Below are 55,751 nucleotides of genomic sequence, written 5' to 3'. Positions count from 1 at the left end.
GCTGTGGCCCCGGCGGGGCCGCGGCGGCCGCGCGGCTGGCCGATCACGGTGTCGAGACGCTCGTTCTGGAGCGAGGGACCGAAGCGGGCTCGAAGAACGTCTCCGGTGGACTGATCTACGCCGAGGACTCCGCACCGTACACGCTCGAGGACCTCTTCGACGGCTTCCGTGAGTCGGCCGCCGAACGGCCCGTTACGGACTACTACATCCACAACGTCGCCGGGAACACGGTCAAAACCTACGATCTAGCCGACCTCCACGAGCACGACACCGACTGGTGTGACGCCGTGCTCCGGCGGGAGATGGACGCCTGGCTCGAGAAGCGGGTCCACGAGAAGACGAGCGAGACGGGCGGCGGGGTGCTAACGAACGTGCGAGTGAACGGCCTACTCAGAGAAGACGGAGAGATCATCGGCGTCACCTGTGACGAGCTCGATCCGATCGAAGCCGACCTCGTCGTCGCGGCCGACGGCGTCAACTCCGAACTCGCCCGCGATGCCGGGTTGATGGACTGGGAGGAGCCCAATGAGTGGTTCCAAGGTGTCAAGGCCGTCGTAGATATGGATCCCGACGCGATCAACGACAGGTTCGACATCGGCTCGGACGAAGGCGCAGCCCACCTGTTTTCGGGCGACCTCTTCGAGGACGTCCGCGGTGGCGGCTTCCTCTACACGAACGAGGATTCGCTCTCGATCGGGACCGTCTTCCACCTCGACAGTCTCGTCAAGCAGGAGGCCGAACCCCACGAACTGCTCGATGCCTTGCTGACCCATCCGCTGTTGGCGGGCTGGTTCAAAAACGAGTACCACGAGCGGGAGTACTCGGCGAAGCTCGTCCCCGACTCGAAGAAGGTCGCCCACCGAGAGCCCTACCGCGACCGGCTCGTCCTCGTCGGCGACGCCGCCGGCCAGATGCAGGCCCAGGGACCAATCATCAAGGGGATGAACCACGCCGTCACTGCCGGGGCACTCGCGGCCGACGCCTTCGCCGTCACCCGGGGAAACAGCGATTCCGAGGCCGCCGGCCGGCGCTATACGAAGCTGCTCGAGGACTCCGGCACGATGGACAAACTCCGACCCCGGCGGTACGAACTCTCTCGGACCGTCGGCGAGCACGACGCCGTGACGAACGTTGTCGAACGGGTCCTCGACTCGCCGATCGGCTCGCTGGCGGTCGGGAACCCCGTTGCCGACCGCCTGCTGCAGCGGGCGTACAACTCGCCGTTCCTCGTGTCGATGCTGCCGGATACGAAGACAGGCTACGTCTCTCTGCCGACGCTGATCGCCGAGGAACACGGTAAGACGATCCACTGGGAGAGCGATATCGAGCCGCCGAGCCTCGAGGAGCGCATCGGCGACCTCACCTACGACACCGACGTGGGCAACCCACATATCGAACTCAGGGACGAATCCTACGCCGCCAGCGGTGCGGCGGTCACCGCCTGTCCGGTCAGCGCGGAGGACTTCGGCGGTGGCTGCTACCGCTCTGAGGCGGTCAAGACCAACGGCACCGAGGAGACGCTGGTCAGCCTCGATACCCAACCCTGCGTCGAGTGTGGGACCTGTGCGATCGTCGCCGACACCGAGTGGGAACACCCCCGCGGCGGCAAGGGCGTCGAGTATCGCGAGGGATAGGATGAGTCGGTACGGCCCTCGAATCGCCGCACTCGCTCGCCGCGCCGAGCGCGAGCGGGCGGCGTTCGATGACGGCTCCCGTCCGGCGGATTCGGCGGGCGCGGTGACGGGCTCCGACGACGCCGACGTCTATCTCCGAGAGGGTGCAGGGCCGGCCATCTGGCTCTACGTCGAGGCCCGAACCGGCGGTCGCATGGTCCCGTTTACCCGTCCCGAACTCGCTGCCCTCGAGGACGCGATGAACCGCTGGTTCGAGTGTTACGCGCGCTGTCATGGCGTCGCCCTCGAGGCCGAGTTTACGGTCCGCGAGGCGGCCGAACTATTGCTCGAGACGCGAAACGTCGTCGATACGGCCCAATTGCTGACGTGCGTTCCCGAGCGAAACCGGGAGCAAGGTCGCGATTGACGGCGTGGTTCTGCCGACCAGAGACGGCGACGATATTCGGGATCGGAAATTGGCGATACGCGGCCTCAAACCGCCCCGTACTTGACACCCACGCAGTAGACGGGTATTCGACTATTCCCGTTGAGCGCAAAGTCAACCTGATGGCACGAGACGATCGGTTATCCCGACGGCGAATGCTTCAGTTGACCGGTGTCGCGACTTCGACGGCGTTTATCGCCGGCTGCGGTGGTGGCGGAGGCAACGGCAATGGTAACGGCGGCGGCAACGGTGGCGGTAACGGCGGCGGTGGTGACGGTGTCGAGATTGAGCCCGGCACGACGGTCGAATTCAGCGGCCAGACTAGTTACTGGGAGGGTCTCGCACCGTCCGAGATCGAAGGGATGGAGAATCCGACACTCATCCTGCAGGAGGGTGAAGACTACACGATCGGTTGGACGGAAGGCGACGGATCGGGCCACAACATCGAGATTCGTAACGATAGCGACGAAGTAGTCGATGACCTCTCGACAGAAGTGGTTTCCGAGCCGGACGACAGCCAGATGCTGGACATCACGGCGAGCAGCGAGATGGCTCAGTATGTCTGTCAGCCCCACGAGGCCCAGATGGTCGGCGATCTCCAGATCGGTGGCGGCGGTGGCGGCAGTGATGGCAACGAAACTGGCGGCAACGAGACCGGTGGCAACGAAACTGCTGGCAACGAAACCGGCGGCAACGAGAGCGCTAACGAAACGAGCGGGTGACGCGGTCCGACGTCCGGTGGGGCGCTCCCCGCGGACTCTTGTCAGTAGATGAGTTCGTCGTCGTTCTCGACCATATACAGGGTCCGCGCGGCGATGTTGACGGTGTGATCGCCGACCCGCTCGAGGTCGCGAATCGTCAGTAGGAGCCGCGAGACATCCTGCAGGATCCGTTCGACTTTGTCAGTCGACTCGAGTTCGCGCTCGATGAGGTCCCGGACGACGATCTCGCTCGCCCGTTCGGCGAACTGGTCGAGTTCGTCGTCACGGGCTGCCAGTTCCCGGCACGTGTCGGTGTCCTCGGTATCATAGGCGAGCATCGCGTCCTCGAGCATATCGAGGGTCAGTTCGCCCATCTCTTGGACATCAACGTCAGGGAACAGGTCCCGTTGGGCGTCCATCGTGTACTCGCCGAGGTTGGTCGCGAGGTCGGCGATCCGTTCGAGGTCGGTGATGATCTTGAACGACGCGGCGATGAATCGCAGGTCGCTCGCGACCGGCTGCTGGAGCGCGAGCAGGTCGATGCAGTCCTGTTCGAGGTCGAGATACATCCGGTTGATCTCGCCGTCGCCCTCGATCACTTCGCGGGCGAGGTCCTCGTCTTTCTGCTCGAGCGCGTCTAGGCCCATTCGAAGCCGTTCCATGACGACCTCGCTCATGTAGAGGACGTCCTCACGAACTTCCGTGAGCTTTTCCTGGTAGGATTTTCTGGCCATACTGTGAAAGATCGCTCGTTACTGATAAAGACTGTGTGCGAACCCCTCTCTCCGCCGGCTACGGAGTCAGGAGCACCTCCGTGCCACCCTCCTCGCGCTCGCCGAACCGCTGGGCCGTCTCGAAGAGACATCGGGCTCGAAGACGAGCCCGGTGAGAGGCGTGGATCGGTACCGACGATCCGCGACGTGAGGGTTGGAGAAAGCCGCGACGCGAAGACAAACGGTCCGATAGAGACGGTCTCGGCCGGTCGAGCGGGATCGTACTATCGGAACCACTCGAGTACCGGGTTTGGAGTGGATGCGGGCACCCGATAGCTGAAGTCGTATTTCATGGCGAGTAACCCACCGAGGATCACGGTTATTGCGACAGCCGCCGTGAGGGTATTGAGAAAGAGCCAATCGAACGACGCCCCGTACAGCGTATCGTCGATCGGAGCGAACAGGCGGACGCCACCGCTCAGGAGATCCATTGCAAGATGGGAACCGAACCCGACGGCAGCGGCCCTCCAGGGGCCGAAATAAGCGAGTAGGCCGACCACGACGACCCCGGCCAGAAGCGAGTGTGTCAGTGCCCGATGACTCCACAGAATTCCCTCTCCATACCCGAGATCTGCCAGCAGCGGAAAGATGACGATATCGATGTCGGGGAAGGCGGCGGCGAGCGCCGACACGAGATACGGTTCGGGCCGTTCGGCTCGAAAGAGCAGCAAGACCAGTGTCAGGCTCAGCAGGATATGGACCCCATCGGCGACCATCGTCCATCGAACCATGGTATGTCGTATAATAAGCGACATGGTAAGCAAAAGACACTTAGTTGCCCGCGAGACTATCCAATTCGACTTATGAAAATATCAGACCTGAACGAGAAGGGCGACGAAACGACGCTTCCGATGGAAAACTGAACCGAACGCGACGACCGATCTATCCGAACTTGCCGGTGATGTAGTCCTCGACGCGGTCGTGTTTGGGGTTCTCGAAGATCTTGTCGGTGTCGTCGAACTCGACGAGTTCCCCGCCGGTCAGGAAGACCGCTGTCTTATCGGAGATCCGAGCGGCCTGTTGCATGTTGTGCGTAACGATGACGACCGTATACTCCTCGGCGAGATCCTCGATCAGATCCTCGATCTTCGAGGTCGCGATCGGGTCCAGCGCCGAGGCCGGCTCGTCCATCAGGATCACGTCCGGATCGGGTGCGATCGCCCGTGCGATACAGAGCCGCTGTTGCTGGCCACCGGAGAGGTCTAGTCCGCTCGAGTCGAGTTGATCTTCGACTTCCTCGAGTAACGCAGCCCGCTCGAGGGCGGTTCGAACCTTCTCGTCGACGTTATCGTCCTTGCCCTGAACCTTCAGCCCGTAGGCGACGTTGTCGCGGATGCTCTTGGGGAACGGATTGGGCGACTGAAAGACCATGCCGATCTTCCGGCGCAAGGCGACCGGATCGACGTCATCGTCATAGACGTTCTTCCCGTCGAAGCGCAGTTCTCCCTCGACGTGGGCGCTGTCAACGAGGTCGTTCATCCGATTGATACACCGGAGGAATGTCGATTTCCCACAGCCCGAGGGGCCGATGACCGCCGTGACCTTCTTTTCGGGGATCTCGATGTCCACGTCGGCGAGTGCTTGTTCCTCACCGTAGTAGACGCTCAGATCTCGTGCCTCGAGGAGCGTCCGGTCCATCATCGTCTCCCCGCCAGTGTCGGCGGGATCGGCGAGGCCGTCGGTTCCCGGCGTCGGGGCAGGCTGGTCGTCGGTCGATTCCGTTTCCGAGGAAGTCATCTGTTCGTTAGTCATTGTCAGGTGCGCTGTTGATATCGGTTCCGGATGACGATCGCGATCGAGTTCATCGTCAGCAAGACGACGAGCAGCGTGACGACGCCGGCGGCGACGACGCCGTACTGGAACTCCGTCTGGGGGTAGGACGCCCAGTTGTAGATCTGCAGGGGCATCGCGCTGACCTTGCTAAAGAGGCTGGTCGGGGCTCCGAACACGGTCGTCGGTGCCGCGATCATGATCAGGGGCGCCGTCTCGCCGATCGCACGGCCCAGTGCGAGGATCGTCCCGGTCATGATACCGGGCATCGCCCGCGGCAGAACGACGTTGCGGATCGTCTGCCACTTCGTCGCGCCCATCCCGTAGGAGGCCTGCCGCTGGGAGTCGGGTACCGCCCGGATGGCCTCCTGTGCCGAAATGATGACGATAGGGAGGATCAGCAGGGAGACGGTAAACGCGGCGACCAGTATCGTCCCGTAGCCGATGTTCAGGAGACCGATGAACAGTCCCAGTCCCAGCAGGCCGTAAACGACCGACGGGACGCCGGCGAGATTGGCGATGTTGAGCTGGATGAATCGTGTAAGGTACCCGTCGCTGGCGTACTCCTCGAGGTAGACTGCCGCGCCGACCCCCAGCGGGAACGTGATCAGCGCGATCAGGAGCATGATCGCGATGGAGCCGATCAGTGCCGGCAGGAATCCTGCTTCGTACGGGTTCGGATGGGGTGGATTCGTGAGGAACTGCCAGTCGAGCCAGCCAACGGCGTCAACGGTGACGTTCGCCAGCAACAGTGCGAGCGAGACGATGCCGACGAGAGTCGCCGCAAGCGCGATCAGGCGGAAGGCAACGTCTTTCGTTCGGCTGATCCGACCGAAGCCCGCGTCGGCGGATGCGTCCTGTGTGTCGGCCGCCATTAGCGATACACCTCCCGATAGCGTGACGCAACTATTTCGCTGATGAGGTTCATAACGAAGGTGATGATGAACAGCGCCAGTCCGACCGCAAAGAGGCTCTTGTACGCGACGCCTTGACCGACGATGTCGCCGGTCCCGATCTGGACCATCGCGGCGGTCATCGTCTGGATCGAATCCAGGAACATCCCCGCCGGATCGGCCACGTCAGCCATTCGCGGGGTCTGTCCTGCGGCGATGGCGACGATCATCGTCTCGCCGATCGCTCGCGAAAGCGCGAGGATGAACGAGGAGAAGATGCCCGACAGCGCCGCCGGAACGACGACAGACGTGGAGACGGTGAACTTCGTCGCACCGAGGCCGTAACTGGCCTCGCGAAGCGAGTCCGGCACCGCGCTCATCGAGTCCTCGCTGATCGAGGAGACCATCGGAATGATCATGATCCCGACCATGATCGACGCCGAGAGCGCGTTGAACGTCGACAGGGGCAAGAACGTGTCCAGTGCCGGCGTGACATAGACGAGCGCGAAGTAGCCGTAGACGACCGTCGGGACGCCCGCCAGAACCTCGAGTGCGGGCTTGAGGTACGCTCGCTGGCGCTCGGAGGCGTACTCGCTGAGATAGATCGCGGTCAGCAGGCCGATCGGGAGCGCGATCATCGCTGAGCCGACGGTGATGATCAGCGTCCCCGAGATCAGCGGCAGGACGCCGAACGCGATCGGTTCGTTCGTTGGACTCCATCGCGTGCCCGTGAGGAACTCGACGGGCGAGACGGTCTGGAAGAACGCGATCGCGTCGACGACCAGCGTCAGAATGATTGCGGCGGTCGTCAGAATCGACAGGAGCGCACACAGCATGAAGAGGTATCGGAACACCGTGCCGCGTGCGGTGCGAATGCCGTCGTGAGAGAAGTCCGGTTGGCTCATTCGGTCACCTCCTCGATCGCGGTCTCGAGTTTCTCGAGGTTCTCGTCGCGCTGGGTTTCGGTGATCGGGACGTAGCCGACATCGGAGACCAGATCCGTCGTGGCTCGTTCCATGTAGAAGCGAGCGAAGTCCCGGACTGCCGGTTGCGCGAGCGATTCCTTGGCGACGTAGATGAACAGGGGTCGCGAGAGGGGCCTGTACTCGCCGGATTTAGCCGTCTCGATCGACGGCTCGACGCAGCCGTTTCCATTATCGATCGAGATTGCTTTGATTCGATCCGGATTTTCGCTGTAGTACGCAAAGCCGAAGTATCCGATCGCGTTCTGGAAGCCGCGAACGCCCTGAACGATCGATCGATCGCGCTCGGTCGCGTAGTAGTCGCCCGTGTGGTTTGCCTCTTCACCGAGGATCGCCTCGTTGAAGTAGTCGAACGTGCCCGAGGTCGTCGCAGCGCCGTAGAGTTCGAACTCCTGATCGGGCCACTCCTCGTTGATATCGCTCCAGCGCTCGGCGCCGTCGGTGCGCCAGATCTCGCGGAGTTGTTCGACGGTGAGACAGTCGACCCAGTCCGCGTCCGGGTTGGCGACGACCGTCAGCGCGTCCGTCGCGATCGGGAACTCGAGCGGCGTGACATCGCTGTCGCCACACTGTTCGATCTCGGCATCCGCGATCGATCGGCTCGCGTTGTTGATATCGGTTCGTCCCGCACAGAAGAAGTTCCCGAACCCACCACCCGTCCCGGTCTTACTGAGCGAGAGGTTGATCGTAGGATTCTCTTCGGAGAAGGCGGACGCGATCGCCTCGGTCACGGGAAACACCGTGCTGCTTCCCGCGATGTTTACTTGGTTGCCCTCCGCGGCGAAGACGCCGGTACAGCCGGCCAAGCCGCCGGAGAGGGCAACGCTTGCCGCGGCGAGAAAATCACGTCGACCGAAGCCGGTCGACAAAGACGCCGTGGTATCTCTCGACATCACCGAATTGAAGCCACAGAGCAGGTAAGTATACTACTATGAGTGCTATATAGAGATATGTAATCCCGGGAAGAAATGACGGTATCACAGCGAGTGCCGATAGCAGTACACGAAACGCATATATGTGCCAATGGTTGCCGTTCTGTATATTCGGATCCGAACGATGTCCCATGTTTTGACTACATTCTTGGCGTAACAATAGCGACATATATAGATACTCGTCACGATACTGCAGGATTCCAATCGCATGACAGCGTCGGGTTCGGGTTTCGCCGTACCGATCCCATTCGAGCGACTGACGAGGAGACCGGTCCAGCCGTCGACGCCTCGAGTGCCGGCGTCATGACGATACGGACCGTCCAGAACTAGAGGAGCCACTGGCAGTCACTGCACACCAGATCGCATGATAGCTGTGCGATCAGCGTGTAAACCGTTTCAGTGGCGACTATACTCGCCGCTGCTCGACAGGATCGGGTGTCCCGCCCCGTCACTCGGCGATAAACAACGTCGACCGATACAACATCGAATCTAGATCGTAGAAGCAACTCGGGTCGCGTTACTCGCCAGCGATCTCCGCGAGCCTATCCAGATTTGCGGCGGACTGCTCGTCGCTCGAGGGCACGTAGTTGACATTGTCCGCGATCCACTCGGCCGTCGCCTTCTCGAGGTAGAACCGGACGAATTCGGAAACCTCCTCGCGCTGGAGGGCTTCTGCGGAGGGATACATGAACAGCGGGCGGGCCATCGGGTACGTCCCGTCGCTGGCCGCCTGCAGACTCGGTTCTCCGCAGGCGTCGCCCTTGTTCGCTTTGATATCGAGTGCCGTGACTCGGTCTTCGTTCTCTGCGTAGTAAGAGAAGCCAAAATAGCCCATCGCGTACGGGCTCTCCTCGAGCCCTTGAACGATGGTCGTGTCGTCTTCGGTGCCGACGTAGTCGCTCCGATGGGGGCCGACCCTGCTGACAACTGTCTGGGTAAACCAGTCGTACGTTCCGGACGTCGTGTCGGGGCCGTAGAGTTCGAACTCCTCGTCGGGCCAATCGGAGTCGATCTCGGCCCACGTCTCAGCACCGTCCTCGCTCCAGATTCGGGCCAGTTCGTCGAAGGACAGACAGTCCGCCCACGTGTTCTCGGTGCTGACAGCCATCGTCAGCGCGTCGCCCGCGATCTGCATCTCGACCGGTGTGACGTCGTTTTCTGCGCAGTGATTTTTCTCCGTGGACTTGATTTGCCGGGATGCACCGTTGATATCCGAATCGCCGGGACAGAAGTGCCGTTCGAACCCGCCACCGCTCCCGGTCGACTCGACCGTGACGGTTACTGCCGGGTTCTCCGCCATGAAACGGGCGGCCATCTCCTCGGAAATCGGATAGACCGTACTCGAGCCCGTGACCGTGACTTCGCCCGAGAGCTCCTCGCTGCCCCCGGGTTCGCCCTGATCGGTGGTCTCGGGGTCATCATCGTCGTCGGTATCGGACCCGAGACAGCCAGCGAGAGCGGTCGCACCCCCCACACCCGTCGCCGTAATAAATTGCCGCCGCGAAACCCCCCGGAGAGCCCCATCGAACTGGTCGATTCTCATCACGTCAACGACACGGAAGCATATAAAAATACGATGCTATGTGTCGTGTATATCGATCAATAGATCCCTATTCGGATATAGATCAATTTTATCCAACAAACCCCCTCCGAAATTGAGGGATGTTCCCTCGACCGCCCGTGAGTTACCATTCCTCACACGCACCTCACGACAGTTCGACTACACGAGCCTTTGAGAATAGCTGGTTCCTGTCCGGCTCTCCCGGAGTGGTCTCGAACGCGAGACGGTCACGCAAGTAACTCCTCGCTACTCTCGAGTGCGTATAGCGTTCGGGCGGCCACGTTCGCCGCGTGATCGCCGACACGCTCGAGGTCACGGACGATCACGAACGTTCGCGAGACGTCCGTGAGTACGTCCTCGATTGGTCGGTCACCGGATACGTTCCGGCCCGGTTGACTGCCGATTCGACCGTCGCCGTCGACGCGTACGTCGATGAGGGTCTGAACGAGACGCTCCATCACGACGGCACACCGGTCGTCGAGTTCGTCGTCCCGGTTGGCGACCGCGAAACAGGCCGTCGCGTCGTCCGTCACGAATGCGTTAATCGAATCCTCGACCAGCTCGAGCGCAAGTGCGGCGATCCGTTCGAAATCGACGTCGGGAAGCGTCGGCGCGGTTCCGGTCGAATCCACCGTATACCCCGCTAGGTTGGTCGCGAGATCACCTATCCGCTCGAGATCGGTGACGATCTGAAAGGCGGCGACGACGAATCGGAGGTCGCCGGCGACGGGCTGGTACAGTGCGAGCAGGTCGAGACACTCGTGTTCGATGTCGAGATAGCGATCGTTGATCGCATCGTCGCCGGCGATCACCTCGCCGGCGAGCGTTCGATCGTCGGTAAACAGTGCAGTGATGGCGTCGGCGAGTCGCTCGGAGACCAGATCGCCCATTGCGACGACTGCCTCGCGGAGGCGCTCGAGACGCTCTCGGTAGCCCGTTCGGGTCATCACCCGAACTTGCCGGTGACGTAGTCTTCGACGCGTTGGCTCTCCGGATTCTCGAAGATCTTGCCGGTGTCGTCGAACTCGACGAGTTCCCCGCCGGTCAGGAAGACCGCCGTCTGGTCGGAGATCCGGGCGGCCTGTTGCATGTTATGGGTCACGACGACGACCGTGTACTCCTCGGCTAACTCCTCGATCAGATCCTCGATCTTCGCGGTCGCGATCGGGTCCAGCGCGGAGGCCGGCTCGTCCATCAGGATGACGTCGGGATCGACGGCGAGACAGCGGGCGATGCACAGCCGCTGTTGCTGACCGCCGGAGAGGCCCAACGCGTTGTCGTCGAGTCGGTCGCTGACCTCCTCCCAGAGGGCCGCCTGTTTGAGACAGCGTTCGACGAGTTCCCGTTCCCGCTTACTCGAGTCGTCACCCAGTAGCCGTGCGAGGAGTCCGGTTTCGATCTCACCGTGCTTGCGTGGCCCATAGGCGATATTGTCCCGAATCGTTTTCGGGAACGGGTTCGGGGACTGGAAGACCATCCCGACGCGTTTGCGGAGTTCGACGAGGTCGAGACCATCCTGATAGATCTCTTCGCCCTCAAGTTCGACCGATCCGTCGACGCTGGCACTCTTGATTCGGTCGTTCATCCGATTGAGACATCGCAGGAACGTGGACTTGCCACAGCCCGAGGGGCCGATCAGCGCGGTCACGCTGTTTTCGGGGATGTCCATCGTGATCCCCTGTAGTGCCTGTTCGTCACCGTAGTAGACGTCCAGATCCTCGACCGAGAGCTTCGGCTCGCCCCGGAACTCGTAGTCGGTCCACTCCGCTTGGGTCTTCTCTTGGGACTCACCGGCCGTGGTCTGCGTGACGGCGTCGGCCGATCGGTGTTCCCGGTTCGATTCCGTCGGATCGCGGCTCGCGTTTTGTGTATTACTCATGCTTGTAGTTTCTTTCTGAAATACATCCGCGTGGTAATCCCGATCACGTAGAACGACAGGACGACCAGCAGGAGGATGAACGCAGTCGCCCATCCATATCCCGGATCGTCGCCGACAACGCCCGTCGTGATCGCACCGTACAGCTGGTAGGGGAGCGCACTCGAGCCGCTCAGCAGCGCCTCGTTGACAATGAACGGCGGCGAAGTCGTGAGCTCAAACGAACCCATGATGGCCGGTGCCGAGCTTCGTTGTGGGCTGTCAGCGGTGACGATCAGGATCGGTGCCGTCTCCCCGGCGATACGACCGATGCCGATGATGATCCCGGTGACGATTCCGGGCATCGCTGAGGGAATCGTGACGTCCTTGATCGTCTCCCACTTGGAGACGCCCAGCGCCGCACTGGCGTCCCGGTACTCGTCGGGGACGCTCTTGATCGCCTCGCGGCTCGTGATGAGCACGAGCGGGAGCAGCATGAATCCGAGGACGATCATCCCGGCCAGCAGGCTCGTGTTGTTCCCGAGTCGCGGGACGAGGAAGGCGTAGCCGAACAGCCCGAAGACGACGCTGGGCGTACTCCAGAGTCCGTTTGTCGCGATATCGATCATGCTCGTGAACCGACCCTCTTCGGCGTACTCCGTCAGGAACACCGCCGCACCGACGCCGATCGGAACGGCCATCAGGACGGCACCGACGACGAGCCAGAACGTGCCGATGATCGCCGGATAGATCCCCTTTTCGTCGAGGAAGACGTTGTACCCGTCCATCACGAACGGCCAGTGGAAGTGCAGGCCCGGCCCGATCTCGATGCCGTCGACCGCGTACCAGAAGCCGTTCTTGACGATGAAGGCGATCAACAGGAGCAAGACCAACAGGATGAGCGCGGCGTTCGCGCCGATCAGGAAGAACGCCCCTGCCTGTCGGCCCGCTGCACCGAACCCCTCGAGGGCGTTTGCTGCGGCCCATGCCGCAACGAAACTGGTGACGATCGTTAGCAACGGAATGAAGACGGTCCCACTAAACGTCACGCCGAACCCTGCCGGACTCCAAGCCCAAGCGGGCGTCAGTACGTTGAGCAGGACCAGACTGCCGGCGATGATCGAAAACAGGCCGGCGGGAATCGTCACGCCGAGATCTTCTCGCGCGAACAGAGTTGCACCGGCGACCACGACGCCGGCGACCAGTCCGAGTGGTACCCACAAGAGGCGGCCGAACCCGAGGGTCTGTGACGCAATCAGTCCGATCCCGCTAAACGCGACGAATCCGAACCCGACCGCAACGCTGAGGCCGGCCGACCTGTCTGGCGTGGTCTCGGTGATGCCGTACCGGGAGCTGACGCCCGCGGCGAGGACACAGCCCCCCGCGAGGAACAGGAGGATCGTCAGGACGGTTTCGACGCCGATTCCGAGGACTGTCGACTCGAGGGAAAGCTGGCCGGCCAGCGTGAGGCCGCCGATGACGAACGCCACGAGGAACGTCGCGATCGGAACGATTGAAAGCCCGGCCAGCGTGGCCGAATACTCGACAGCCAACGGGTTCCGCGACTGGTTTCCCAGAGTACGTTCGCTCATAGTTCACCTCCGAGTTTCCGTTTGACACGCGCCTCGATCAGCTGAGCAGTGATACTCAACGCCATCACGGTCACGAACAGGATCACACCGGCAGCGAACAGCGCCTGCATGTGGAGCCCGTGTGCGTTGCCGTACTGACTAGCGATGAGGCTGGTCAGCGTCACCGTATTGCCAAAGACATTGGAGAGCGGCTCCGGTAACTGCATCACGTTCCCTAGAATGACGGTCGCGGCCATCGTCTCGCCGACGGCGCGGCCGACGCCGAGCAACACCGCGGCCGAGATCCCCGAGAAGGACGCGGGTAGGGTGACGCTCTTGATCGTCTGCCACTCCGTCGCGCCGATCGCGACGGCCCCGTCTTTCATGTGATCGGGAACGCTCGAGATCGCGTCCTCGGCGACCGATGCGACCGTCGGGAGTGCCATCAGCCCGACGACGATGCCGACGACGACGATACTGCCGCTCGAGGTGAGGCCGAAGTTGTCCATCATGTAGCCGTTGATGATCGTAAACCCGATGAAGCCGTAGACGATCGAGGGGATTCCGGCGAGCGTTTCGACGGCCGGTTTCACGATCTCGTGTGCCCACGACGGTGCGATCTCGCTGATGAAGATCGCCGAGGCGACTCCGAGCGGGGCGGCGACGAGCGTCGCCAGGATAGTTGTTAGGACGGTGCCCCAGATGGCGGGATACAGCGAGTACCTGTCGTCACCGCGGCTCCAGTAGTCCCCGTTCGTATAGAGGATGTCGAGTCCCATCCGTTCGAACGCGGGAAACGAGCGGAGAAACAGGTACGCGGTGATGAGCACGAGTACGAGTGCCGTCGAAATGGTCGCGAGGAACATCAGCCCCTTTGCGGTCGTCTCCTGGTGTGCGACCCAGCCGTACACGGCCACCACGAGAAACGCGAAGACGAAAAACACCGTCACCCCCGGAACGAACAGAAAGCTCAGGAGCACACCCACCAACGCAGCGCCACCCATGATGAGGACGGGTGATCGCCCACCGTCTGCGTTGCGGTCATCGGTATCCGACGAATTACTCGTTCGTAATGAATTCAACATTGGTGAATCAGTTCGTACAGTTGCGAAAGCAGTGGACGTCGTGGCGTTCAGTTACTCGGCTCGGGGAGTTTGTCCAGTTGGCTCTGCTGGCGCTCGTCCGTCAGTCCGAGGTAGTCCGCATTTTCGACGAAGTTCTCCTGCCCGTAGTCGTGCAAGATCATGCGAAGGAATGCCGCCTCCTTCTCCGACGTGTCTTCCCAGGTGTAACAGTGGAGGTCGCGTGCGAGCGGGTAGCTCTCGTCGGCCATCTTCTCTCGTGTGTACTCCGTGCCGTCGATTACGAGATTGACCATCGGCGCGCCGTCCGAGATGAACGCGAGGCCGGCGTAGCCGATGGCGTTGTCCGAGTTCTCCAGTACCGTCTGGACCTGCTGGTTTTCACCCTTGCGAGCGTCAACCTCCATATCGGCGTTCGGATCGCCGAGCACGTTGTTTCGGAACGACGTGTCCGTCCCGGAGCCTTCGGAACGACCAATAACCTGAATTTCCTTGGAGTCGCCGCCGTAGTCCTCGACTTCGTCCCAGTTGCTAATCTCGCCCTGATAGATTCCCTTCACTTCCTCGAGCGTGATCGATTCGAGGCCGGCGTCTTTGACCTCGCTGCTGACCATGATCGGCTGTGCGTCGACGCCGACGACGTGATCGATGAAATCCTCGAGTTCGTCCTCGCTCCGGTCGGGGAACTCGGCCGCGACAGGGGCGCTCGCGTCACCGATGTCCACCTGCTCGTTCTCCAGTTTCTCGAGGCCGACGCCGGTGTGATTCAGCCCGATCGACGTCTCGAACGGCGGGCCATCGCCATCCGACTCGAAGCCGTAGCGGCCGCCCCAGTACTCTGCGAGGTTCTGATCGGTATCGATATCGTACTCGCCCGGCATCCAATAGTCCTCGTCGCCGGCGGGCGGATTCGAGTTCCACAGCGATCCGGCTCGGCTCGTAATTGGGTAGACCGTCGACGAGCCGTCGGCCGAAAGCGACTCACTACTACTTCCGTCGTCGCTCCCGAGACAGCCGGCAGCCGTCGCAGCACCGATTGCACCGGTCGCTGCGATGAACTTTCGTCGCGATACCCCGTCGACAGAGCGTCCGAACTGGTTGTCTGCCATCACGTTGTGAATTCGAGAGGGTATAAAATACGATGCTATGAGCCGTATATATCATTCAGAGTGAACATACACCTATATAGATCTATTCAGGAGCCGAGAAGCGGCCGTCATCGTCCGCTATCGGCTGATACTCGAGGTGAGAAGAGCCGGGATAGGACCGGTGTGAGCGGTATATAACGATTGGTTGTTATTGATAGTGTAATCTGATGACTGTCACCATATCGCTCGCCACACCGGCCAACTGACCAGCGTCCTGACTCCGCAATGGGTCGCGATCAGCGAGCCAACGGCTTCGAGAAGCGTCCGTGCCGGCCTTGATAACTCGGTCGGCGCTGAAAGCGACACTGATGGTGTCTCCAGGAAACCAACCGTCTGTTACTGGTTACTAGGTAGCAACGGTCGAATACCGTCGCCACTGTATTACTATATAGTACTATAGTTTACAACGTCAAAACCAGTACCTCTACAAACATCTCTCCCCGGAAGCCCGACGAAATCAGTACACAATCGGCGAGTATGCCGATATCCCGAATCGCTCTATAGAGACACATATATTTATATTCGGGCGGTCGAAACCCCGCCACATGGAGACGCGCAAGGTCCAAGTGACGGGCGGATCGACGTACACCGTCTCACTACCGAAAACGTGGGCGACCGACAACGACGTCAGCGCCGGGACGACCGTCGAGTTCTATCCCGAGGACGACGCGCTCTTGCTGACACCCCGAAACGAAACGGACCGGCAGGAAGGCACCCTCGACATCTCGAGCCTCGAGGGCGAGCGCCTGACCCGAGCCGTGATGACGATGTACGTCAGCGGCTTCGATATCATCAGGCTCGAGGCAGGCCGGATCACGACGGACCAGCGTCGGGCGATTCGCGACGCGACCCAGGGGCTGGTCGGCGTCGAGGTACTCGAGGAGACGACCGACAGCATGGTCATTCAGGACCTGCTCGACTCCTCGGAGCTGTCGATCGTCAACGCCGTCACGCGAATGCGCCTGATCGCCCAGTCGATGCTCGAGGACGCCGTCCGGGCGCTGATCGAGAACGACGACGACATTGCCCACGACGTGATCGAACGCGACGACGACGTTGACCGCCTCTGGCTGGTCGTCTCGCGGATCTTCCGTGCGACGCTTCGCTCGCCTCGCGCCGCTGAGGAACTTGGCGTTCCCCGCGAGGACTGTTTCGACTTCCACTCGAGTGCGCGTCAGCTCGAGCGCGTCGCCGACCACGCCGCCAAGATCAGTAACATCGCGCTCAAACTCGACGAGATCCCCGAGTCAGTCGCCAAGGGTCTCGAGGAACTGCAAGCCGACGCCTCGACCGTCCTCGAGAAGGCGATGGACGCGCTGTTCGCCGACGAGACCGAGGAGGCCAACCGGCTCGGGCACGACGCCCGCGAGGCCGTCCTCGAGATTGACGAACACACCCGCCAGATCGACGACATGCTCCGGGACCTCGAGCCGGTACAGGCCCAGTCGCTGGGGTTAATCGTCGACTCACTGTCCCGAAGCGCCGACTACGGCGGCAACATCGCCGAGACGGCGCTTCAGAAGGCGGCACCACGACCCTGACAGCTCGCTTCACTGTCTGTCATCGTTACAGTCGTTGAGCGCGGTCGTTCTTGTTTCGGAATGGACTCTGACGTGAACCGACCAGATTGCACAGCCCAGCTCGCTCGTCCCTCGTACGGCAGTGTCTCGCAGTTCACTGTCCGCTCACCGCGACACAGCGCGCGCCACCGCATGCCAGGTGACTCTTCCGAACTGACGTGTGGATCTGCTGTACTGATCGTGTGTTCCAGGAGCGGTTCCGAATACAGGGGTTTCTGTGACCCCACTAACCAATGCTGAACGGCTTCGTCGATAGCCCGACGAATTCACTTCCACCCTCCTCCGGGAACGCTTTTTATGCCCCAACTCGAAAGGCAAGTGATGGAACTCGACGATCATGCCGAGGATCTCGCCTCCGACCTCGGTGTTGACAAAGAGGAGGTCAAAGACGACCTGCAAAATCTAGTGGAGTACAGCGTCCCGGTCGACGAGGCCAAACAGAGCCTCCGGCGGAAGTACGGCGACGGGTCCAGCAGCGGTGGCGGAACACCGTCCGCGAAGGATATCGCCGAGATCGCGCCCGACGACAGCAACGTCACTATCACGGGCGTCGTCCTCACGGCGGGCGAACGATCGATCCGCTATCAGGGCTCCGATCACGTCATCGTCGAAGGCCGACTGGCCGACGAGACCGGCGTCATCGACTACACCGCATGGGAGGACTTCGGCCTCGAGCCGGGCGACACGATCACCGCGGGCAACGCGGGCGTCCGCGAGTGGGACGGCGAACCCGAACTCAACCTCGGCGAGAGTACCTCGCTGTCCTTCGAGAACGACGCGCTCGAGGTCCCCCACGAGATCGGTGGCGACGCGCAGCTGGCCGACCTCCAGACCGGCGATCGCGCGGTCACGATCGAGGTCACCGTCCTCGAGTGCGAGCGCAAGACGATCGACGGTCGCGACGGCGAGACGGACATCCTGAGCGGCATCTTCGGTGACGAGAGCGGCCGCCTCCCCTTCACGAACTGGGATCCAGCCCCCGAAATCGAGGACGGCGACACGGTTCGCATCGAGAACGCCTACGTTCAGGAGTTCCGGGGCGTCCCCGAAGTCAACGTCTCGGAGTTCTCGACGGTCACCGCGATCGACCGGGAGATCGACGTTGGCAGTAACACCTCGACGATGGACGTCGGCGACGCCGTCGCCACCGGCGGCATCTACGACGTGGAAGTCGTAGGTAACCTGCTTGCGGTCCGAGACGGTTCCGGCCTCATCCAGCGCTGTCCGGAGTGCTACCGTGTCGTCCAGAAGGGACAGTGCCGGACCCACGGTGACGTCGACGGGATCGACGACCTGCGCGTCAAGGCGATCCTCGACGACGGTACCGGCACCGTCACCGTCGTTCTCGACGACGAACTCACCGAACGGGTCTACGACGGCACGCTTGAGGACGCCCTCGAGCAGGCCCGTGAAGCCATGGATCAGGAGGTCGTCGCGGATCGGATCCGCGAGCGCATCGTCGGCCGCGAGTACCGCATTCGCGGTCACCTCTCGGTCGACGAGTACGGCGCGAATTTAGACGCCGAGCGCTTCGAAGAGAGCGACGACGATCCGGCCGCCCGTGCAACGGCCTTCCTCGAGGAGGTGGACGCATGAGCGCGAACGGAAACAGTAACGACGAGGTTCCAGGACGAGAGATTGCCTACCGACTCTTCGCAGCCGAGTACGACGACGCCTCGCTCTCCTATGCCGAGAGCGACGAAGAGCGGGCCCCGAACTACGTAATCTCGCCGACCGGCGCACGCCTCAATCGCGTCTTCGCCGTCGGGACGCTGACCGAAGTCACGTCGGTCAACGACGAGATGGTCCGTGCCCGCGTCGTCGATCCCACAGGCGCGTTCGTCGTCTATGCCGGCCAGTACCAGCCCGACGAACTGGCGTTCTTAGAGCAGACCGACCCGCCAGCATTCGTCGCGGTGACGGGCAAGGCCCGGACCTTCCAGCCCGACGACTCGGATCAGGTCTACACCTCGATTCGTCCCGAAAGCATCGCGACGGTCGACGCCGATACCCGGGACCGCTGGGTCGTCAGCGCAGCCGAACAGACGATCGACCGTATCGGTACCTATGCCGGGGCCGCCGAACTCGAGGATAGCGCGGAGCCACGCTCCGCGGACAGTCGAGCGGCAGAGTCGTTCGAGACGACGGAGCCGTCTCGTGATGACGGAAGCCGCGAAGCGGCTTCCGAGCCACCGCGAGACGCGAGCGGTGAGGCGCTGACCGATGCGCTGCTCGAGGCCGGCGTCGAATCCGGTCTGGCAGCGGGGATTCCGCTCGCACAGGACCACTACGGGACGACGCCGTCGTACCTCGCGGCGCTCCGGGACTGCGCTCTCGAGGCCTGCGAAGTCGTCGCGGGCGACCGCGATCAGGTGAGTGGACTCGACATCGCGCCGGGCGCAACGAGCCCCGAGTTTGACGCGACATTCGCCTCGCTCGCCGACCTCAATGGCGTCGATATCGAGGCGCTCGAGGCCAGTGCCGAACCCGAGGCCGACACCGACTCAGCGCCGACGGAACCGGTCGCGGCCGCGGCCGGCGGGAGCGGCGCGGCGACCGACCCCGAGGACGCGCATTCGGGCTCCGCAGCCGGAACGGCGACCAGCGACAGTACTGACGTGACCGGAACTGCCGACATCGATATCGAATCCGAGACCGGAACGACCGAGACCGAGATCGAGTCCGAGCCCGATACTGACACGGCCGAACCCGAACTCGAGGCGGACGCGAGCGATGGCGACGAACCGACCATCTCCGACGATACTGACGAACCGGCCATCTCCGACGAATCGGATACCGCTGGCGGCGCGGCCGAAACGACGGCCAGCGAGTCAGCGGCCGACCCCGAACCGATCAATGCCGATGCCGGCTCCGACAGCGAGACACTCGAGACCGAGTCTGCCGAGACGACGGCCAACGCTGTCGAGGAGGCCGACGACAGTGCCGAGTCGGCGTCCGACGAAGCCGGCGACGACGAACTCGACGATTTCGGTGCCGGTGACGTCGACGACAGCATGTATGAGATGGACGAAGAGGAACGTGAGCAGCTCGAGGAAGAGTTCGGTGCGGAGTTCACGACCGGGAGCGAGGTCGAGGAGCCTGGCGAGGCCGACATCGACGTTCCCGATTCGGAAGACGTCGAAGCCGGCGAGCCAGCGGGCGAATCGGCATCCAGCGAGGACGAGCCCGCAGCTAACGACGAGACCGCCGGTGCACAAGCCGCCGACTCTGACGACGATCTCGGCGCGCCGCCGGAATCCGGACTCGAGGCCGAAGACAAATCGGAACCGGAATCGGGCGCGGACGAGCCAGCGACCGACGAGGAATCCGATGCCGACGACTCCGAGGCTGAACCGGCCGACGATGTCGATCTCGAGGCGTACGTCGTCGAGACGATGGAGGAACTCGACGATGGCGACGGTGCCGACCGGACGACGGTGATTGAAGAGGTCGCTGCGGACACCGGTGCGTCCGCCGACGACGTCGAAAACGCCATCCAGGACGCTTTGATGGGCGGCCAGTGTTACGAGCCCGACGACGAGACGCTGAAAGCGATCTGATCGGGCGACGATGCGAGACGATCCCCGCCGCGCCGCGGCCGAGCCCGCGTCGCCGCCGACTCGAGTCGAGCCCGTTCCGGGCGAACCGGCCGCGACCGCGGTGATCGGGGACGAACGAGCCCTGCTCGTCGCCGACTATCACGCTGGCTACGAGGCCGGCCTGCGATACGAGCGCGGCGTTGACGTTCCCAGTCGGGCACCCGACCGCCGCGAGCGACTCGTATCGCTGCTTGAGCGCACCGACCCCGACCGACTGGTCGTGCTCGGCGACCTCATGCACTCGATCGGCGATCCGGGCGGAGCCGAGCGCGGCGAACTCGAGGTGCTGTTCGAATCGTTCGCGAGTGACCTCGCGGTCATGGTCGTCAAGGGAAATCACGACGGCCGGATCGAAACCTGGCTCGCGGAGAGCGATGACGTCGAGGCGGCCGTCGACGTCGTTCCCGGCGAGGGCGTCGCACTCGGCGACGTCGGCATCTGTCACGGCCACACCTGGCCCTCGCGAGCCGCCCTCGAGAGCGACGTGCTCTGTCTGGGTCACGAACATCCCTGCGTGCGACTCGAGGACGAGGTCGGCGGCAGCCGCGTCGAACGCGCGTGGCTCCGTGGACGGCTCGATCCAGCCCCGTTTCGCGACCGGTCCGAATACGAGGGGGTCTCGTGGCTCGAGCGGGCGGACGAGTCGCCGCCGAAGGTAATCGTCGTACCGGCGTTCAACGACCTCGTCGGGGGGACGTGGATCAACGTGACAGGACAGTCGTTTCTCTCACCGTTTCTTCCGTCAGGCCTGGCCGATGGCGAGGCCTATCTGCTGGACGGGACGCGGCTCGGACCGTACGGTTCAGTGTGACAATCGGTGCTCGAATGCACTGTTCGTCGGTACTCCATAGCGTTCCCGTTCGGAGCATCATTGGTATTTCGTTACTGAAACCACGGTAACACGGAGTCCGACTCCAAGGGTGCTGTAATCGCTCACATTGATTTATTAATCACATCGATATTGTCCAAAAGAAATTACTGAGAGGAGATTCGAACCGAATACATGTCGCTTCGTCAACCATCGGCCGCGATCTTCTCGATCGTTGCAGGGGGCTACATCGCGTTGCTCGTTCAGGGGTGGCGAGCCACGTTCTCGAGTCGGGATACACCGCACAGTGGCCCGTGACGATCGGCGTGTGTATCGGTCTCCTCGTTGCCGTTCGCTGTATACGTGGACCGCTCCCGCGACGGTACTCGTGCGGACACAGCTGTATCTCCTCCCGGTTGCAGTGATTTTCGTCCCGATTTTTGCCGTTCCATTTCTCGCACTGCTCGGGCATCGCGGCTACGAGACGTGGGTGTCAGGCTGGGGCATCGAACTGGTCGTCCTCAGCCTCGCGGGAATGATCTTCTATCTCATCACGGTGAACCGGCACGTCGCTTCCCTTCATGAACGGGAATCGATCCTGGCCGAGTGGACTGCAAGTCCGGATACCTGGTACCGGCGACTCATTCGAGGAGCTGGATTCGGTATCGGCTGTGGCTGTTTCGTCGGTGGCATCCTTCTCACTCACTCCGTCGATCTGGCGATGAATCCGCTGCCCGCGTTCGGTGGCGCGGTAATCGGACAGGCGATCACCAGTGGGCGAACTCGAACGTACACGCTCTTCGAAAGCGGCCTGTGCATCCGCCGATCGAAGACGTTCAATTACCAGTTCGTTCCCCGGGGGCAGTTGCGGTCAGTCGAACTCACGGACGATCGACTCGCCATTCGTCGCGGACTCCCGTGGCCGCTCCCGATTCGATGCGCCACGAGGACGATGGCGCGGCCCAAACGGGTCACGGACGCGCTCGCGCAGTTGGTCGAGCCGACACCGAGCGTCGAGTAACGGGACAGCTCGTATAGTTGCTCCCCAGCGCATGTAAGCCGAATCGCCATTCCCGGGCCGAGCGAACGCGAGGTATGTCCATGGAAACGTATCGGCTCGAGGTCCGGGAGACCGAGACGAACGGGATCGACGCCGACGTCTACGGTGAAGACGGCATCGTCGAGGAGTCGACCCGTCTCGCCTACGACGACTTCGATCTCAACCCGCCGGAGTCGCGGGACCAGGAGCCGAGCGCGGCGACGGAGGTGACGGCCGACGTGACGACCCTCGATCTGCAGTACGAACGCGACGATGCCGGCTTCGCCTTCCGGCTGTTGGGCGACCGCGACGAACTGACGACGATCCGGATCGACGACGAAGAGTGGGACCTCATGTGACATCGGTTCGCGCTCGCGGCCCGTAACGACACTTACGAGCCCGACGCCGGTTCACTGACGACGAACTCATCGTCCGCTGCCGACCACCGGAGCTCAATCCTCGTGCCGTCGCCGATCGCCGGGAGCGACGAGTCGTCCGTCTCGGCGTCGATGCTGTTGGGAACTGGGAGCGCGACCGATTCGCCGTCAACGATGATCGCCATCTCGTCGGCCGTCCGCAACCGTTCCGCCAGTCGGTCGACCGCGGCCGCGGGGTCGTCGGTCCCGTCCACAGCAGCGTCCGACGCTGTTTCTTCGGCCGGAACACCACTGATGACCGGTTCGATGTCTACGTCGTGGCTCCGGTTCGTGAGCACGGCGTTGACGGCGACCCCGACGAGCAAGAGGAGGCTGCTGAAGTACAGCCACGTCAGGAACACGAGGATACTCGAGAGGAACTGCCCCTCGGCGGCCGTGCTACTGTACGTGAGATAGAACCGGAACAGCGACTCGAAGACGACGAGGCCGACGGCGGTCACGGTCACGCCCGGGACCGCCTCTCGAGCCGTCATGTCGGGTTCGTCCGGGAACAGGTAGTACATCGGGAACAGCGCGGCGACGATGGCGGCGACGAGCCCGAGACGGTAGCCGATCCATCCGAACGTCGTCCCGGTCGACGGCGACAGCGCCGCCTCGATGGCGAGAATCGCGACCACCACGGCCGCAATGGAGACGAAGACGAGGACGCCGTCGACGAGCTGATTCACGAACGTGTTCTCGGATTGGGTCTCGTAGATGTCGGAGAAGGCCGCATCGAGGCTGCGGAAGATCCGCAAGGCACCCCAGACGAGGACCCCAAGTCCGAGTACAGACGCCTCGGCCGACGCGTCGTCGAGTTCGCTCACGAGCACGTCGGCCGCGCCGGGGGTGAAGGCCGCCTGTGTCACCGAGACGAGTCCGTCCTCGAGTTGCTGGCCACCCACTGCCGAGACGGCAGCTAACAGTACCAGCAACAGCGGGAGTAACGAGACGAACGCGTGGTAGGCGATGCTGCCCGCCATGAACGTGATCCGCTCGACCCGGATCTCGTGAACGATCGCCCGAAGAACTGTCTTTGCACGGTCCGTTCGCTCGTTCATCAGTTATCCGGACGAGAATGGGAGGAAAAAAGTCCCCGATTTCCCGGCAGTTCCGTTCCGAGTAGCCTCGTCGACGGGACATGTGATTCCCCGCGTTCGGTTACCGCTGGTCGGTCCTCGATCTGATCTCGTCGCCCTCGCGCCACTGATAGTAGGTGTATTCGGTGTCGCCGATTTCCGTCACCGAGACCGTCGCACGCTCCGGGACCCCGTCGGGATACGCGTCCGGATCACCGTCGTCCGCTTCGACGTCCGTCTCGTCGTCGTGCTGTGTTTTCCACCCCGCCAGGTCCTCGAGATAGGAACTCACCGCACGGAGCGTCGCCGGCTCTCGCTCCGCGAGCTCCCGTACTGCCTCGCGACCTGCACGGTCCAGTTCCGTCGGCACGGTCGGTTGCTCGTCCGCGGTCATGTATTCCAGTGGTCGTGTAGTGGCCGTAAAACATCGTCTTTCCGCTCGATAGCCCGTCAGCGAGTTTGAAATTTGCCCGAGGACAGAGTACAGTTACTATCATCGCCTAAAATAGCACGGACACCGTGTATCAAGAGGCTACATGACCCGCTTCGGTGTGAATACCGCTATTCGAAGGATAGGAGCCCAGCTCTCTGCGATATCAGTTTCTCGATTGGAGACGAACGAATCTCAATGATATTTTCCTGTTAACAATGGACAAAGAAGGAAAACGGCGGTTGCAGCCAATGAAGTCAACACGTCGCACTGTCCTGAAGTCGGTTGGTGTACTGTCAACGGGAGCTCTCGGCGGTTCCGGCGTAGCATTGCTCAACAACGGGGGACGCGATGGTCCGAAATCATCGAAGCGGACTGACTCGAGGTTCATCGGAACGTGGACGGCGAGCCCACAGGCACCCGTCGAGGAGGGAATCTCGCGGGACGGGTTCGCTGATCAAACGATCCGGATGATGACCCACACCAGTGTCGGCGGAGACGGTGTGCGTATCCGCCTCGCGAACACCTTCGGTGACGACCCGGTGACGTTCGACCGGGCGACCATCGGTGTCCGGGCAGCGACCGGGAGCGCTGCCGTGGAGTCCGGAACGCTCCGGCGGCTCGCGTTCGGTGGCGACACCGGTGTCACGATTCCCGCCGGTGCTCGTGTGCTGAGCGATTCGGTCGATCTCACTGTCGAACCGGGATGCGATCTGGTCGTCAGCCTCTACGCGGCGGAACCGACCGGACCGACGACTTGGCACGCCCTCCCGACCAAGACCTCCTACGTGGCGGACGGGGACGGCACGGACGCAACCAGTGGCGATTCGTTCACCACCGAACACGCCCAGTGGTTCTTCCTGGAAGGAGTCGAGGTCGTTTCCCCCCGATCGACGGGAAGCATCGTCTGTCTCGGAAACTCCATCACGGACGGCCACAACTCGACGGTCGACGCGAACGCCACATACCCGGACGTCCTGGCCGAGCGCGTCAACGACCGGACGGATATCCGGAAGTCCGTTCTCAATGCGGGTATCTCCGGCAATCGGGTCCTCAACGACTCCGCGTGTTGCGGCGTGAATGCGCTCTCCCGCTTCGACCGGGACGTCCTCACCCAACCGGACGTGACGGATGTCATCGTACTTGAGGGAATCAACGACATCGGGTTTGAGAAGAACGGTGAGTATCGGAGCGTATCGGCCGAAGAGATCATCAACGGGTACCAGCAGCTCATCGAACGTGCTCACAGTCACGGCGTCCGTCTCATCGGTGGGACGCTTACTCCGTTTAAGGGCGCAGCTTACTACTACGACGAGGGCGAAGCGAAGCGTCAGCGGGTAAACGAGTATATCCGCAACAGCGGTGCGTTCGACGGTGTTATCGACTTCGATACGGCGCTCCGTGACCCGGACGATCCCGGGCGGTTGTGTCCGAAGTACGACAGCGGTGACAACCTCCACCCGAACGACGCAGGCTACCGACGGATGGCGGAGGCAGTCGATCTCTCCCTCTTCGCGGGCGACGCTCGTGCACACAGCAGCAGCGAACGGCACACGAAAACTGCCGATTGAGGACAACACACCTCATTTCCGATACTGGCTTCACACAGTACCGAACCGACAGCGGGCATTCGAACGTGCCTCGCTCGAGGCCTTGTGGTTTGTTGGCTTGCTCCATATTGAGTCCTAATATCTGTTGGTATTCCAATTACGTGTGGATTTATATACACGAGCGAGGTGGCTATAGCCGACAATGGGTTCACAACAGCACCGTCCCGCGATGCAGATCGACCCGGTTCCCGATGGCCTCGAGTCAGCTCAGGCGAAACTCGTCTACATCTATCTCGACGTGGCTGAGGGTGCAACAGTCGACGAACTGGGGGAGATACTGGCGATGAAGAAGATCAACATTCTGAGCGTGTTGAATTCGCTTTCAAGTGCTGGCTACGTCGAACGGACGGGGTCGGGGTACGTCGCGAACTGATCGAGACGGTGCCGTCGACGAGAGCCGAGTCGTTGTTCTCGCCGTGTCGTCGAAAATGGAATCGATTCGCAGTGAGTCACTTCGTTGCGGGCGTCGGGAGAAAACGCCGACGGGCTAACGGTCGTCGCAGTCAACCGGTTAGAACGTCTCGAGGTAGCGATCGAGCTCCCACTGGGAGACATCGACGAGGTAGTCCTCGAACTCCTGGCTCTTGGCCTCAACGAATTTCGGTGCGACGTGTTCGCCGAGCGCGTTGTAGATGACTTCGTCGTCCTCTAAGGCCTCGACAGCCTCGCCAAGGTTCGACGGGAGCGTGTCGATACCGTACTCGTCGCGTTTCTGCTCGTCGAACTCGTAGATATTCTCCCGGACCGGGTCGGGACACTCGAGGTCCCGTTCGATGCCGTCGAGCCCAGCGTGGATCATGACGGCAAGCGCGAGGTAGGGGTTACAGGACGGGTCCGGCGAACGCAACTCGACTCGCGACGCCGCAGAGACGCGAGCAGCCGGTTTGCGGATCAGTGCCGAGCGGTTGCGGTCAGACCAGGCGACGTAGACCGGTGCCTCGTAGCCTGGCACCAGCCGCTTGTAGCTGTTGACCGTCGGGTTTGCGATCGCCGTAATTGCCGGCGCGTGCTTGAGGATCCCAGCGATGAAGGAGTGAGCCGTCTCGGAGAGGTCGAACTCATCGTCCTCGTCGTGGAAGGCGTTCTCGCCGTCCTCGAATAGCGAGAGGTGCGTGTGCATCCCGGAGCCGTTGATGCGCGGGATCGGTTTGGGCATGAACGTCGCATGCTGGTCGTGCTTGGCAGCGATCGCGCGGACGACGGTGCGGAAGGTCGCGACGTTGTCAGCCGTCGTCAGGGCATCGTCGTACTCGAAGTTGATCTCGTGTTGGCCCTTGGCGACCTCGTGGTGGCTCGCCTCGATCTCGAAGCCCATGTCCTCGAGGCCGTAGATGATGTCCCGGCGGACGTCGCTCGCGAGATCTTTCGGTGCGAGGTCGAAGTAGCCGCCGTGATCCCCCGTCTCCGTCGTCGCACGGCCGTCCTCGTCCTCTTCGAAGAGGAAGAACTCCGGTTCGGGCGCAGCGTTGACCATATATCCGAGATCGTCGGCGCGCTCGAGGGCGTCCTTGAGGACGCGGCGCGGGTCGCCCTCGAAGGGCTCACCGGTCGAGGTGTTGATGACGTCACAGATCATGCGGGCCGATGCGCCGTCCTCACGGTTTTGCCACGGGAGGACCGCGAACGTGTCGGGATCGGGTTTGAGCCGCATATCCGATTCCTGAATGCGCACGAAGCCTTCGATCGAGGAACCGTCAAAGTAGATCCCCTCGGTGAAGGCCTTCTCGGCCTGCCGGGCCGGGACGGAGACGTTCTTGACCGTCCCCAGAATGTCGGTAAACTGCAGCCGAAGGAAGTCGATGTCTTCCTCCGCTATTTCGTCCAGTACCTCCTCTTCCGCTGCGGTTAGGTTCCCGTTCGTCATCTTCTGCTCGAGTAATCCAACGGATTCTACTATTAAAACTCTACTGTTGTTGGCGAATATCCGCAAATAGTCTAAAAAGTGCCCAATCGTAAGCTATAATATGATATATTCGGAGCATGGCTGACATCAGATGAAAAACTGACGGAGAAATTGAATAGTCGTGTATGTGCTATCGTACTACCGTCGGTGATTGTCGATTGCGGACCGTTGTAGCTGCTGCTCGAGGAATTGGTTAGCCCGTTTCGTAGCGCCTCCGAATACCAGCGGTCGCTCCGACACCGACGAATGCGACCAGACTCGAGAGACCGACGTCGACGCTCGCCCGCCAGACCGTCGCCGACGCACCGATCGCTCGCTGCCACGCCGCCAACGGCCCGGCCGTCGCTTGCTCGCAAGACGGCTCGGTCGACCGCGGCCGCTTCGTGAGCGTGGTTTCACAACAGGGGCAGACGTACGCAACGTACCGGTCTCGAGACTCCACCAACCAGTCGCCGTCAACCGGGCTCGAGTGGTCGCACTCCCAGCAGAACAGCGTCGCTTTCCGCCGGATCGGCGCACCGTCGTCGTGGTCAGTTGCGGGCCGAGTCATCGAGCGTGGGTACAGGGTCCAACTATAAAGTCACACTCCGTAATCAGTTCACACAATACAGACGCCCGGTGAATCTTCGACGCGACAACGTCAACCGAACCGGGAAATGCGGGATGTTCACGAGACACCGCCCCTCGAGTCGCCGACGAGACCGTCGCTCACGAGTTCCTCGACGTCCGTCAGTGGTTTCCGCCGAGGACACGTATCTACGACTATGGCCGCAACCAGTAAACCGAGCCGATTTGAGACCGGCGACGAACTCGACGAGTTCGTGGCGAGCCACGACGTCGCGCTCGTGGAGTTTTACACCAGCGGCTGTGCGCTGTGTCAGGCGATGGAACCGGTACTTGGTAACGTCGCACGCGCGACGGACGTTGCAATCGGAATGGTCAATCCCGGCGACGACATCGAACTCGTCGACCGGTTCGACATTCGGTCGGTACCGACGCTGATCCTGTTCGAGGACGGAGCGGAGACCGCGCGGCTGGCGGAGGGATTCCAAGGCGGTGACGCGGTGACTGACTTCCTCGAAGCACACGTTCCGAACGCCGTCGACGCCGACTGACGGCCGATCGATGTGGCCGTCGCTCGAGCGTCCACACCCTTATTGCCGCCCACTCGTATTCCTCTGCTATGTCCGAGGAGGCCGGTGCCGAACTGTTGGCGCTCCGCTGTGACGCCGTCGCCAACCGTGGCGACGCGGCGCTGCGTGACGTCTGCGATTACTTCAAGCCCGACCTCGTCTACATCGTTCGCGAGTCGTCGGACGTCCGCGTCGTGAGTCGCCTCCGTCGCGCGTTCGACGGACCAGTGGTTTCCGCCGCCGGACCTGCCGATGTCCGAACGGAGACCGCCGCGGACGTCTCGTTTGCCTTCGCAAGTTCGGCGGCACTGCTCGAGAACGCTCCCAACGACGCGCTGTCCGCTGAGTACGTCGTCTGTGACGATATCGAACCGACAACCGACGCCGTCACGCTGGAGGCGAGCCTCGCCGGCCGCGAGCCCCTGATCCGATACTCCGCTCAAGCAGGGGGATCGCCGACCGTTTTGACCGGCGCGCTCGAGGCGAGTTACGATCACGTTTGGGAGGCGACCGTCGACGACGACCCGGTTGGGCTGTCGGTTCGCGGTGTCGCCCCGCTCCGGCGGTCCGGAGCGGCCGAACTGGCCTGTCTCACCTGTGACCCGCAGGGCTCGGTCGCGGTCTCGTCGGTCCCGGCCGACCGGTTCGGGCTGCAGGCGGTGGCCGGCGTCGGGCCGACGACGGCGGAGCGGCTTCGGAGCAACGGATACGACACGCGTGCGGCCGTCGCCGAGGCGTCCGAGACGGACCTGTGCTCGATTACGGGGATCGGTGCGTCCACAGCCCAAGAGATCGTTCACAGCGCACGGGCGCTCGCTGAGTCCCGCGTGATTCGACGGACAGTGGAGCCGGTCCCACCGTCACCTGACGCGGCAACGCCGCTGTTCGTGGACATCGAAACCGACGGGCTACAGCCGACGGTCATTCCGCTGATCGGCGTCTACGATCCGGATCGCGACGAGTACGTCGACTTCGTCGACACCGACCCGTCTCGCGAGGAGCCAGGCACTGTGATTCGCGAGTTCGTCTCATGGCTAGCCGCCGAGTACGATAGCCCGTCGCTGGTTGCATGGAACGGCCACTCGTTCGACTATGAACACATCGCGCGGTTCGTCGCCCGATACGCGCCCGAGTACCACGACTTCTGGCGTGAAAACGTCTCAACGTACGATCCCTACGACTGGGCCGTGCGACGGGATAACGCCGTCCTCCCGGGTCGAACGAACCGGCTCGAGGATGTGGCCGACGCGCTGGGCTGTGACCGGTCGGGTGCCACGGCGGCTCTCGACGGGAAGACCCTCGCGGAGCGGATTCGGCGGACGCTCGAGGACTCGCGCGACTCCCGTTTGGAGGCGGGCGGGGACGCCAACGCTGTGGCCGCCGCGGCGATCGATTGGGACGTCGTCCGGCGGTACTGCGAGGCGGACGTCCGGGAACTGGCTGCAGTCTATGACGCAATCTCAGCGGCCCCGATCGAGACGGCGGAAGATGCTGGCGAACGCGACCGAACGACGAACGATTCGACGACACAGACCGGCCTCGCCGACTTTTAACTATGCCAACTGACGACACCGAGAACCTGATCGATGGAGGGGACGGGGATGACACCGGAGCGGACGGCCTCGCGCTGACCGGCGACGAACTGCGCGAGACGTATCCCTCGGCCCGGTACAATGGACAGCTTCACGAACAGTTCACGCTGCCGGCTGAGCCAGCCAGCCACGTGCCGGCCCGCGAGGTACTCCCCCCAGACCTCGCAGCGAAGTTCGACGTCGACCCGTGGAGCCACCAAGCCGCGGCGCTCGAGGTCCTGGCTGAGGGCGAGAACGTCTGCGTCGCGACATCGACCTCCTCCGGGAAGACGTACGTCTACGGCCTCCATATCGCGCGGCGATTTCGGGAGAACTCGGACGTGCGCGCGTTGCTCGTCTATCCGACGAAGGCGCTCAGCCGTGACCAGGAGCGGGAACTCAACGACCTCTTCGACGACCTTGGGCTGGACGTTACGGTCGGCGTCTACGACGGCGATACGAAACGACAGGAAAAGTCCCGCATCCGCGAGGAGGCGAACGTCGTCATCACGAACTTCGCGGGGCTCAATCAGTACCTCGAGGGCCACCACCGTTGGGCCGCGTTCCACGCGAACTGCGACCTAATCGTGGTCGACGAGGCTCACGCGTGGACGGGACTCAGCGGGATGCACGCGGCCTGGATCCTCCGGCGAGCCCAGCGCGTGATCGACTGGTACGGTGGCGATCCCCAGTACGTGCTGACGACCGCGACAATCGGTAATCCGGCCGAACACGCGCAGGCGCTGACCGGCGAGCCGGCGACGGTGATCGACGAGGACGGCTCGCCCAGCGGTCGCCGCCACCTCGTTTTCTGGGATCCGCCGGCCGACGGCAATGGCGGATACGGCGACGGAGCAGACGAGACCGACACCGGATGGTCGCCGAGCAAACGCCCCGCGACCGTCGAAGCGCCCGAGGTCTGGGCCCACTGCTGCTATCACGGCGTCCCGTCGCTCCTGTTCTGTGACTCGCGGAAGCAAACCGAACTAGCCGTCGGGCGCGCACGGAAGTATCTCAAGAACCCCACCGTGCCCTACCGAGGCACCGCCGAACTCGCCGCGTACAACGCGGGCCACGGGAAGCAATCCCGGCGCGGAACCGAGAATCGGCTCAAGAGCGGCGCACTCGACGGCGTCGCGACCACCAGCGCGCTCGAGGTCGGGATCGATGTCGGCGGGATCGACGGCACCATCCTGCTGGGGTATCCGGGCTCGAGACAGTCGTTCTGGCAGCGAATCGGCCGTTCGGGGCGCGATGAGCGCGATGCGCTCTCGGTGTTCGTTCCGAGCCACTCGACGCTCGATCAGTACATCTGCCGCCATCCGGAGTACATCCTCGAGGAGGACGCCGAGAGCGCGGTCGTCGACCTGGAGAACAACCCGGTCTATCTACAGCACCTGCGCTGTGCTACCCAGGAACTGCCGTTACGTCGAGAAGACGCGGCCCGGTTCGGCGGGATCGATCGCCTCGAGCGCGCCGTCGAGTACGGGAAACGAACAGGCGATTTCGAGGGCTCGATCGACGGCGGCGTCACCTACGCCCATCGCGACCGGCCACAAAACGAGATCAATCTCTACGCCTCGGGCGGAAACTCCGTCGAGGTTCGGCTGGCCGGCGAGGACTCGTTCGATCATCAGCCGATCGGCCGCGCACGCGCATATCGGGACTACCATGAGGGCGCAACGGTGCTGTACCGGGGCGATCAGTACGAGGTCGTCGAACTGCGGGAGGACCGACCACAACCCTACGTCACACTCGAGCCGGTCGACGTCGACTACTACACCCAATCCCAGCGCCGGACGACGATCTACGATACTGAGGTCCGCGAGTCCCGCGACGTCGGACCGTTCCGGCTCAACTGGGGATACGGCACCGTAACGGTCCATCACAACACGTTCATGAAACGGGAGATCGGCTCGGGCGACGTTCGCGCGGTCGGCCTCGAGACCGGCGTCCCGCCGCTCGAGATGCGCACCCAACTGTGTTGGGCGGAAGTGCCCAACGACGTGGAACGCGCGGTGACGACCGCACACAGCGACTATCACAACGACGAGTGCGAGGACCTGCCGCCGCGGCTCCACGGCTATCTCGGCGGGATCCACGCCATCGAGCACGCGATGATCGCTGTCGCACCCCTCGAGTTGACCGTCGACGCGACCGACCTCGGCGGGCTCGCGACCAACCGGCTGCCAGACATGCCCGAGCGGAGCGGCTGGTTCATCTACGACGGCGTTGAGGGCGGACTGGGCTTTTCTCGGCGCATCTACGAGGAGTACGAGGCGGTCGCCCGCCGGGCTCGAGAGCTCATGACCGACTGTGCGTGCGGGCGCGACGAGGGCTGTCCGGCCTGTCTCATGAGCGATCGCTGTGGGAACGACAACCGACCGCTGTACGCGCCCGCGGCAACAGACGTGATCGACGCACTGCTCGGCGATGACAGCGTCGCCGCGCAGACACGGGTCTCCGATGCGGACGGCGAACCGGGGGACGAGCGCCGACCGCCCGCGTCGATTTCGTAAGGCTACTCGTCGGGCTCGAGTTCGCTCGGATCGAGGTCGCCCGCAAGGTACTGCTCGCCCGCGTCAGTAATCTCGTATAGGCCGGGCATGTGACGCTTCAGGAGGCCGTACTTGGTCAGTTCTCGACACCGGTAGGCCGCGAACTTCCCCGGACAGATCCCCTCCTCTTCAAACTGGCTCGGCTCGAAGACGTCCTCCGACTGCATGAACTCGAGGATGCGCCCGTCGGCGGCGTCCATCCACTTGGCGTCGATCTCCGATCCGGCGTCGGAATAGATCGGGGCTCCGGCCTTCGTTTCGACAACGTGTCCACCCTCCGCGTGGCTGTGAGCCTCCGTTTCGACCGTGATATCGGTGTCAACCTCGACACCGGCGTCGCTCTCCGTGTCGGCGTCGGGAGTGTGGTCATTCATGTGGGGACGTTGGGCCCCCTCCAAGGAGTATGTTTACGTCTCGGATCGCGGAGGAAGTGCCAGCAATCATCTCGATCGAGACGGCTACCGGTTTCGGACGACGAGCCGCGTGTGATAGGATAGAACGCGTCGGGTTACGACTGCGACCGTTCCGGTGCGGCGTAATCGACGTGGACGTTCGGGGTGGTCGCCGGAGACTGGCCCGTGATTCCACGGTCGACGAACGTCACGTCAGTCAGCTCGCCGCTGAATCTGAACGTCACTGTTCCGTTCTTGACCGTTCCTTCGACCGTCGTCCCCGAGAGGACGGTCACGTCTGCCGTCTTGTCCTCGTCGGCCAGTTTAATTTCGCCGTCAACGGTGAGTTCGAAACTCGAGGGCGTCCCCTGTCCGATGATCGTCAGCGTGTTCGGGAGGGCCCCGTTTACAGCGGCAGTGCCCGCTCCCGTCCTCGTCGCTGCGACGGTCGCCGTCGCGGGCGTATCGGTGCGAAGCGGTGATGCGTCCTCGGTCTCGCTCTCGGCTGCAACGATCCTAGTATCGGAATCGACTGTCGCTTTCTCGCGTGCCATATGGTGGGTACAGTCGGGTATGACAGTATAAGCCTTCTCACTGAACTAACGGTCGAATCCGACGAAATATAACCTCTCGAGCGGAATAACGGCGAAATTTTGAACCAACCTACAGGATTTCTATACCGTCAAAACGAGGGCATCGACTGCGCAGTGGCGGATCGAGAGCCGGCAATTGCAGCGATAATCGTCCGCAGAACTGACGGACAAATCAGGTCAGACGACAGCCTGTTGCCTGCCTCGAGACAATCCGTTGACCGGCATCGGTGACTCGCCGGCGGGTTACGATTGCAGGGTCAATACTTGTATCAGCGATCGCCGTAGTTGGCTGGTATGGATTCAAAACGACCCGATGTCCGACTCGACGACGCGCCCGACGAGGACGGTCTCGTCACCAAACAGGGCCGAGGGACGAGGTCTGTCCGCTCGGTCATCGACAGGCTCCGCAAGTACTTCAATCGCTGACTCATACGGTCTACTGTAAGTCATTGCCGGCGCAACCCCAGAGCGGACGGGTTGCGCCGGTAAATCGTTACAGTAATCCGTATCAAGAGACCCCAGTCGGTCAGCCGTCGTCCTCGAGGAGTCCGAGTTCGGTGGCGGCGAGATCCGCGATGCGGTCGGCAATGTCAGGATCGACTTCGGCGATGTCGTCGCCGTCGTGGAGCTGGTCGTTGTGTCGTTCGATGGCCTCGGCGACATCCGAAAGCGGAACGCGGGAAGTCGTTTCACAGTCAGGACAGACGACTGGGACACGCGGCGCGTCCCCGTCCGACTCGCTTGTGTTCGTCATTTGTCGAGTATCTCGCGCCGACCGATAAAACCTAATTGGTTCGGGCGGCAGGCTGAATCGGGTATCCGTTTGAGGGAGTTGTTATTGGTGTGCTATACCAATACATATGCGGCTGTTTACGGAATGCTTCCGTCCGTTTTCGCCGCTTTCCCCGTGAATTGGCCAGCAGTATTATTGTGGTCCGAGCGAACAGTCAGGTAGACGGGGGGTACGACAGTCTGTCGGTGGGATACCCCATCCGATCCGTCCGCCCCCGTCATGACGTGCGAGGAGCTCCATGGTTCCCGGCTACATCTGTAGCCGTTCCCTGTCTTTCGAACCGACTCGAGTATTGCCGAGTCACGACGCCGTACTGGGCTCCATGGCCAGACTGGGCCACGACCCGAACCAGTTCCGCCTCGAGTCCGGACTTATCCGCGGTTGCGGTGGCGAGCGAGGACGGCGACTGACAGCGCGATGAGGGCTGCAAGCGCGCCGAATCCGGGCATCGGGCTGTCGTCATCAGGCTCGTTTTCGTCGGTCGCGTTCGTAGCGTTGTTCGGTTCGTTCGCGCCCGAAGCTGACGAATTCGAGCTATCGGAGTCGGACGGCTCGCCGTCCGCTGCATCGAGTTGCAGGACGGCGACGACCTGTCCGTGAGAGGCATCGGTCTGGTAGGTCCAGCCGCCACCGGCTTCCGCGTAGGGTTCCGCGGCGGTGACCGGATCGATATCCGTATCCCAGCCGTCGCCCTCGGGGATTTGCTGAATGTACCCGGCGACATTGATCTTGTCAGCGTGCTCGCCGCTGATCTCCGCCTCACCGTACTCGATGGTGGCGTCTTCGGGATTCCCATGCAGTTCGATACAGTGTGCATCCAGGTACCCGTCACCCTGAGAGATGTCCGGGCTCGTTCCGAACTGGTCGCCGTCGAGCGGACGGTCGTAGTGGTCAGTCAGTGGGAACTGAACGGTCATCGGATCCGCGTGCGAGTGCCAGCTTGTGACGTTGTTCGTTGGGATCGTGACGGACGTGTTCGGCACCGATTCGCCGGCAACGATATTGCCGTTTTCGTTGACCAGTGTGACACAGACCTTCCCGGAGCCGTCTCCGAGGTACGGATTCCGGTACTCGTCACGCGGGTTCTCGTAGCTGATCCAGCTGCCGTCGTTGGCCGCCGCCTCGAAGTACGGATCGCCCGGCTCCGGCGCGGGCTCGACGTACTCCTCCTCGGAGACGGAGCTGTTCGAGTCCGGATCGACGACGCCTGCGGACGCCCCAGCACCCATCGCGACGAGACTCCCGATCACGGCCAGGCCGAGCCCGAGCGCGAGGAGCTTTCGCCACTGATTCGGGAACGGGCTACGCGGTCCTCGTGACCCGAACATGGTTACTTCCTCCCTCCGAGTGAATCGATCGAACGACTGTTCTGTAACGACGACTGTCGTGTGACAGTACTAATCATCGGACTGAGGTACCGGATTCACCATCCTATATATGAGCAGCGTACTCCGAGAGTAGCTGATTACTACGCAGAGTAGACAGTTGTTTGAACGGTTGCTCGCAGTCGAAACCGCTCTCTGAACTCACCGTATGAATCGCTTACGTTCGATGCGGCCTCCGGCCTGACTGGCGACACGATAGCTTTCTCTACCGTTTCGGCTCGTCGTCGCCAGTAATAAATCGGATATAGTTCAGCCCAAACAAATAACTGATACAGAGTCCTGAAGATTCGAGATTAGTTAAACTTAACACCCACTATTTGGCAGTGAGTGGTATGGCAGAGACCAACAGTGATTTCGAGCGTATCCTAACGAAGAAGGACCTCTTTGTGCTCGCATTCGGGGCCATGATCGGCTGGGGCTGGATTATCCAGACGGGGTTCTGGATCGATGAAGCCGGCGTGACCGGCTCCGTTCTCGGCTTCGTCGTGGGCGCGATTATGGTCAGTATCGTCGGTCTAATTTACGGCGAACTCGCCTCTGCGCTACCGTTCGTCGGCGGCGAACACGTGTACAGTTTCCGGGCACTCGGACCGCTCTGGTCGTTCATCTGTACATGGTCGCTCGTCCTCGGCTACGTCGGTGTCGTCGTATTCGAAGTCGTCGCACTGCCGTCCGCGATGGCGTACATCGTCCCCGGATTCAACGTCCTCGAGCTCTGGACGGTCGCCGGTGAGCCGGTGTACGCGTCCTGGATTCTCGTCGGCGGGATCGGCGCGGTCGTGATGACGGCGCTCAACTATCGCGGCGTGAAACCCGCGGCGCAGTTCCAGACGCTTCTGACGCTCGTCATCGCCCTCGCCGGGATCATGCTCGTCATTGGGGCACTGTTCAACGGACAGACACAGGCGAACCCACCGCTGTCGGACGTCGGGACGGCCGGCGTCGCCACGGTCGCGATCATGACGCCGTTCATGTTCGTCGGATTCGACGTGATCCCGCAGTCGGCCGAAGAAGCGGACGTCCCGCCCCGTCTCATCGGGCTTCTCATTCCGGCGTCGGTCACGTTGGCCGCGCTGTTCTACATCGGCGTCATCTGGGCCTCCGGACAGGCGATGCCCGGTGCCGAACTCGTCGAGAGCCCGCTGCCGGCCGCCGCGGCCATGGAAGCGATCTTCGACAGCCAGTTTATCGGCCGTATCATGGCGCTGGCCGGTATCGCAGGGATCCTCACGAGCTGGAACTCCTTCCTGCTCGGTGCCAGTCGCGCCGTCTTCGCACTCGCCGATTCCGGCATGATCCCGAAGCGGATCAACACGCTTCACCCTGAGTACAACACGCCCTCGACCGCCGTCCTCCTCATCGGTGGCCTCTCGATCTTCGCACCGCTGTTCGGCGAACAGATGCTGGTCTGGATCGTCAACGCGAGCGGACTCGGCCTCGTCGTCGCGTGGTTCCTCGTAGTTATTTCCTTCTTCGTGCTCCGCCATCGCGAGCCCGAACTGAATCGACCGCTCAAGCTCCCGTTCGGATACGCGTTCGGAGCCGTCGGACTCGTCCTGACGCTCGGATTCATCGGGCTCTACCTGCCGGGCGGCCCATCGGCGCTCGTCTGGCCCTACGAGTGGGGAATCGTCCTCTTCTGGGCGCTGCTCGGCGCGGTCCTGTACGGCAGTTCGTCGACGGATTCGGAACTCGAACTGGCGGATCTGGAGACGGAAGAACTCGAGTAACCGCTCGAACGGGGATCGACTCGTCGACTCGGACGGTTCCGCAATGCGAAGACCGCGATTCGAGCGATCAGTCCTCGTCGACCGTCGACTCCACTACCGTGTCCAGTTCGAAGTCGTTCAGCGGATGCGGTTCGTTTTTGACGGTTTCGACGACGAATTGCGAACTCGTCCGAACGACTTCGTCGATCCGCTCATAATCGCTGATGAGGCGGTGGACCATCTCGCGATCCGATAGGTGGGCAATGACGACAAAATCGGTGTCGCCCATCGTGAAGTACACCTGATTGACGCCTTCGATTGCAGCGAGTTGCTCCCCGACTTCTTCGTGGTACTGCTCGTCGTACTCCGCAATGACCTCCGAGATTACGGTCATCTCGAGTCCGAGTTTCTCGAGGTCGACGTCGAACAGGTCGTTGGCCACGATATCGTCCTCTTTGAGTTTCGTGAGTCGATAGTGGACGGTCGATTTCGGAATGTCAGTGTGGTTCGAAATCTCGTCCGGACTACCCGTTCCCAGTTCTGCGATAGCTTGGAGAATGCGAATGTTTCGCTCGTCCATATCTCGCGCAAGGGAATGCGGCAATAAACAACATTCGAACGTGAGTCGTGACAGCGGACGAAGGTCGGATTCAGTTCGACGATTCGATCGGCTCGCCGACCGGTGTCGGCCGGCCGAACAGCGAACGCCGTCGGACGGTGCAATATATTGGACAGTATATCACATGATATAGTTTATTAGGATGTGGTCCAGATATTGCTACTATGTCCGGACAGAAACCTGATTCGTCCGTCGGACAGCAATCGAATTCGACTATCGTATCGACGTACGACGACCACGTGATGCCGATCTGGAAGTCGCTCGATATCCCCGTCAAGCGGGCCTCGGGCTGTACGCTCGAGGACTTCGAGGGCAATGAGTACCTCGACGTTTTCTCGGGGATCTCGGTGACGAATGTCGGGCACGGAAACGACGCCGTCGTCGACGCCGCGACGGAGCAACTCGAGGAGTTCGTTCATGGCTGTTCGTACGTCCATCCCAACGAGCCGGTCGCGGACCTCGCCGAACGGATCGCTGAGGTGACGCCGGGTGACCTCCAAAAGAGCTTCTTCTGTAACTCCGGGACAGAAGCCGTCGAGGGAGCCGTCAAACTGGCGCGGAAGTACACCGGCTCGAAAGAAGTGATCGCCCTCGAGATGGGCTTTCACGGCCGCACCCTCGGCAGTCTGGCGCTGACGGGGAACAAGGCCTACAAGCAGGGAATGGCCCCGACGCTCAACGACGTCGCCCACACCGCACCGCCGTACGGCTACCGCTGTCCACGCTGTGACGGCAAACAGTGTGATTCGAGCTGTGCCGAGGAACTCGAGCGAATCATCGGCTCGCACACCAGCGGGGACCTCGCGGCGGTCGTCGTCGAACCGGTCATGGGTGAAGCCGGGATCATCGTCCCGCCCGAGGGATGGCTCGAGCGAATTCAGGAGATCTCCCACGACCACGGCGCACTGCTCATCGCTGACGAGGTCCAGACCGGCTACGGTCGAACCGGGGAGCTGTTCGCGAGCAGCCACTTCGGGGTCGAGCCCGATATCCTGACGCAGGCGAAGGGGATCGCGAACGGGCTTCCCCTCGGTGCATTCACTGCCTCCGAAGAAATCGCGGACGCCTTCGAGTCCGGCGACCACCTCTCGACGTTCGGCGGCAACCCCGTCGCCTGCGCCGCTGCGCTGGCGACCATCGACGAACTCCAGGACGGAGTCGTCGACGACGCCCGCGAGCAGGGCCAGTGGCTCGAATCCGAACTCGCGGCGCTCGAGGACGAGTACGACGTCGTCGGGCAGACGCGCGGACTCGGACTGATGTGGGGCGTCGAACTCGTGGAACCGGGGACGACGGGGCCACAGAACGTCTCACCGCGGCCGGACGACAAGCTGGCATCGGCCGTCAGCGACTATCTCCGCGAGGAATCGAACGTCGTGATGGGTGTCGGCGGCTACTACAAGAACGTCATGCGCTTCCAGCCGCCGCTGACCATCTCGCGCGATCAACTCCAGTACGCCGTCGACGAACTCCGAGCGGCCCTCGAAACGGTTGCCTGAGAAATCGACTACGACGGCCTGCGACGGACGGGCGCGAGTGACCGCCCCTTCGGACGTCGTCGAGGAACGTCTCTGGGTACAATTGATGATCGACGGTAGCAACAGCGGACGGTTCGATATCTGAGGGGACACACACCGCGGTTCGGCTATAGTAGCCACTGAAGCGATTTACATACTGATCGCAAGCAGTCTGCGATCAGATGTGCAATGACTTTCAGTGGCTACTATAGACTGTCCGTGGCCCCAGAGAGCGGATCACTCGTCGGTGTCGTCCTCGAATGAGGCCGCCGAGAGCGATCCATCCACGGGCGAGAAATCCGTACTTCCACACTGACACCCATCCCGGCGACCGATCGGGCGAAGTTTGTCTTCTGCTAACTCGAGTGCTGCATAGAGCGCCCCACACTGCTCGCATACAGCGATTGTCCGTCGATTATCGTCGCGTTCATCCATCGTCGCGGTCTCACATCGGCAAAGATGTTACAAATATCTGCTGTGAGGATGTGAGTAACACCGCGGTCGTTACTACGAGCGAAACAACACCGATAGTCGATCCGAGAGTGGCCGGCAGAAGCGAGTGATGACCGGGCGCGCCCGTGGACGGTGGCGTCGAGGTCGAGACGAATCGTTGAGGTTGAGACGAATCCCACGGGGCAATCGATGAGAAGAGAGCGAGAGTGCCGCGATATGCGGAACGCGTTTCCGCACGAACCAGCCACGCGAACGCCGGCCGGTCGCTTTTCTGACGGCTGGTGATAGTTCCGGCCATGAGCGACGACGGACCGAGCCGCGACCGAGTACAGGATCGTTCCGAACAGCGCAAGTCCGAGCGGGCCGCCCACACCGAATCGATCCTCGACGACGTCGAACGCCATCTCGGCGAGATGGAGTATCCGATCACGAGCGAGGAGATCGCCTCGGAGTACGGCAACGAGCCGATCGACATGCCCAACGAGACGGAGTCGCTGGGGAGCGTCTTCGACCGGCTGGCGGGTGAGCAGTACGACTCGCCCGAGGAGGTCCGCGAGGCTGTCTACGGCGAGATCACCGGCGAGGCCGGGAGCCCCAACGAGGCCAACGCTGAACGCGATCTCGACGAACTGGACGACGAGAAACAGGGATCGCTCGGTGAGAGCGGCGGCGGCACGTACTGACCGCCAGGTCGGCAGTTCATCGATCGCCGCTTCCCGCCCGCCTGCCATGCTGTCGGGCAGATTGTGATAGCAGAACGGATTTACGTTCGCGTCACCTGTTTTCGCGTATGGATTACGAATCGAGTCTCGACCGAGCGATGGAGGACGTCCCCGATATCGGGGGCGACGAACAGCGACTGCAGATCCCCGATCCACAGCCACAGAAAGACGGTGCGTTCACGCGAGTGACGAACCTCGACGAGATCGCTGACGTCCTCTCGCGAGACACCGAACATCTCCACCGGTTCATCCAGCGCGAACTGGGGACTAGCGGCAAATTCGAGAAGGGCCGCGGCCGGTACAACGGGACCTTCTCCCAGACGGACCTCGACGCGGCGATCGACGCCTACGTCGACGAGTACGTGCTCTGTTCGGAGTGTGGCCTGCCGGACACCCGCCTCGCCCGCGAGGATCGAACGCCGATGCTGCGCTGTGACGCCTGCGGTGCGTTCCGCCCCGTCACCAAGCGCTCGACCAGCAGCAGCCAGCAACAACAGCAGGATGCCGTCGAAGAGGGCAACACCTACACGGTCGAGATCACCGGTACCGGCCGCAAGGGCGACGGCGTCGCCGAGAAGGGCAGCTACACGATCTTCGTCCCCGGTGCCGAGGAGGGCGACGTCGTGGACATCTACATCAAGAATATTTCGGGCAACCTAGCGTTCGCCCGACTCGACTGACGCCGCGATTCGATTCGTTCGGTTTTCTCGATAGCCGGCGACAGGACAATAGCGCAGCGACCGTCACCGCACCGATTCGGGAACCGTATCCGGGAGACAGACGACCTTTTCGCGACCGAGCCGGTAGCGGTCGATGACGTTGCGATCTCGAGGGCCGAGAGGAAGCGACTGAGCGTGGCGTGTGCCCAGCCGTAGCGGTCGGCGACCCGCCGTTGTCTGATCCAGCCGCCGTGTTCGACGAGATCGGCGTGAACGTACGCCTCGGGTGTGACGCCGCACTCGAGGATTTCGCTCCTGTCGAATCAACCGCGTCGGTACAGGCCCGAACCGTTCCTCTGACAGCAGTTACGAGCCGAGAGCCGACCGGATTCCGTTGTCCGTGCATCGTATTTCCCGCTGGCGACCACGGAATCAAAGGGGTATGCACAAACCCGTCCAAACAACCCCCGCTGGGATACCGCGAAATTAAAGTTAGGTTGTGCTAGTCACACTGGTATGGGAGTATCGTTCGACCTCTTCGGGACGCTGGTGACCGCCGACCGTCCGGACGACCCGGCCGACGCCGTCGCGACGGAACTCGCGAAGCGAGACGTCACGGTTCCCGACGACTGGGCCGTGGCCTACGCGGAGCCACACGTTGACGCGCCCGAGGGTGCGGAGGTACCGCTTCCGGCCCACGTTTCGCGCGCGCTCGCGAGTCGCGGCGTGGACTACGAGCACAACGCCGCCAGGCGGGCCGTCGTCGCGGCGTTCGATCCGACCGTCGAGACCAGACCGGGTGCGCTCGAGGCGGTCGATGCCGCTCGAGAGCGAGGCTCAATTGCGATCTGTTCGAACTGCAGCGTCCCGGAGTTAGTCGGCCGCACGCTCGTCAGATCGGACTTCGAGCGCGATGATTTCGACGCAATCGTCACGAGCGTCGGCTGTGGCTGGCGCAAACCCGCCCCCGAAATCTTCGACCAGACTGCCGACGAACTCGGCGTCGCCACCGACGACCTCGTCCACGTTGGCGACGATCCGCGAACCGACGGCGGGATCGAGGCCGTCGGCGGCACGGGACTGCTACTCGAGAACCTGTCGCTCGCGGACGTGCCGTCTCGACTGGCGTCGCTGACTGCCGACGAACACAGCAGTAATGACTGAGCGTCCCTATTCGGACGACAGTATGGAGGCGAAAGCGGCGTGTTGACGACGCTCGCGGTCATCGGGCTGGCGTTCAGCCTCGATCTGCTGATCGGCGAACCGCCGACTGCGGTCCACCCGGTCGCGTGGTTCGGCCGACTCGTCGACGCGGCCGATCGGCCGTGGAGCGACAGCGATCGCCGCCAGCGTCTCGCCGGGGTCGCGATTGCCATGCTCGCCCCGCTCGTCCCCGCCGTGGTCGTCGGCGGGATCGTCCTCGCGGCGACCGCTCTCGGGCCGCTGTCCGGCGGTATCGCCGCCGCGCTCGCTCTCTTTCTGACGACCAGTTTGCGCTCGCTGCTCGAGCTTACCGGAGACGTGATCGCGACGACAGCCGGAAATCTCGAGCGGGCCCGCGAGCAGGTCCGTGGACTGGTCGGCCGGGACACGTCGACGCTCTCGTCCGGCGAACTTCGCAGCGCGGCCGTCGAGAGCGCGGCCGAGAACCTCGCGGACGGGCTGGTCGCGACCCTGGTGCCGTTCGCGGTGCTCGCACCGATCTCGCTCCCGGCCGCGGCGGCCGCCGCTGCGTGGGTCAAGGGCGTCAACACGCTGGACTCGATGCTGGGCTACCACTCGAAACCGATCGGCACCGCGAGTGCGCGACTCGACGACCTCGTCATGTATCTGCCAGCCCGACTCGCGGCCGCGTCGATTGCCGTCGCCGCGATCGATCCGTTCGCGATCGTGCGCGCTCGGCAGTGGGCGCGCGCGCCGCCGTCGCCCAACTCCGGCTGGCCGATGGCGACGCTCGCCTGCGCGCTCGGCGTTCGTCTCGAGAAGGTGGACGTCTACGTCCTCAACCCCAACGCCGCGCTCCCGACGCTGACCGAGGGCGAACGGGCCGTCACCATCGTCGGCCGAGCGGCCGTCGTCTCGATCGTCGTCGCCATCGTACTCGCGATTATCATCCCGGAGTTGGCAGGGGGCCTCGAGACGAACTGGCAGTCGATGACGGCCACGAGTGCGGGTTCGATAACGGGGGTGAGACCGCGATGGCCGTAATCGGCCGCTGGATCGGTGCCGTTCGCGGCGCGCTCGGCTTTCTGACGCGTCTCCCGGTCGGACACCGCGACGGCGATTGGGACGCGTTTCGAGCGACGCCGGCCGCGTTCCCCGTCGTCGGTCTCATTGCGGGTGCGCTGGCGGCGACCCCGTTGCTCACCACCGAGACGCTTGCAGCGTCGACCGTCGCGCTGGGCTACCTGCTTTCGGTCTACGCCGTGATGGGGATTCACCACCTCGACGGCATCGCGGATCTGGGCGACGCGTTGGTCGTTCACGGCGATGTCGAACGCCGCCGCGAGGTGCTAAAGGACACGACAACCGGCGTCGGCGCGCTGCTCGCGGTGGCGATCACCGTCACCGCGCTAGCGCTCGGCGGGCTCGGACTGGCGGACCTCCCCGTCCTCGCGGCGGTCGGTGTCGCGGTAGGTGCCGAAGTCGGGACGAAACTGGGGATGGCCGCGATGGTCTGCTTCGGGCACGCTGCCTCCGAGGGAATGGGAAAACAGTTCACCGACGCGAGCACCGCCGCCTCGTTTCTCGTCCCCGTAGCGATCCCCCTCTTGGCAGCCGCGTTCGTCTGGCCCAACCCGGGTGCGGTCGCCCTCCCCGGTGCAGTCGCCGGAATCGGCCTCCCCTGGTACTGGGCGAATCGCTCTCTCGGCGGGATCAACGGCGACATCTTCGGCGCGGCCAACGAGATCGGCCGTATCGCCGGCGTTCACTTGGGGGTGATCGCGTGGACACTCTCGTGATGTGCGGCGGGAAGGGCACTCGCCTCGAGAGCCCCCACGAGAAGCCCCTGCACCTGATCGACGGGACCGCAATGGTCGACCGCGTCCTCGCGGCACTCGAGATGAGCCGGATCGAGACGATCTCCGCCGCCGTCTCGCCGAACGCACCGGAGACGCGAGCCCACCTCAAGGAGCGCGACGGCGTCACGACGATCGAGACGGCCGGCGACGGCTACGTGGCCGATTTGATGGCCGTCCTCGAGCGGCCCGATCTCTCTCCCCCGCTCCTGACCGTCGCCGCGGATCTACCGCTGCTTGAGGGACCGGTCGTCGACCGAATACTCGCGGTTCACGGCGACGGCGATGCCTCGCGGACCGTCTGCGTTCCCGCGGCACTCAAACGGCGACTCGGCGTCAGCATCGAGACGCGACTCGAGCCCGACGACCACCTCGCGCCGACCGGGGTCAACGTGGTCGGCACAACCGACGAATCCACGACGATGACCGACATACACTACGATCCACGACTGGCGGTGAACGTGAACCGACGCGAAGACGCCCGTATCGCAGCCGGCTTGCTGCAGCGCCGTTCCGCGGAGGGTCGCTGAGATGCGCGTTCTCCTTCCCGCCGGAACGACGGAAACGGCTCTCATCGACGGCATCAGCGCCGCCGGGGCCGCCCCGGAGCTGATGGAACACACGCCCTCGGCGGACGTCGAGATCCTCGAGCACGGGGAGCCGATCATGTCGCCGGTGACGCCGGTGAGCCCGAACGGCTGTCCGACGCCCGCGGCCGTGACCCGAGCGGTCAGAGAGGTCGTCGGCTTCGACGTGTCGGTGATCGACGCAGGGCTCACCCAAGCGACGGCCGCGCCGACGGTCGACCTCGGCGGCGAACCCGGCAACGACGTTCGCGAGGAGTCGGCCGTTCCGGACGCGAACGCGGCCTTCGATCGCGCCTACGATTACGGCGCGAGCCTGCCGGACGAACGGCTCATGGTCGGCGAGACGGTCCCCGGTGGGACGACAACCGCACTGGGCGTCCTCACCGCGCTCGGCGAGCCGACGGGCGTCTCCTCGTCACTGCCGAAGAACCCGATCGAGCGCAAACGGCGGGTCGTCGACAAGGCACTGGCCGCGAGCGACCTCGAGCCGGGCGACTGCGAAGGCGAGCCGCTCGAGGCGATCGAGGCAGTCGGCGATCCCGTCCAGCCGACGGTGGCCGGGATCGCGGCCGGCGCGCTCGAGTCCGGCACCGCGGTGACGCTCGCCGGCGGGACCCAGATGGTCGCCGTCGCCGCTGCGTTGCGCCACTCGGGGATCGATGCGCCGTTATCGATCGCGACGACCTCGTTCGTCGCCGACGAGCAGGGCGACCGACTCACCGCGGCCTGCGAGCGGTTCGACTGCGAACTGACCGTCACCGACCCCGGCTTCGACGGGCGCGATCACGTCGCGATGGAACGCTACTGCGCTGGTGAAGCCAAGGAGGGCGTCGGGATGGGCGGCGCGCTCTCGCTCGTCCCCGACGGCGAGATGAGCGTGGTCAGGGATCGACTCGAGACGGTCTGTCGCCGGCTCGGAATCGAGACCGAGGGCGACGCCGACGGTGAACCGAGCGCCGAGGGCGGTGAGGACACTGACGATCGAACGGAGGATGGCCGTGGATCCTGACGCGATCCGAGGTGGCGAGCGGGTTCCCCATGGCGGCGAGACCGACCGCGACCTGCTGGACTTCTCGGCCAACACCAACCCTAGAACCCCCGAGGGCGTCGGCGACGCGTACGCGGCCGCACTCGAGGAGTCCCGGCGCTACCCGGACGACGACTATCCGGAGTTTCGCGCCGCTGCCGCCGACTTCGTCGGCTGCGATCCCGAGCGAGTGATTCCGACGCCGGGCGGACTCGCCGCGATCCGACTCGCGATGGAAACCGCCCTCGAGCCGGGCGACGAAGCGCTCGTTCCGTACCCTAGCTTCGGGGAGTACGCCCGCGAAGTCGAGCTACAGGGGGCAACGACGCGGTTCGTTCGCTATGACGACCTGCTCGAACTCGGCCCCACCGTGCTTGAGCCGTGTGCGCTCGCCGTGTGTTGTACGCCGAACAACCCGACCGGTGACGCGATCGATCCGGACGCACTCGAGGCGTTCGCGGCCCGCTGTGCGGACGCCGACACGACGCTGCTCGTCGACGAGGCGTTTCTGGGCTTTACCGATCTCTCGTCGATGACCGGACTGGACCGCGAGAACGTCGTCGTCGCGCGCTCGCTGACCAAACTGTTCGGGCTACCGGGGCTCCGGGCCGGGTTCGCCGTCGCGACCGGCGAACGCCGGGACACGCTCGAGACGGCTCGCCGCGCGTGGTCGCTCGGAACGCCGGCCGCTCGGGTCGGCGCGCACTGCTTGCGACGGGACGAGTTCGTTCGCGAGACGCGCGCCCGCGTCGCCAGCGAGCGCGAGCGGATGCGAGAGACGCTCGATGGGAGGTTCGACGTTCACGAGTCGGACGCACCCTTCCTCCTCTGTGACATCGGCGACCGAGACGTGTCGACGATGATCGACAACGCGCGAGCGGCCGGCGTCGCCGTCCGCGACGCGACGACCTTCCGCGCGCTCGATTCCCACGTCCGCGTCGCAGTCAAGGATCGGACGGCCAACGACCGATTGCTCGCTGCGCTTGGCGTTCGCAATCTCGAGGATGCGGGCCCAGAAACCGAGGAATGACCGAACCAGACCCGAACTACGAGGCGATTCGACGGGACGGCGCGCTTCGAGTTCGCCGACCGGACACCGAGTGGCTCTCGACCGGCTGGAACGGCGGCCGCCGGATGGCGGACGCTGCGTACAACATTTCGGTTCCCGAGGGCTGGGATCGGACGGATCTCGGTGTCTACATCGACGACCGCCTCGAGCGGGCAGGGTTCAAGACGGCCGCCGAGACCGCGGCCGGACCGGCGCTACTGACCGGCGTCGATATCGCGGACGCTCGCGGCGCTCGCCGCGGATCCGTGACGGCCTACGCGACCGCCGGGATTTCGAACCCCGCTGCGCTGCCGATGGAGCCGACCCCCACCGACGAATCCGATTCGGCTGGGGTCGAGTCCGACGACTCGGGACTCGATCAGGGACGGGGGACCGTCAACGTCATCGTCGGAACAACGCAGGCGCTCGAGCCGGGCGCGCTCGAGAACCTGATCGCGGTCGCGGCGGAGGCGAAGGCAGCGACGCTGCTCGCCGAGACCGGCTTTCCGGGGACGACGACGGACGCGGTCATCGTCGGCCACGATCCGTCGGGTTCCCCGGCGGCGTTCTCGGGCAGCGGCACCGAAGTCGGCGCGGCGACGCGTGCCTGCGTCCGAGATGCCGTTCGGGCGTCGCTCCGTGCCCACTACGCAACCGCCGACGCGGACCTGCCGGCATCAGTCGACGATGCGACCGACGGTGTTTCGACGGACGGTCAGGCCGATGTCTTTCAGCCGACGCTCGCGACCGATCGGTCTGAACCCGACAGTTAACCCGTCGCCAGTTCAATCATCGGCCGATGGTCGAGGACGACAATCCCTCTGCCGAAGACGACGATCCCTCAGCGATTCGGTCGGTTGCACTGTCACCGGAGGACGCCGTCGACGCCTACGTCTATAGTCGGGAGAACCCAGGCGACGCCGTTCTCCGTGTGACGCCGCCGTTTCACGGCCGAATGCGGGCTCGCATCCACGTCTACCGCGTCGACGACACCGAGCTCACCGGTGCGGTTCACCTTTCCCCCGCAGCCGTCATCGCAGACGACGTCGTCGCGGAGTACCCGGATCTCGAGTCGGCGCTGGCGGACGCGGATGACGACCCAGCTGAGGCCGATCAGATCCGCGAACGCCAGGCCGAGGCCGTCGAGGACTGGCAAGCGCGCGCCCGCGAGGCGATCGTCGATTCGGTCGCGCTCGAGACCGCCGACGGAACGCACCGCGTCGACCTCAAGACGCTCGGGTAGAAGATCGCGAGCACGGCGGCCAGCCCCGAGCCATCCGATCGTCGTCTTCACAACGGAACGGACCGCTGTTCTGCACTTTCACTTTCACTCCGGACGGATCGGTTTGACGTACTATCGGTATAACTGAAACGTATGCCACTGACCGTCGAGAGGAAGGACGAACGGGCCGATCACGACGAACGGCGTGACCGACGCGAATCCCGATCGCCCGTGAGTTGTGACGGGGAACCGCAACGACAGCGCCAACGGATCGACGTCACTGACCTGCACGTCGCGGGAATCGGCGAGTACGTCCGCTCGAACGTCGAGACCGACGCCGTCTCGCTCGAGCACCGCGGCGGCCGAACGTACCTGCTGCTCGAGGAGTGAGGGCTTGATCAGTCGGGTTCGGTACCAGCCCCCCGAATCGTTTTGCGCTGGTTCGTGGGAGAAATCCGCATGCCTGGCGCTCGAGCCGACGAGGAGGACCACTCACCCGCCACCGCGACCCGACGTCGGCTACTCGCAGTCGCGGGAACGACCGGACTCGTCGGAACGGCTCCGGGAACGAGTCAGGCCCAAGACGGCGATGAGACCTCTCGAGTCACGCAGCCTGACACCGGCCGAGACGACTCCGTCGCCGAGCTTCCGTTGCTTGACGCCCATACGCATCTGATCCCCCACGAAACGCTCGATAGGGACCCGCTATCCGCCGACGGGCTGGTCGCCTGGATGGACGGGCAGGGGATCGATCGCGCCGTCGTTCTGGCGCTGGAGTCGCCCGAGAGCTATCCCGTGCAGGCCCCGAGCTGGTGGGTCCTCGAGCAGGTCGCAGCGTACCCCGATCGGCTGCTCCCGTTCTGTTCGATCGATCCCCGGACGCTGGTTTACGGGGAAGAGACTGTCCGGAATCTGCTCGAGGGGTACGTCGAACGCGGCGCTCGCGGGTTCGGCGAACTCAAGCCAGGCCTGCCGATCGACGATCGGCGGCTCGAGACGATCTACGAGCACTGTGCCGAGTACGAGCTGCCGATCCTCTGTCATCTGGACGACAAGGCAATGCTCGACGATGTCGGGCTGCCGGGATTCGAAGACGTCCTGGCGTCCTACCCGAGCATCGATTTCATCGCCCACGCACACTTCTGGTGGGCACACATCTCTGCGGACGTGACGGCGGCCGACCGGGGTCGCTATCCCGAGGGTGCGGTCAAGCCCGGGGGCCGAGTCCCCGAACTGCTCGCGGAATACGACAACGTCTACGGCGACCTCTCGGCCGGCTCGGGCTGGAACGCGCTGACTCGAGACCCGGCGTCCGCTCAGGAGTTCCTCGAAGCCCATCACGAGCAACTGATCTGGGGGACGGACTTCCTCGCCCCCGGTCAGGAACCGCCACAGCTGACGATGTTCGACCGATTCGATCTCCCGGACGAGGCGTGGGCAAACATCCGCTCGCGGAACCTCGAGAGTGTGCTTCGGTAATAGGGCTGGGTGGCTCCGTTCGGCGACGCGAACTCGTTTCGCATCCTCAAAAAACGATATATGGGCGCGTTCAGAGCTGCTGAATCCGAATTTCGTCGTCGGTAATCGATTCGACGCGATCCACGTCGAGTGGGTAGGTCTCTGCGTCCTCCTCACCCCAGCCGAGCTTCGATTTGATCGTATCGGTTATGCCAGGGCTGAGATCGAGGTGGGCAGTTCCCTGGCTAACATTTGAACGATTCCGATCTCCTCTCCGTTCGCGTTGACGACTCGTTTCCCCTCGTCGTCGTCCGTAAAGTTGGCACACATACGGTTTCCGTTCCGCCGAGTAGCCGGGTAGAGATTACCCCTGCATCTGCCTCGAGACCGCATGGCCGCACGGAGTCCACTAAAGGCCTCGTCGTCCGGCTCTACCGCCACCGTAGTTTGCTTAGAGCCGCTGTAGTCGGATCTCGTCTGCGGTGATCTCGTCGATATAGTCTTCGTCGACTTGGTAGTTCTCCATTCCGTCAGCGATGTCTCGTTCCCGACGGAGCCGCGATTTGATCGAGTCCGTCATCTCCGAGCCGGGTTCGACGTACGCGACGCCCGCGTCGACGTCCTGGACGACGCCGATTTCCTTCCCGTTCGTGTTGACGACTCGCTTCCCTTCGTCATCGACCGTCAGGTTGGCGCACATGGACGGGCATTAGCCGAGCAGCGGGGTATACGTTGGACCGACATGTGCGTGGTGCGTGGGTGCAGGGACCGGGCCAGGTCCGTTGCTGGCGTTGCTGGGGGACAACCGCGTGCTCGAGGGCTCCGTTCGGACCGAAGCCGAGACGACAGCAAACCGGTACCACTAATCTCCCGGAATCGAGACCGCCGATAATGAAACTCGCGCGGATCGCGACGGACGACGGCCCGGTCACGGGACGGTACGAGGACGGCGTCGTACACACGGACGACGGCGTCTACGAGGTCAGCACGGACGATGACTTCTTGCCACCGTGCGAGCCCTCGGCGCTGTACTGCGTCGGGCGCAACTTCGCGGCGACGCTCGACCAAATGGAATACGAGCGCCCCGACGAACCCGACTTCTTCATCAAGCCGCCAGCGTCGCTCGTCGGTCAGGGAGATCCGGTTCCCTATCCCGAATTCAGCGACGAGGTGACCTACGCCGGCGAGCTCGCGGCCGTCATCGACGAGCCCTGCCGGAACCTCTCCGAAGACGAGGTTCCTGAGGTCGTCCGCGGCTACACGATTCTGAACGATATGGACGCGCTCGATCAGGGCGGTCGAACGGCCCGCAAGGCGTTCGACGCCTCCGGCCCGCTCGGTCCGTGGATCGAGACCGCCGTCGATCCGACGGAAATCGACATGCACACCGACGTCGCGGGCGAGCGCCGCCAGGAAGCGAACACCGAACTGATGCTGTTTGACCCCTACGAGATCATCTCGTATCTCTCCCACCGCTTTACCTTCCGCCCCGGCGACGTGGTCTCCTTCGGCAGCCCCGCCAACCCCGGCTTCGTCGACCCCGGCGACACCGTCGAGATCACCTACGAGGGCGTCGGCACGCTCCGAAACACGGTCGTCGACTCGAGCGAGCGGGAAAACCTGCCCCTCGAGAAAGAGACGGATCGCGCATAGCACCGGATTTGGACGCGTCACAGCACGCCGACCGATCCACCGCTGGATGGGACTGAAAGGGGCTTTCGGGATGACTGCGCTCTCGATAGCTCGTAGACGAGTTCCCACGCAAACGGGTAGAAAGGCACTTGGGGACGACCCACTTTTCCAAACTCGTGAGCGCTGACCAACGGCGACGCGTCGAAGTCTATCCCGATTGCGAGGTCGTCGTCGAATTCGATCTCGATCTCACCTTCGAGTGCGTCGACGACTGCACGTGGTGTTGCCACCACGGCGTGCTCCTCTACGACCGGGACCTCCTCGAGTTAGCCCAGCGGGCGAATCTCTCCGACACGACGACGGAGTTCCGCGGCGAGAAGTTCGTCACCCGCGAGGGGAAAGACCGCGAGGACCACGTCGCTGAGGACGGCTCCGCCTGTGCGTTCCTCCGAGAGGACGGCCTCTGTTCGCTGCATCTCGAGGAAGACTGGAAACCCACCCGGTGTTCGGTCTTCCCATTGGGCGTCTGGCTCGAGGATGGTGACCTCCACGTCGATATTCGGGACTCGGCCCACGAGCACTGCGAGGGACTGAACGTCAGCGATCGGAGCGTTATCGACAACCTCGAAGCCTTCTTACCGGAACTATTGTGGGAACTCGAGAATCCGGATTCGGACCGCGAACTATGACATCCACCCCGCGGTAAACGCCGGGGGACTCTCTCGCTGTTCTAGATAGTCGCGACGCTGACCGGGATCGCTCGAGAGCCGGAATCCGTTCGTTTCCCCACGACAATTGACTGGTAAATAGACAGACACTGTCACGGGGTTTGCTACCACGCCTCTCCAAGTATTTAACCGTCTGCCGTACGTAGTTAGCCTGTGTCAGAAGACTCCGGGCGACGGAATCTCCGTATGCCCAACAGCGATGAAGTATTCGCCGTCGTAACCGAACACCTCGGGGGCAACCACGTTCGCCTCCGCTGTGAGGACGGCGAGGAGCGACTCGGCCGCATCCCGGGTCGCATGAAATACCGTACCTGGATCGAGCAAGACGACATTGTCGTCGCCGAGCCCTGGGATTGGCAGGACGAAAAGGCCACCATCGAGTGGCGGTACACTGGCCAGGACGCAGATCAACTGCGTCGCGAAGGCCACATCGATTGATCCCCGGTATCGGTTCCGGTAACTACTAGGTTTCTCTGCACCGATAGATCGCCCGTAGCGGTCGCGCTGGCGCTCAGATACCATTCGAGCGGTGAAATCTGGCCGACGGGACCGGAAAAATGACGCGTGCTAACAGAAGTATACCCAGTAGGTATGGCCCTGTGAGCACGTGACCGTGGTATACTCGCCGAACGCCGCGACCGATTTCCTCACTTTCACGTCCACCTCCTCACTGGGAAGCGAGACACTCGCGCTCTCTTCGCAGTGGGGGCAGATGACTTCCTGTATTGCGACGGTTTGCATCTTGATGTACCATGTTACCATACGACATAGACATGCATAAACTGCGCGCCCCGTTCGAAGAGTAATCCGTTCGTCGCAAGTCGAGTCGTGACCGGTGATTTCACAGGAGACGTGGCTATCGCGTCGCTTGCTTCCACTCGCGCAGGCCGACAATCTCCCCGTCCACTACCGCTGGCTCCGCCTCGGTCGCCGCCCAGACGAACATCGGCGCGACGGACTCGGGATCGCGGCCGTTCCCGCCCGAGAGCGCCGTCGCGACGATTCCGGGGTCCAGACACCCCACGACGTACTCGGTGTCGGCAGCGAAGGCCCGTGCCACTGCCTCCGCCGTCGCCTTCGAAATCGCGTAGGAGCCGTAGCCTTCCGTCCCGTCTCGAGCGACGGAACCCGTCGGTACGAGCACTCGCGCACCGTCGTTCAGGTGCGGTAGCGCCTCCCGGATCGTCGCGTACACGCCACGACCGTTCGTCCGCCAGTGATCGTCGAACGCGGAATACGATTCGTCGTCAGTCGGCGTCGCTCCCGCCTCACCGTGGTAGACGCCCGCCGCGGGAACGACGATATCGATTCCGGCTGCCTCACCCGTCCGCGAGGCGGTCTCGGTCAGCCGCTCGACGTCGTACTCGTCGCGAACGTCCGTTCTGAGCCCCGCCGCAGTCACGCCCGCGTCCTCAAGCGCGTCGACGGTTTCCTCGACCTCCTCGGCATCTCGAGCGCCGACGATGACGGTTGCTCCGTCGGCACCGAACGCCTCGGCGACGGCGCGTCCGATACCGCGCGTTCCACCGGTTACGATGGCTGTCTGGCCGTTCATACGCTCCGTACGGGATCGATCCACAGGAACCCACCGGACGATCGGGTCCGACGATGTCGAACGACGCCACCCCAAAGCTGTGCCCCAGCAACTCTCCGTCGATCGATTTGCTCCCTCCCCCTACCTATGTATGACATACGTTTAACATCAATCCGATACTCACGGTCGACTATGCAATCGCTGGCCGGTGAGTCGGTCGTCGTGATCGGAAGCGGGATCGGCGGGCTCTCGACGGCCTGTTACCTCGCCGACGCGGGTGCCGACGTCCGGGTCATCGAGAAAACGAGCAGTTAGGCGGGCGAGCGAGCCGCCTCGAGAAGGACGGATTCAAATTCGACATGGGACCGTCGTGGTACCTGATGCCCGATGTCTTCGAGCGCTTCTTCGACGAGTTCGGTCAGACGCCAAGCGAGTACTACGAACTCTCACATCTCGATCCGCACTATCGGATTTTCTTTAAAGATGGTGATCGAGTGGACGTCACGCCGGATCTTGAGCGAACGAAGTCCGTCTTCGAGGAGTACGAGTCTGGTGCGGGCGAGGCCCTGGAGCGCTACCTCGAGAAGTCAAAGGAGAATTACGAGGTCGGCATGGAGCACTTCGTTTACGAGGACCGGGAGCGCCTGCGGGATTATCTGGACCTCAGCGTAGCCCGACAGGCGCGGGGCCTCTCGCTTTTGGGCTCGATGCAGGGTCACGTCGAGAACTACTTCGATCATCCGAAGCTCCAGCAGATCATGCAGTACACGCTGGTGTTTCTCGGTGGCTCGCCGACGAACACGCCAGCGCTCTACAATCTGATGAGTCACGTCGATTTCAATCTCGGCGTCTGGTACCCCGACGGCGGGATCGGCGCGGTTATCGACGGCATCGCGGAGCTGGGGGCGGAACTCGGCGTCGAGTACGACACCGGCCGGCCGGCGACGGAGATCAAGGGCCATACGGGCGGGTTCAAGGTCGAAACGCCGACTGGCCCCCTGCAGTCGGATCTGGTCGTGAGCAACGCCGACTACGCCCACACCGAACAGGAACTGCTCACCCCCGAACGGCGCGGCCACGACGCCGACTACTGGGAGAAGCGAACCTACGCACCCTCCGCGTTCCTGCTCTATCTCGGCATTGAGGGCGACGTCGACGAGCTCGCCCACCACACGCTCGTGCTCCCGACGGACTGGCAGAACCATTTCGACCAAATCTTCGAGGATCCCCAGTGGCCCGACGACCCCGCTTACTACCTTTGCGTTCCCTCGGAGACCGACGATGACGTCGCGCCTGAGGGCCACAGCGCCATGTTCGTCCTTGTCCCTATCGCGCCCGGCCTCGAGGACACCCCCGAAATTCGTGACGAGTATCGGGACGTGATCCTCGCCGATATCGCCGAAAACACGGGCACGGACCTCCGGGATCGGATCGTTCTCGAGGAGCGTTTTTCTGTCACGGACTTCGCGAAACGGTACAACAGTTACGGCGGGACGGCGCTGGGACTGGCGCACACGCTTCGGCAGACGTCACTCTTCCGCCCGCCACACCGCTCGACAGAAGTCGACGGACTCTACTTCGTGGGTGGCGATACCACACC

Annotated in this window: 58 protein-coding genes and 2 pseudogenes (2 of these 60 running past the window's edge); 34 read left to right on the top strand and 26 right to left on the bottom strand. The window is 63.1% G+C overall.

The window, feature by feature from the left end; all coding sequences use genetic code 11:
* The 3 genes from K6I40_RS25630 to K6I40_RS25620 form a co-directional block, all read left to right on the top strand.
* Window positions 1-1,634 carry the 3' portion of an FAD-dependent monooxygenase gene (locus tag K6I40_RS25630; RefSeq protein WP_222918214.1) on the top strand. 40 nt of this gene lie to the left of the window's left edge, so the window shows 1,634 of its 1,674 coding nt (coding positions 41-1,674); its start codon lies off the left edge, out of view; the stop codon is at window positions 1,632-1,634.
* 1 nt (window position 1,635) lies between these two features.
* The gene (locus tag K6I40_RS25625; protein ID WP_222918211.1) at window positions 1,636-2,040 is read left to right on the top strand and encodes a hypothetical protein; all 405 of its coding nucleotides are present in this window, start codon (window positions 1,636-1,638) and stop codon (window positions 2,038-2,040) included.
* A gap of 173 nt (window positions 2,041-2,213) precedes the next feature.
* Window positions 2,214-2,780, top strand: a complete 567-nt coding sequence (locus K6I40_RS25620) for a plastocyanin/azurin family copper-binding protein (RefSeq protein ID WP_222920462.1) — start codon at window positions 2,214-2,216, stop codon at window positions 2,778-2,780.
* Between the two features lie 41 nt (window positions 2,781-2,821).
* Here the strand turns inward: K6I40_RS25620 and phoU (K6I40_RS25615) are convergent, their stop codons facing one another.
* From phoU (K6I40_RS25615) to K6I40_RS25560, 12 genes are all read right to left on the bottom strand, one after another.
* On the bottom strand, window positions 2,822-3,493 hold the full coding sequence (phoU, locus tag K6I40_RS25615; protein WP_222918209.1) for a phosphate signaling complex protein PhoU: 672 nt from the start codon (window positions 3,491-3,493) through the stop codon (window positions 2,822-2,824).
* Between the two features lie 263 nt (window positions 3,494-3,756).
* Window positions 3,757-4,248 carry a metal-dependent hydrolase gene (locus K6I40_RS25610; RefSeq protein WP_222918207.1) on the bottom strand — a complete coding sequence of 164 codons (492 nt, stop codon included), beginning with the start codon at window positions 4,246-4,248 and terminating at the stop codon, window positions 3,757-3,759.
* A gap of 166 nt (window positions 4,249-4,414) precedes the next feature.
* The gene (gene pstB / locus K6I40_RS25605) at window positions 4,415-5,284 is read right to left on the bottom strand and encodes a phosphate ABC transporter ATP-binding protein PstB (RefSeq protein ID WP_222918205.1); all 870 of its coding nucleotides are present in this window, start codon (window positions 5,282-5,284) and stop codon (window positions 4,415-4,417) included.
* 2 nt (window positions 5,285-5,286) lie between these two features.
* Window positions 5,287-6,177: a phosphate ABC transporter permease PstA gene (gene pstA / locus K6I40_RS25600; protein WP_222918203.1), complete on the bottom strand. Its 891-nt coding sequence runs from the start codon at window positions 6,175-6,177 to the stop codon at window positions 5,287-5,289.
* Complete coding sequence (pstC, locus tag K6I40_RS25595; protein WP_222918201.1) at window positions 6,177-7,100, bottom strand: phosphate ABC transporter permease subunit PstC; 924 nt, start codon at window positions 7,098-7,100, stop codon at window positions 6,177-6,179. Before pstC (K6I40_RS25595) ends, pstA (K6I40_RS25600) begins: the two co-directional genes overlap by 1 nt.
* Window positions 7,097-8,071, bottom strand: coding sequence for a PstS family phosphate ABC transporter substrate-binding protein (locus tag K6I40_RS25590; protein WP_222918199.1), 975 nt, complete (start codon window positions 8,069-8,071; stop codon window positions 7,097-7,099). The genes pstC (K6I40_RS25595) and K6I40_RS25590 overlap by 4 nt, the downstream gene beginning before the upstream one ends.
* 556 nt (window positions 8,072-8,627) lie before the next feature.
* Complete coding sequence (locus tag K6I40_RS25585) at window positions 8,628-9,653, bottom strand: phosphate ABC transporter substrate-binding protein PstS family protein (RefSeq protein WP_222918197.1); 1,026 nt, start codon at window positions 9,651-9,653, stop codon at window positions 8,628-8,630.
* A 245-nt stretch (window positions 9,654-9,898) separates the two neighbouring features.
* Complete coding sequence (gene phoU / locus K6I40_RS25580; RefSeq protein ID WP_222918186.1) at window positions 9,899-10,618, bottom strand: phosphate signaling complex protein PhoU; 720 nt, start codon at window positions 10,616-10,618, stop codon at window positions 9,899-9,901.
* Window positions 10,618-11,550 carry a phosphate ABC transporter ATP-binding protein PstB gene (pstB, locus tag K6I40_RS25575; protein WP_222918183.1) on the bottom strand — a complete coding sequence of 311 codons (933 nt, stop codon included), beginning with the start codon at window positions 11,548-11,550 and terminating at the stop codon, window positions 10,618-10,620. Before pstB (K6I40_RS25575) ends, phoU (K6I40_RS25580) begins: the two co-directional genes overlap by 1 nt.
* Window positions 11,547-13,118: a phosphate ABC transporter permease PstA gene (gene pstA / locus K6I40_RS25570; protein WP_222918181.1), complete on the bottom strand. Its 1,572-nt coding sequence runs from the start codon at window positions 13,116-13,118 to the stop codon at window positions 11,547-11,549. Before pstA (K6I40_RS25570) ends, pstB (K6I40_RS25575) begins: the two co-directional genes overlap by 4 nt.
* The gene (gene pstC, locus K6I40_RS25565; protein WP_255681867.1) at window positions 13,115-14,182 is read right to left on the bottom strand and encodes a phosphate ABC transporter permease subunit PstC; all 1,068 of its coding nucleotides are present in this window, start codon (window positions 14,180-14,182) and stop codon (window positions 13,115-13,117) included. The genes pstA (K6I40_RS25570) and pstC (K6I40_RS25565) overlap by 4 nt, the downstream gene beginning before the upstream one ends.
* A gap of 47 nt (window positions 14,183-14,229) precedes the next feature.
* A complete protein-coding gene (locus K6I40_RS25560; protein WP_222918179.1) occupies window positions 14,230-15,288 on the bottom strand; it encodes a substrate-binding domain-containing protein in 1,059 nt (352 codons plus the stop codon).
* 584 nt (window positions 15,289-15,872) lie between these two features.
* Here K6I40_RS25560 and K6I40_RS25555 point away from each other — a divergent pair.
* From K6I40_RS25555 to K6I40_RS25530, 7 genes are all read left to right on the top strand, one after another.
* A complete protein-coding gene (locus K6I40_RS25555; RefSeq protein WP_222918170.1) occupies window positions 15,873-16,868 on the top strand; it encodes a phosphate uptake regulator PhoU in 996 nt (331 codons plus the stop codon).
* Window positions 16,869-17,228: 360 nt separating this feature from the next.
* Window positions 17,229-18,503 carry a Single-stranded DNA binding protein gene (locus K6I40_RS25550; RefSeq protein WP_222918168.1) on the top strand — a complete coding sequence of 425 codons (1,275 nt, stop codon included), beginning with the start codon at window positions 17,229-17,231 and terminating at the stop codon, window positions 18,501-18,503.
* Window positions 18,500-20,467 (top strand): hypothetical protein, encoded by a 1,968-nt coding sequence (locus tag K6I40_RS25545; protein WP_222918166.1) that lies wholly within the window; start codon window positions 18,500-18,502, stop codon window positions 20,465-20,467. Before K6I40_RS25550 ends, K6I40_RS25545 begins: the two co-directional genes overlap by 4 nt.
* A gap of 10 nt (window positions 20,468-20,477) precedes the next feature.
* Window positions 20,478-21,317: a metallophosphoesterase gene (locus tag K6I40_RS25540; RefSeq protein ID WP_222918164.1), complete on the top strand. Its 840-nt coding sequence runs from the start codon at window positions 20,478-20,480 to the stop codon at window positions 21,315-21,317.
* A 192-nt stretch (window positions 21,318-21,509) separates the two neighbouring features.
* On the top strand, window positions 21,510-21,632 hold the full coding sequence (locus tag K6I40_RS28775; RefSeq protein WP_255681866.1) for a hypothetical protein: 123 nt from the start codon (window positions 21,510-21,512) through the stop codon (window positions 21,630-21,632).
* A 70-nt stretch (window positions 21,633-21,702) separates the two neighbouring features.
* Window positions 21,703-22,335 (top strand): hypothetical protein, encoded by a 633-nt coding sequence (locus K6I40_RS25535; RefSeq protein WP_255681865.1) that lies wholly within the window; start codon window positions 21,703-21,705, stop codon window positions 22,333-22,335.
* A gap of 74 nt (window positions 22,336-22,409) precedes the next feature.
* Window positions 22,410-22,712: a hypothetical protein gene (locus tag K6I40_RS25530; protein ID WP_222918162.1), complete on the top strand. Its 303-nt coding sequence runs from the start codon at window positions 22,410-22,412 to the stop codon at window positions 22,710-22,712.
* A 32-nt stretch (window positions 22,713-22,744) separates the two neighbouring features.
* Here the strand turns inward: K6I40_RS25530 and K6I40_RS25525 are convergent, their stop codons facing one another.
* Both K6I40_RS25525 and K6I40_RS25520 read right to left on the bottom strand, forming a co-directional pair.
* The gene (locus K6I40_RS25525) at window positions 22,745-23,830 is read right to left on the bottom strand and encodes a YihY/virulence factor BrkB family protein (RefSeq protein WP_222918160.1); all 1,086 of its coding nucleotides are present in this window, start codon (window positions 23,828-23,830) and stop codon (window positions 22,745-22,747) included.
* A 100-nt stretch (window positions 23,831-23,930) separates the two neighbouring features.
* A complete protein-coding gene (locus tag K6I40_RS25520; RefSeq protein WP_222918158.1) occupies window positions 23,931-24,242 on the bottom strand; it encodes a hypothetical protein in 312 nt (103 codons plus the stop codon).
* Window positions 24,243-24,529: 287 nt separating this feature from the next.
* Here K6I40_RS25520 and K6I40_RS25515 point away from each other — a divergent pair, with 287 nt between their 5' ends.
* Both K6I40_RS25515 and K6I40_RS25510 read left to right on the top strand, forming a co-directional pair.
* Window positions 24,530-25,849: an SGNH/GDSL hydrolase family protein gene (locus K6I40_RS25515; RefSeq protein WP_222918156.1), complete on the top strand. Its 1,320-nt coding sequence runs from the start codon at window positions 24,530-24,532 to the stop codon at window positions 25,847-25,849.
* Window positions 25,850-26,030: 181 nt separating this feature from the next.
* Entirely contained in the window at window positions 26,031-26,261 is a 231-nt protein-coding gene (locus K6I40_RS25510) for a MarR family winged helix-turn-helix transcriptional regulator (protein ID WP_222918154.1), read from the top strand.
* 138 nt (window positions 26,262-26,399) lie between these two features.
* Here K6I40_RS25510 and glnA read toward each other — a convergent pair whose 3' ends face one another.
* A complete protein-coding gene (gene glnA / locus K6I40_RS25505; RefSeq protein ID WP_222918152.1) occupies window positions 26,400-27,752 on the bottom strand; it encodes a type I glutamate--ammonia ligase in 1,353 nt (450 codons plus the stop codon).
* A 232-nt stretch (window positions 27,753-27,984) separates the two neighbouring features.
* Window positions 27,985-28,341, bottom strand: coding sequence for a hypothetical protein (locus K6I40_RS25500; protein WP_222918150.1), 357 nt, complete (start codon window positions 28,339-28,341; stop codon window positions 27,985-27,987).
* Window positions 28,342-28,555: 214 nt separating this feature from the next.
* Between K6I40_RS25500 and K6I40_RS25495 the strand changes: the two genes are divergently transcribed.
* The 3 genes from K6I40_RS25495 to K6I40_RS25485 all read left to right on the top strand — a co-directional run bounded on the left by K6I40_RS25495 (window position 28,556) and on the right by K6I40_RS25485 (window position 33,014).
* Window positions 28,556-28,906, top strand: coding sequence for a thioredoxin family protein (locus K6I40_RS25495; RefSeq protein WP_222918148.1), 351 nt, complete (start codon window positions 28,556-28,558; stop codon window positions 28,904-28,906).
* Between the two features lie 68 nt (window positions 28,907-28,974).
* A complete protein-coding gene (locus tag K6I40_RS25490) occupies window positions 28,975-30,477 on the top strand; it encodes a ribonuclease H-like domain-containing protein (protein ID WP_222918146.1) in 1,503 nt (500 codons plus the stop codon).
* A 2-nt stretch (window positions 30,478-30,479) separates the two neighbouring features.
* Window positions 30,480-33,014 (top strand): DEAD/DEAH box helicase, encoded by a 2,535-nt coding sequence (locus tag K6I40_RS25485; RefSeq protein WP_222918143.1) that lies wholly within the window; start codon window positions 30,480-30,482, stop codon window positions 33,012-33,014.
* A 2-nt stretch (window positions 33,015-33,016) separates the two neighbouring features.
* On the opposite strand, the gene K6I40_RS25480 is transcribed toward K6I40_RS25485, so the two are convergent.
* Entirely contained in the window at window positions 33,017-33,427 is a 411-nt protein-coding gene (locus K6I40_RS25480) for a hypothetical protein (protein WP_222918142.1), read from the bottom strand.
* A 134-nt stretch (window positions 33,428-33,561) separates the two neighbouring features.
* Window positions 33,562-33,999 (bottom strand): hypothetical protein, encoded by a 438-nt coding sequence (locus tag K6I40_RS25475; RefSeq protein WP_222918138.1) that lies wholly within the window; start codon window positions 33,997-33,999, stop codon window positions 33,562-33,564.
* Between the two features lie 333 nt (window positions 34,000-34,332).
* On the opposite strand from K6I40_RS25475, the gene K6I40_RS28770 reads away from it, so the two are divergent.
* On the top strand, window positions 34,333-34,464 hold the full coding sequence (locus tag K6I40_RS28770; protein ID WP_255681864.1) for a hypothetical protein: 132 nt from the start codon (window positions 34,333-34,335) through the stop codon (window positions 34,462-34,464).
* 100 nt (window positions 34,465-34,564) lie between these two features.
* Here K6I40_RS28770 and K6I40_RS25470 read toward each other — a convergent pair whose 3' ends face one another.
* Window positions 34,565-34,792, bottom strand: coding sequence for a hypothetical protein (locus K6I40_RS25470; protein WP_222918136.1), 228 nt, complete (start codon window positions 34,790-34,792; stop codon window positions 34,565-34,567).
* A gap of 410 nt (window positions 34,793-35,202) precedes the next feature.
* A complete protein-coding gene (locus K6I40_RS25465) occupies window positions 35,203-36,159 on the bottom strand; it encodes a PGF-CTERM sorting domain-containing protein (protein ID WP_222918134.1) in 957 nt (318 codons plus the stop codon).
* Window positions 36,160-36,548: 389 nt separating this feature from the next.
* Between K6I40_RS25465 and K6I40_RS25460 the strand changes: the two genes are divergently transcribed.
* The gene (locus K6I40_RS25460; RefSeq protein ID WP_222918132.1) at window positions 36,549-37,946 is read left to right on the top strand and encodes an APC family permease; all 1,398 of its coding nucleotides are present in this window, start codon (window positions 36,549-36,551) and stop codon (window positions 37,944-37,946) included.
* A 67-nt stretch (window positions 37,947-38,013) separates the two neighbouring features.
* Here the strand turns inward: K6I40_RS25460 and K6I40_RS25455 are convergent, their stop codons facing one another.
* Entirely contained in the window at window positions 38,014-38,505 is a 492-nt protein-coding gene (locus tag K6I40_RS25455; RefSeq protein WP_222918130.1) for an Lrp/AsnC family transcriptional regulator, read from the bottom strand.
* A 203-nt stretch (window positions 38,506-38,708) separates the two neighbouring features.
* On the opposite strand from K6I40_RS25455, the gene K6I40_RS25450 reads away from it, so the two are divergent.
* Window positions 38,709-40,043: an aspartate aminotransferase family protein gene (locus K6I40_RS25450; RefSeq protein WP_222918128.1), complete on the top strand. Its 1,335-nt coding sequence runs from the start codon at window positions 38,709-38,711 to the stop codon at window positions 40,041-40,043.
* A 255-nt stretch (window positions 40,044-40,298) separates the two neighbouring features.
* Here K6I40_RS25450 and K6I40_RS25445 read toward each other — a convergent pair whose 3' ends face one another.
* A complete protein-coding gene (locus K6I40_RS25445; protein ID WP_222918125.1) occupies window positions 40,299-40,496 on the bottom strand; it encodes a hypothetical protein in 198 nt (65 codons plus the stop codon).
* Between the two features lie 314 nt (window positions 40,497-40,810).
* Between K6I40_RS25445 and K6I40_RS25440 the strand changes: the two genes are divergently transcribed.
* From K6I40_RS25440 to K6I40_RS25385, 12 genes are all read left to right on the top strand, one after another.
* Window positions 40,811-41,197 carry a hypothetical protein gene (locus tag K6I40_RS25440; protein ID WP_222918123.1) on the top strand — a complete coding sequence of 129 codons (387 nt, stop codon included), beginning with the start codon at window positions 40,811-40,813 and terminating at the stop codon, window positions 41,195-41,197.
* Between the two features lie 107 nt (window positions 41,198-41,304).
* Window positions 41,305-41,916 carry a translation initiation factor IF-2 subunit beta gene (locus K6I40_RS25435; RefSeq protein ID WP_222918120.1) on the top strand — a complete coding sequence of 204 codons (612 nt, stop codon included), beginning with the start codon at window positions 41,305-41,307 and terminating at the stop codon, window positions 41,914-41,916.
* A 495-nt stretch (window positions 41,917-42,411) separates the two neighbouring features.
* On the top strand, window positions 42,412-43,059 hold the full coding sequence (locus K6I40_RS25430) for an HAD family hydrolase (protein ID WP_222918119.1): 648 nt from the start codon (window positions 42,412-42,414) through the stop codon (window positions 43,057-43,059).
* A 39-nt stretch (window positions 43,060-43,098) separates the two neighbouring features.
* Window positions 43,099-44,103 (top strand): adenosylcobinamide-phosphate synthase CbiB, encoded by a 1,005-nt coding sequence (gene cbiB / locus K6I40_RS25425; RefSeq protein WP_222918118.1) that lies wholly within the window; start codon window positions 43,099-43,101, stop codon window positions 44,101-44,103.
* A complete protein-coding gene (gene cobS, locus K6I40_RS25420; protein WP_222918117.1) occupies window positions 44,094-44,858 on the top strand; it encodes an adenosylcobinamide-GDP ribazoletransferase in 765 nt (254 codons plus the stop codon). The genes cbiB and cobS overlap by 10 nt, the downstream gene beginning before the upstream one ends.
* The gene (locus K6I40_RS25415; protein ID WP_222920460.1) at window positions 44,858-45,445 is read left to right on the top strand and encodes an NTP transferase domain-containing protein; all 588 of its coding nucleotides are present in this window, start codon (window positions 44,858-44,860) and stop codon (window positions 45,443-45,445) included. Before cobS ends, K6I40_RS25415 begins: the two co-directional genes overlap by 1 nt.
* 1 nt (window position 45,446) lies before the next feature.
* Window positions 45,447-46,511: a nicotinate mononucleotide-dependent phosphoribosyltransferase CobT gene (gene cobT / locus K6I40_RS25410; protein WP_222918116.1), complete on the top strand. Its 1,065-nt coding sequence runs from the start codon at window positions 45,447-45,449 to the stop codon at window positions 46,509-46,511.
* Entirely contained in the window at window positions 46,501-47,559 is a 1,059-nt protein-coding gene (locus K6I40_RS25405; protein ID WP_222920459.1) for a threonine-phosphate decarboxylase, read from the top strand. The genes cobT and K6I40_RS25405 overlap by 11 nt, the downstream gene beginning before the upstream one ends.
* Complete coding sequence (locus K6I40_RS25400) at window positions 47,556-48,350, top strand: adenosylcobinamide amidohydrolase (protein WP_222918115.1); 795 nt, start codon at window positions 47,556-47,558, stop codon at window positions 48,348-48,350. Before K6I40_RS25405 ends, K6I40_RS25400 begins: the two co-directional genes overlap by 4 nt.
* Before the next feature lie 26 nt (window positions 48,351-48,376).
* Window positions 48,377-48,820, top strand: coding sequence for a hypothetical protein (locus tag K6I40_RS25395; RefSeq protein WP_222918114.1), 444 nt, complete (start codon window positions 48,377-48,379; stop codon window positions 48,818-48,820).
* A gap of 132 nt (window positions 48,821-48,952) precedes the next feature.
* Window positions 48,953-49,189 carry a hypothetical protein gene (locus tag K6I40_RS25390; RefSeq protein WP_222918113.1) on the top strand — a complete coding sequence of 79 codons (237 nt, stop codon included), beginning with the start codon at window positions 48,953-48,955 and terminating at the stop codon, window positions 49,187-49,189.
* A 69-nt stretch (window positions 49,190-49,258) separates the two neighbouring features.
* A complete protein-coding gene (locus K6I40_RS25385) occupies window positions 49,259-50,278 on the top strand; it encodes an amidohydrolase family protein (RefSeq protein ID WP_222918112.1) in 1,020 nt (339 codons plus the stop codon).
* Window positions 50,279-50,348: 70 nt separating this feature from the next.
* Here the strand turns inward: K6I40_RS25385 and K6I40_RS28765 are convergent.
* Both K6I40_RS28765 and K6I40_RS25380 read right to left on the bottom strand, forming a co-directional pair.
* Window positions 50,349-50,587, bottom strand: a pseudogene (locus tag K6I40_RS28765) (PRC-barrel domain containing protein).
* A gap of 121 nt (window positions 50,588-50,708) precedes the next feature.
* Window positions 50,709-50,957 carry a hypothetical protein gene (locus tag K6I40_RS25380; protein ID WP_222918111.1) on the bottom strand — a complete coding sequence of 83 codons (249 nt, stop codon included), beginning with the start codon at window positions 50,955-50,957 and terminating at the stop codon, window positions 50,709-50,711.
* 191 nt (window positions 50,958-51,148) lie between these two features.
* Here K6I40_RS25380 and K6I40_RS25375 point away from each other — a divergent pair, with 191 nt between their 5' ends.
* The 3 genes from K6I40_RS25375 (at window position 51,149) to K6I40_RS25365 (ending at window position 53,055) form a co-directional block, all read left to right on the top strand.
* The gene (locus K6I40_RS25375; RefSeq protein ID WP_222918110.1) at window positions 51,149-51,910 is read left to right on the top strand and encodes a fumarylacetoacetate hydrolase family protein; all 762 of its coding nucleotides are present in this window, start codon (window positions 51,149-51,151) and stop codon (window positions 51,908-51,910) included.
* A 155-nt stretch (window positions 51,911-52,065) separates the two neighbouring features.
* Complete coding sequence (locus K6I40_RS25370) at window positions 52,066-52,578, top strand: YkgJ family cysteine cluster protein (RefSeq protein WP_222918109.1); 513 nt, start codon at window positions 52,066-52,068, stop codon at window positions 52,576-52,578.
* Between the two features lie 225 nt (window positions 52,579-52,803).
* On the top strand, window positions 52,804-53,055 hold the full coding sequence (locus K6I40_RS25365; RefSeq protein ID WP_006186180.1) for a translation initiation factor eIF-1A: 252 nt from the start codon (window positions 52,804-52,806) through the stop codon (window positions 53,053-53,055).
* A gap of 129 nt (window positions 53,056-53,184) precedes the next feature.
* On the opposite strand, the gene K6I40_RS25360 is transcribed toward K6I40_RS25365, so the two are convergent.
* Both K6I40_RS25360 and K6I40_RS25355 read right to left on the bottom strand, forming a co-directional pair.
* Window positions 53,185-53,358, bottom strand: coding sequence for a hypothetical protein (locus tag K6I40_RS25360; RefSeq protein ID WP_222918108.1), 174 nt, complete (start codon window positions 53,356-53,358; stop codon window positions 53,185-53,187).
* A 115-nt stretch (window positions 53,359-53,473) separates the two neighbouring features.
* The gene (locus K6I40_RS25355; protein ID WP_222918107.1) at window positions 53,474-54,172 is read right to left on the bottom strand and encodes an SDR family NAD(P)-dependent oxidoreductase; all 699 of its coding nucleotides are present in this window, start codon (window positions 54,170-54,172) and stop codon (window positions 53,474-53,476) included.
* Window positions 54,173-54,343: 171 nt separating this feature from the next.
* Between K6I40_RS25355 and crtI the strand changes: the two are divergent.
* Window positions 54,344-55,751: pseudogene (gene crtI / locus K6I40_RS25350) on the top strand (phytoene desaturase family protein) (it continues 82 nt past the right edge of the window).

The organism is Natrinema sp. SYSU A 869 (assembly GCF_019879105.1).
GTDB lineage: Archaea > Halobacteriota > Halobacteria > Halobacteriales > Natrialbaceae > Natrinema.
This window is presented reverse-complemented; position numbering and strand designations above follow the sequence as displayed.

Coding starts and splice junctions, on each gene's coding strand:
- K6I40_RS25465 (WP_222918134.1), bottom strand. CDS start 36,159: ATGTTCGGGTCACGAGGACCGCGTAGCCCGTTCCCGAATCAGTGGCGA.
- cobS (WP_222918117.1), top strand. CDS start 44,094: ATGGCCGTAATCGGCCGCTGGATCGGTGCCGTTCGCGGCGCGCTCGGC.
- K6I40_RS25385 (WP_222918112.1), top strand. CDS start 49,259: ATGCCTGGCGCTCGAGCCGACGAGGAGGACCACTCACCCGCCACCGCG.
- K6I40_RS25625 (WP_222918211.1), top strand. CDS start 1,636: ATGAGTCGGTACGGCCCTCGAATCGCCGCACTCGCTCGCCGCGCCGAG.
- pstB (WP_222918205.1), bottom strand. CDS start 5,284: ATGACTAACGAACAGATGACTTCCTCGGAAACGGAATCGACCGACGAC.
- phoU (WP_222918209.1), bottom strand. CDS start 3,493: ATGGCCAGAAAATCCTACCAGGAAAAGCTCACGGAAGTTCGTGAGGAC.
- K6I40_RS25585 (WP_222918197.1), bottom strand. CDS start 9,653: ATGAGAATCGACCAGTTCGATGGGGCTCTCCGGGGGGTTTCGCGGCGG.
- pstA (WP_222918181.1), bottom strand. CDS start 13,118: ATGAGCGAACGTACTCTGGGAAACCAGTCGCGGAACCCGTTGGCTGTC.
- K6I40_RS25540 (WP_222918164.1), top strand. CDS start 20,478: ATGCGAGACGATCCCCGCCGCGCCGCGGCCGAGCCCGCGTCGCCGCCG.
- K6I40_RS25450 (WP_222918128.1), top strand. CDS start 38,709: ATGTCCGGACAGAAACCTGATTCGTCCGTCGGACAGCAATCGAATTCG.
- K6I40_RS25555 (WP_222918170.1), top strand. CDS start 15,873: ATGGAGACGCGCAAGGTCCAAGTGACGGGCGGATCGACGTACACCGTC.
- K6I40_RS25460 (WP_222918132.1), top strand. CDS start 36,549: ATGGCAGAGACCAACAGTGATTTCGAGCGTATCCTAACGAAGAAGGAC.
- K6I40_RS25380 (WP_222918111.1), bottom strand. CDS start 50,957: ATGTGCGCCAACCTGACGGTCGATGACGAAGGGAAGCGAGTCGTCAAC.
- K6I40_RS25525 (WP_222918160.1), bottom strand. CDS start 23,830: ATGAACGAGCGAACGGACCGTGCAAAGACAGTTCTTCGGGCGATCGTT.
- pstC (WP_222918201.1), bottom strand. CDS start 7,100: ATGAGCCAACCGGACTTCTCTCACGACGGCATTCGCACCGCACGCGGC.
- K6I40_RS25495 (WP_222918148.1), top strand. CDS start 28,556: ATGGCCGCAACCAGTAAACCGAGCCGATTTGAGACCGGCGACGAACTC.
- K6I40_RS25545 (WP_222918166.1), top strand. CDS start 18,500: ATGAGCGCGAACGGAAACAGTAACGACGAGGTTCCAGGACGAGAGATT.
- glnA (WP_222918152.1), bottom strand. CDS start 27,752: ATGACGAACGGGAACCTAACCGCAGCGGAAGAGGAGGTACTGGACGAA.
- K6I40_RS25530 (WP_222918162.1), top strand. CDS start 22,410: ATGTCCATGGAAACGTATCGGCTCGAGGTCCGGGAGACCGAGACGAAC.
- K6I40_RS25430 (WP_222918119.1), top strand. CDS start 42,412: ATGGGAGTATCGTTCGACCTCTTCGGGACGCTGGTGACCGCCGACCGT.
- K6I40_RS25455 (WP_222918130.1), bottom strand. CDS start 38,505: ATGGACGAGCGAAACATTCGCATTCTCCAAGCTATCGCAGAACTGGGA.
- K6I40_RS25435 (WP_222918120.1), top strand. CDS start 41,305: ATGGATTACGAATCGAGTCTCGACCGAGCGATGGAGGACGTCCCCGAT.
- K6I40_RS25355 (WP_222918107.1), bottom strand. CDS start 54,172: ATGAACGGCCAGACAGCCATCGTAACCGGTGGAACGCGCGGTATCGGA.
- K6I40_RS25415 (WP_222920460.1), top strand. CDS start 44,858: ATGTGCGGCGGGAAGGGCACTCGCCTCGAGAGCCCCCACGAGAAGCCC.
- phoU (WP_222918186.1), bottom strand. CDS start 10,618: ATGACCCGAACGGGCTACCGAGAGCGTCTCGAGCGCCTCCGCGAGGCA.
- cobT (WP_222918116.1), top strand. CDS start 45,447: ATGCGCGTTCTCCTTCCCGCCGGAACGACGGAAACGGCTCTCATCGAC.
- K6I40_RS25515 (WP_222918156.1), top strand. CDS start 24,530: ATGAAGTCAACACGTCGCACTGTCCTGAAGTCGGTTGGTGTACTGTCA.
- K6I40_RS25440 (WP_222918123.1), top strand. CDS start 40,811: ATGAGCGACGACGGACCGAGCCGCGACCGAGTACAGGATCGTTCCGAA.
- pstB (WP_222918183.1), bottom strand. CDS start 11,550: ATGAGTAATACACAAAACGCGAGCCGCGATCCGACGGAATCGAACCGG.
- K6I40_RS25610 (WP_222918207.1), bottom strand. CDS start 4,248: ATGGTCGCCGATGGGGTCCATATCCTGCTGAGCCTGACACTGGTCTTG.
- K6I40_RS25475 (WP_222918138.1), bottom strand. CDS start 33,999: ATGGCACGCGAGAAAGCGACAGTCGATTCCGATACTAGGATCGTTGCA.
- K6I40_RS25365 (WP_006186180.1), top strand. CDS start 52,804: ATGCCCAACAGCGATGAAGTATTCGCCGTCGTAACCGAACACCTCGGG.
- K6I40_RS25395 (WP_222918114.1), top strand. CDS start 48,377: ATGGTCGAGGACGACAATCCCTCTGCCGAAGACGACGATCCCTCAGCG.
- K6I40_RS25360 (WP_222918108.1), bottom strand. CDS start 53,358: ATGCAAACCGTCGCAATACAGGAAGTCATCTGCCCCCACTGCGAAGAG.
- pstA (WP_222918203.1), bottom strand. CDS start 6,177: ATGGCGGCCGACACACAGGACGCATCCGCCGACGCGGGCTTCGGTCGG.
- K6I40_RS25480 (WP_222918142.1), bottom strand. CDS start 33,427: ATGAATGACCACACTCCCGACGCCGACACGGAGAGCGACGCCGGTGTC.
- K6I40_RS25620 (WP_222920462.1), top strand. CDS start 2,214: ATGCTTCAGTTGACCGGTGTCGCGACTTCGACGGCGTTTATCGCCGGC.
- K6I40_RS25400 (WP_222918115.1), top strand. CDS start 47,556: ATGACCGAACCAGACCCGAACTACGAGGCGATTCGACGGGACGGCGCG.
- K6I40_RS25590 (WP_222918199.1), bottom strand. CDS start 8,071: ATGTCGAGAGATACCACGGCGTCTTTGTCGACCGGCTTCGGTCGACGT.
- K6I40_RS25500 (WP_222918150.1), bottom strand. CDS start 28,341: ATGACTCGGCCCGCAACTGACCACGACGACGGTGCGCCGATCCGGCGG.
- K6I40_RS28775 (WP_255681866.1), top strand. CDS start 21,510: ATGTCGCTTCGTCAACCATCGGCCGCGATCTTCTCGATCGTTGCAGGG.
- K6I40_RS25470 (WP_222918136.1), bottom strand. CDS start 34,792: ATGACGAACACAAGCGAGTCGGACGGGGACGCGCCGCGTGTCCCAGTC.
- K6I40_RS25520 (WP_222918158.1), bottom strand. CDS start 24,242: ATGACCGCGGACGAGCAACCGACCGTGCCGACGGAACTGGACCGTGCA.
- K6I40_RS25375 (WP_222918110.1), top strand. CDS start 51,149: ATGAAACTCGCGCGGATCGCGACGGACGACGGCCCGGTCACGGGACGG.
- pstC (WP_255681867.1), bottom strand. CDS start 14,182: ATGTTGAATTCATTACGAACGAGTAATTCGTCGGATACCGATGACCGC.
- K6I40_RS25445 (WP_222918125.1), bottom strand. CDS start 40,496: ATGGATGAACGCGACGATAATCGACGGACAATCGCTGTATGCGAGCAG.
- K6I40_RS25550 (WP_222918168.1), top strand. CDS start 17,229: ATGGAACTCGACGATCATGCCGAGGATCTCGCCTCCGACCTCGGTGTT.
- K6I40_RS25560 (WP_222918179.1), bottom strand. CDS start 15,288: ATGGCAGACAACCAGTTCGGACGCTCTGTCGACGGGGTATCGCGACGA.
- K6I40_RS28770 (WP_255681864.1), top strand. CDS start 34,333: ATGGATTCAAAACGACCCGATGTCCGACTCGACGACGCGCCCGACGAG.
- K6I40_RS25510 (WP_222918154.1), top strand. CDS start 26,031: ATGGGTTCACAACAGCACCGTCCCGCGATGCAGATCGACCCGGTTCCC.
- K6I40_RS25490 (WP_222918146.1), top strand. CDS start 28,975: ATGTCCGAGGAGGCCGGTGCCGAACTGTTGGCGCTCCGCTGTGACGCC.
- K6I40_RS25390 (WP_222918113.1), top strand. CDS start 48,953: ATGCCACTGACCGTCGAGAGGAAGGACGAACGGGCCGATCACGACGAA.
- K6I40_RS25485 (WP_222918143.1), top strand. CDS start 30,480: ATGCCAACTGACGACACCGAGAACCTGATCGATGGAGGGGACGGGGAT.